Here is a 57,671-nt window from a genome sequence, read left to right as displayed (position 1 = left end):
CAATGTCGCAGCGATTGCAGGCTTCAAGTTCCGAAGAGCCGCCCGCTTCACCGCTTGAACCTTCTCGAGCCCATCAGTGACTAAGGCGGAGCGTGAAGCGAGTTGCGCGAATCCGCACCGCGACCACCGCTCGAGCGGCTTGCGACGGTTGAACGCGGATCACCAATTCTGCGTCTAACAGACAGCAGCTCTGTCCTGCTGCGACGAAATTGTCGTGTGCACGAGGCCCTTATGAAGCTCGTCATCCTTGCTGCCCTCACTTTTGCTGCGCTGACCAGCGTCGGCCGCGCCGAGGAAGTCGACGATATCCGCGAGGCCAGCAAGGCCGAGGCCGAGACCTTCAATACGCGGATGTATGCGAAGCCTCCCGGCGACAAGGCCTATGCCTGCTTCGTCCGCCGCTACGATGCCGACCATCTGGCGCGGCATCCGAAGCAGAAGGTCGCCGCGATGAAGCTGCTGATCTCCGCGGAATTCGACAAGGAGGACAAGGAGCTTCACCATTCCTTCCGCCTCGGCTTCAGGTACCGTCATCGCAGCGGCGATTTCGACTCCAGCGGCTCGTGCAACCACGCCGTATTCACAAAGAGCAGCGACGAGGTGCGCCTCGGCTGCGGCGTCGACTGCGATGGCGGCGGCATCGGCGTTGCGCTCTCCAAGGACGACAAGTCCGCGATCGTCCGGCTCGAACGTGTCAGGGTCTGGCAGAACAACAAGCCGGACGATGACGCCGAGCATTCGCTGACCGCCGGCGCCGACGACAAGATTTTCCGGCTCGACCGGGCCGACAATCGCGAGTGCGCCTCGCTGGTGACCGACCGCAAGGAACTCGCGGCGCTGCGCCACAAGTGATATGCCTGCGGCAATGTCAGGCAATCCAGGGAGAATGCCATGAACCGCCGCAGCATCTTGTGGAGCGCCGTCTCGGCTTTGGGCGCAGCACTCGGCGCCTCCGGCGCCAGAGCCGCGACGGAAGTGAGCGCGAGTAGCAAGCTGAAAGTCGCCTACCATCTCAGCGACGCCGAGAAGGTCCATTTCGTGCTCGGAAACATCCAGAACCACATCGACGGGGTCGGCGGCCCAGAGCATGTGACGATCGCGCTGGTGATCCACGGCCCGGCGCTGAAGGCGTTTCACTCGGCGCAGGCCAACCCCGACGTCAGCAAGCGCGTCGGTGACTTCTCCCAGGGCGGCATCGAGCTCGCCGCCTGCGGCAACACGATGAAAGCGCAGAACGTGACGCTGAGCGAGCTGCTGCCAGGCTTCGTCAACGCCGAGAACGGCGGGGTGGTGCGGCTCGCCGAGCTGCAGTCGCAGGGGTATCTGTATTTGCGGCCGTAGGCGGGCACGGCGATGGCTGGCGCAGCCCTTTCCGCGTCATTGCGAGGAGCCCTTGCGACGAAGCAATCCAGACAGCCTCCGCGGACAGATTCTGGATTGCCTTCGCTGCGCTTGCAATGACGGGGGAGTATGGCGGCGCCGCAGCGCCCGTCGGACTTGACTTACCCATAACTCCACAGTTATGAATCTACCCATAACCTCCCGGTTATGGATTTTTCATGCCTCCCACCCCCGACCTTCTGTTCAGGACGCTCGCCGATCCCACCCGGCGAGCGATCTTCGAGCGGCTGTGCCGTGAGGGGGAGCAGACGGTCGGGGCGCTGACGGCACGATCCGGCGTGTCGCAGCCGGCGGTGTCGAAACATCTTGGCGCCCTGAAGCAGGCGGGCCTGGTTCGCGACCGGCACGAAGGACGGCAGACCCATTACAGCGCGCAGCCCGGTGCGCTCAATCCGCTGATCGACTGGACCGGCCAGATGGCCGGGTTCTGGCAGAAAAGGTTAGATGCCCTCGACGATCTCCTGAAGAGGATGGACCAATGAACGCCCACGCCGAGACGCGCTCCGTCGTGATCGAGCGCGAATTTGCCTATCCCGCCGAGCGGCTCTGGCGCGCGCTGACGCAGCCGCATCTGATCGAGGAATGGCTGATGAAGAACGACTTCAAGCCGGTCGTCGGCCATCGCTTCAATCTGCGCGGCGAATGGGGCGGCGTGCTGGACTGCGAGGTGCTCACCATCGAGCCGCAGAGGACGCTGGCCTACACCTGGAATTTCTCGCATGAGGACGCCGCCTTCGACCTCAAGAGCATCGTCACCTTCACGCTGACGCCGACGAGCGCGGGCACGCATCTGCGCGTCGAGCAGGCGGGCTTCCGCCCGACGCAGAAACAGGCGTTCGGCGGCGCGCATGCCGGCTGGAAGCAGTTTTTGGCCAAGCTGGACGATTTGCTGGCGCGAGCTAGCTCCACCACCCATTCCGATCATTCTCAAAGGAGGTCCCAATGAGCACGCCTATGTGGATTCGGCAGATTCATCGCTGGCTGTCGATGGCTTTCACGCTTGCCGTCATCGCCAACATCGTGGCGATGACGATGCAGGTCGAGGCCGTGTGGATCGGCTTCCTGGCGCTGGTGCCGCTGATTCCGCTGCTCGCGACCGGGCTCTATCTGTTCGCGCTGCCTTATCGCGGCCGCAGCAACGCGTGAACGAGGCCATGATGAAGAAGCCCGTGGCGGCGAAGACGAGCAGCGCGAAGCAAGCAGGTGCCGCCTCGCCATCCAAGCTGATCGACGGCCGGATCAAGGAGCTCGGCGACTGGCGCGGCGAGATGCTGGGGCGGGTTCGCGCGCTGATCAAGGAGGCCGACCCTGATGTCGTCGAAGAGTGGAAATGGCGCGGTGTTCCCGTCTGGGAGCACGACGGCATCATCTGCACCGGCGAGACCTACAAGGAGGTCGTGAAGCTGACCTTCGCCAAGGGCGCCGCGCTGGCGGATCCCGCAGGTCTCTTCAATTCCAGCCTCGACGGCAATGTGCGCCGCGCGATCGATATTCGCGAGGGCGAAACGATCAACGAGAAGGCGTTGAAGGCGCTTATCCGCGCGGCGGTCGAGCTGAATGCGAGCAAGAAGAAGCCGGGGAAGCGATCAGCCTCGTAGACGCGATGGGCCGCCACAAGTGCCTTCCTTCTCCCCTTGCGGGAGAAGGTGGCGCGAAGCGCCGGATGAGGGGTCTCGATCGGCACGGGAGAGTGCGGAGAGATACCCCTCACCCCAGTGAGCTTATGTCTGCCGGCGTCGCTGCCCTCTCCCGCAAGGGGCGAGGGCACATCAATGCGCATCTCGCGTGGTGCCCCATGTAGGCAGCCCCCGTCACGCCACCGCCGCCGCGATCGGGCGCGGGCTGACGACGTATTCGCGCAGGACCTTGTCGTTGGCGTCGACCTCGATCAGTGCGACGTCGTAGGTCCAGAGATCGGCCAAGTGCTGGAGCACGCGCTTGGCGTCGGTCTCGTTGAGCTGCGAGCCCTTGATGACGTGGTGATGCAGGATCAGACGGCGGTCGCCGGAGAGATCGACGTCGACCACCTCGATATTGGCGTCGATGAAGCCGACATCGTGCTGCCGCGCCAGCTCGCGGCGGACGCGGCGGAAGCCGCGCTCGTCGTGGATGGCGTCGACCCGGATGCCGGCGCGCTCCTCGGGATCGTCGTGCAGATGGAACATGCGGAAGTGCCGCATCAGCTTCGGACTCAGGAACTGCCCGATGAAGCTCTCATCGCGGTAATTGGCCCAGACGTCGCGCAGCACGCCCATGACGTCGCCCTTGCCGGCGATGTCGGGAAACCACTCGCGGTCCTCGTCTTCGGGATTGGCGACGATGCGCTCGATGTCCTGCATCACCGCGAAGCCGAGCGCGTAGGGGTTGAAGCCGGAGAAACGCGGGTCGTCGAATTCGGGCTGGAACACCACATTGGTGTGCGACCCCAGAAATTCGAGGAAGTTGCCGTCGCTGATGCGACCCTGCTCGTGCAGCTTGGTCATGATGCGATAATGGACGTAGGTCGCCGTCCCCTCGTTCATGACCTTGGTCTGGCTCTGCGGATAGAAATATTGCGCGATGTGGCGAACGATGCGGAGCAGCTCGCGCTGCCAGGGCGCCAGCCGCGGCGCGCTCTTCTCCAGGAAATAGAGCAAATTCTCCTGCGGCAGGCCGAGCAGCTTGCGGCGGCGCTCGATGCTGAGCGTGGAGCGGCTCTTGGCGGCGCCCTTCGGCACGGTGCGCCAGAGATCGTTGAAGACCTCCTCCTCGTGCTGGCGGCGACGCCCTGCCCGCTTCTCCTCGGCGCGCAGATCGAGCTTCTTCTTGCCGGGATAACGGTCGATGCCGTGCGACATCAGCGCGTGCGCGGCGTCGAGCGTGCGCTCGACCTCGATGCGGCCGTAGCGATCCTCGCACTGCATGACGTAGTTCTTGGCGAAGTCGAGATAGTCCAGGATGCCGTCGGCATCGGTCCATTGCTTGAACAGATAATTGTTCTTGAAGAAATGGTTGTGGCCGAAGGCGGCGTGCGCGATCACCAGCGTCTGCATCGTCGCCGTGTTCTCCTCCATCAGATAGGATATGCAGGGCGAGGAGTTGATGACGATCTCGTAGGCCAGCCCCATCAGGCCCTTGCGGTAGGACGCCTCATGGAACGCGAAGTGCTTGCCGAACGACCAGTGCTTGTAGAACAGGGGCATGCCGACCGACGAATAGGCGTCCAGCATCTGCTCGGCGGTGATGACCTCGATCTGGTTCGGATAGACGTCGAGGCCGAGATCCTTCAGCGCCACCTCCTCGCAGGCATCGGTGATGCGCTGCAAGGTGTGGAAATCCCAATCGGCGCCTTCGAACAAACGTTCCTTCATGGAGCGGCCTTCTCCTGGGCAGTGTCGCGGCGCTGGAACAGATCGTGGAATACCGGGAAGATCTCGCTGCGCTCCGAGACCTTGCGCATCGAGAGCGGGGCGCCGCTGTTGCGCAGGCGTTCGTAGAGGCTCCAGAGCGAGGAGTCGGAGAGATCGAAGGCGCTGCCGCCGGCCTCGCCGACCTCGAGATAGGCGAAGAACTGGCAGACCGGCAGGATCTTCTCGGTCAAGAGGAGCCCCGTGAGCTCGCCGTCGGAATAGGAATTGTCGCCGTCGGAAGCCTGCGCGGCGTAGATGTTCCAATCCGACGGGTTGAAGCGCTCGCGCACGATCTCGTGCATCGCCTGCAGCGCACTGGAGACCAGCGTGCCGCCCGAGGCCGGACCGTAGAAGAAGGTCTGCTCATCGACCTCCTCGGCGCGGTCGGTGTGGCGGATGAAGACGATCTCGACGTGCTTGTAGCGCCGCTTCAGGAACACGTAGAGCAGCATGTAGAAGCGTTTCGCCAAGTCCTTCATGTGCTCGGACATCGAGCCGGAGACGTCCATCAGGCAGAACATCACGGCCTGCGCGACGGGCTTGGGCACCGTCTCGAAGCGCCGGTAGCGGATGTCGAGCGGATCGATGAAGGGGATGCGCTTGGACTTCGCCTTCAGCGTTTCGAGCCGGGCCACGAGAGCCGCACGATCGTCCTCGTCGGTGCAGGCTTCGATCGCGGCTTCCAGCTCCTCGATCTCGTCCTTGCGCGGACGCTTGAGCGCGATGCGGCGGGCGAGCGCGAGCTTCACCGTCCGGCTCACCGAAATGTTGGCGGGCGAGCCGGTCATGGTGTAGCCGGCGCGCTGGATGCCTTCGCTCTCGGTCTGCGCGATCTTGCGCTTGGCGAGATCCGGAAGCTCGAGGTCGTCGAGGAATAGATCGACGAACTCGTCGCGGCTCAGCACGAAGCGGAAGGCGTCCTCGCTGTCGCCTTCGCCGGGACCGGAATCCTTGGCGCTGCCCTGGCCGGAGCGCTGGAGATAGTCGCCTTCAATGAACTTCTTGTTGCCGGGCAGGACCATGTCGCGCGTCCCGCCTTCACGGCGGAAACGCGGCTCGTGCATGCCGTCGAGTGGAATCGTGACCTCACCACCCTCCAGGACGTCCTTGATGTCGCGTTCCTGCGAGGTCTTCTTGACGGCGCCCTGCACCAGGGATTTGGCCCGACGCAAGAACCGCTGGCGGTTCTCAAGACTCTTGCCGCCCGGATTCAGGCGCCTGTCAATAATGTGAATGGGCACTTTACCATTCGCCTCCCATCCGCCTCAACCGGCCTGCTTCACGCGCATGTACCATTCGACGAGCCGGCGAACCTGACGTTCGGTATAGCCGCGCTCCACCATGCGTGCGACGAACTCGCCGTGCTTCTTCTCCGTCTCGCCGTCCTTCTTCGACCCGAAGGAGATGACCGGAAGCAGGTCCTCGACTTGGGAGAATATCCGCTTTTCGATCACATCGCGAATCTTCTCGTAGGAGGTCCAGGTCGGGTTTTTGCCGCCGTTCTGGGCCCGGGAGCGTAACGAGAATTTGACGACCTCGTTGCGGAAATCCTTGGGGTTGGCGATGCCCGCCGGCTTCTCGATTTTCGTCAGCTCCTGGTTCAAAAGCTCGCGATCGAGCAGCTGGCCGGTATCGGGATCCTTGAAGTCCTGGTCCTCGATCCAGGCGTCGGCATAGTCGACGTAGCGATCGAACAGGTTCTGCCCGTAATCCGAGTAGGATTCGAGATAGGCCTTCTGGATCTCGTTGCCGATGAACTCGGCGTAGCGCGGTGCGAGCTCGGCCTTGATGAACTCGAGATAGCGTTTCTCGGTCTCCTCAGGCAGCTGCTCGCGGCGGATCGCCTGCTCCAGCGCGTACATCAGGTGCACGGCGTCGGCGGCCACCTCTTGCGGATCGTGGTTGAACGTCGCAGCCAGGATCTTGAAGGCGAAGCGGGTCGAAGCACCATCCATGCCCTCGTCGACGCCGGCGGCGTCGCGATATTCCTGGACGCTACGCGCCTTCGGATCGGATTCCTTCAGGCTCTCGCCGTCGTAGACCCGCATCTTGGCGAACAGGGTGGAGTTCTCGTGCTTGCGCAGGCGCGACATCACCGAGAACCGCGCCAGCGTCTCCAGCGTCGACGGCGCGCAAGGCGCCGAGGCGAGCTCGGAGCCCTGGATCAGCTTCTCGTAGATCTTCTGCTCCTCGGTGACCCTGAGGCAGTAGGGCACCTTGATGACGCAGATGCGGTCGATGAAGGCTTCGTTGTTCTTGTTGGCCTTGAAGCTCGCCCACTCGGCCTCGTTCGAGTGCGCCAGGATGATGCCGGTGAACGGGATCGCGCCGATATTCTCGGTGCCGATATAGTTGCCTTCCTGGGTTGCGGTCAGCAACGGGTGCAGCATCTTGATCGGCGCCTTGAACATCTCGACGAACTCGAGCACGCCCTGGTTGGCGCGGTTGAGACCGCCGGAATAGCTGTAGGCGTCGGGATCGTTCTGGGCGTAGGTCTCGAGCTTGCGGATGTCGACCTTGCCGACCAGCGAGGAGATGTCCTGGTTGTTCTCGTCACCGGGCTCGGTCTTGGCGATCGCGATCTGGCGCAGCCGCGACGGCTGGATCTTGGCGACCCGGAATTGCGAGATGTCGCCGCCGAAGGCTTCGAGCCGCTTGTAGCACCACGGGCTCATCAGGCCGGTGAGGCGACGGCGCGGAATGCCGTACTTCTCCTCCAGCATCGGACCGAGTTGATCGGGATCGAACAGGCTGAGCGGGCTCTCGAACACCGGCGAGAGCTCGTCGCCGGCCTTGAGCACGTAGATCGGCTGCACTTCCATCAGCGACTTGAGCCGCTCGGCGAGCGAGGACTTGCCGCCGCCAACCGGGCCGAGCAAATAGAGGATCTGCTTGCGCTCTTCGAGACCTTGCGCCGCATGGCGGAAGAAACCGACGATGCGCTCGATGGTTTCTTCCATGCCGTAGAAGCCGGCGAAGGCTGGATAGGTGCGGATGGTGCGGTTCAAAAAAATACGGCCAAGGCGTGGGTCCTTGGCCGTGTCAATCGTCTGAGGCTCACCGATCGCCGCTAGCAGTCGTTCAGCCGCGTTCGCGTATTTCATGGGATCGCTTCGACACGATTCCAGATATTCCGCCATCGACATGTCGTGCTGGCTTCTCGCCTCGAACGACCGAGCGAAAGCGTTGAATAGAGAATCGTTGTACATGATCCCTCTCCGCGTGAGTTCCGCTACAAGCTGAAACGAAAGCAGTTACCGGACCGTTCCTCAGGCCGTTTCGAATCAGCGTGAGCACATGACAATCATTGGACACCCTGGTGCCGACTCGACGCAACGCACAACGTAGGCACTCCATGAGTTACGAACAGGCACCTGCCTGTAATTTGTGCGAATCTCTGTCTATTCTGGCTCATTTCCAGAAAATGTCACTCGGTCGCCACATCCGGGCGTTCCCGGGGATGGCCCCATCCGGCAATGCAGCATAGCGGGCCGGGAGCGGCGATCTTATGACGCTTGTACGGCGAACCTTGCGGTCCCCGTTCATCTTCCTGCTGCAATGCGATGTGCTGGCGGCCTGTACGTCGCGGCAACGCGCAGCACCGTGTCACAGTCGCTGCCAGGCCAGGCCCACCCCGACGGATGACAACGCGATCGTTCTGTGCGTAACGGCCAGCTTGGGATGCTGCGGAGCTCTTCGCATGTCCGGCGTCGGCCTCAGCACGATCATTTCGTGACCGCGGCAATCTTCGAGCAAGATCTCCGCTATCGAACCCCGTGGCAGAAATTCATTGTCGATACGGAGAGCGCGGATGCGAAGGAGTGGATGACGACGACATGCCCGCTGGGCAGCGAGGCGCTAAGATCGGCCGGATGGTGACGACCCTTACGCAACAGTAAGCTGCCCGTCTGGATCGCCATGATCGCGACGGAGTTACACTGGAGGGTATGACTCCCGCACCCTTGATTGGTTCCCTCCCGGGTGCATGTAGGCTAGAGGATAGCGCGTCAGACCTTCGCGAAAACCCCTCGTCCGCAGGCTTGGAGATAATAAGCATCATGAATCCCGTCAAAGAACTGGAAAAGCACGGACAGGCGGTCTGGCTCGACTTCCTGGCCCGCGGCTTCATCGCCAAGGGCGACCTGAAGCGGCTGATCGACACCGACGGCGTCAAGGGCGTCACCTCCAACCCGTCGATCTTCGAGAAGGCGATCGGCAGCTCGGACGAATATGACGCCCCGATTGGCAAGGCGCTGAAGCGCGGCGACCGCACCGTGGCCGACCTGTTCGAGGCCGTTGCGATCGAGGACATCCAGAACGCCGCCGACGTGCTGCGCCCGGTCTACGACCGCCTCAAGGGCGGCGACGGCTATGTCAGCCTGGAGGTCTCGCCCTATCTCGCCATGGACACATCGGGCACGATCGCGGAGGCGCGGCGGCTCTGGAAGGACGTCGGTCGCAAGAACCTGATGGTGAAGGTGCCGGCGACGCCGGAGGGCCTGCCGGCGATCGAGCAGCTGATCAGCGAGGGCATCAGCATCAACATCACGCTACTGTTCTCCAAGGCCGTCTATCTCGAGGTGGCCGAGGCCTACATCGCCGGTCTCGAGACCTACGTCGCCGGCGGCGGCGATCCGTCGCATGTCGCCAGCGTCGCCAGCTTCTTCGTCAGCCGGATCGACTCGGTCGTCGACAAGCAGCTGGACGAGAAGATCGCCCGCGCCAACGATCCGTCCGAGAAGGAACGTCTCGCCGCGCTCAAGGGCAAGGTGGCGATCGCCAACGCCAAGCTCGCCTATCAGGACTACAAGCGCCTGTTCGCAGGCCCGCGCTGGGAGAAGCTCGCCGCCAAGGGCGCCAAGCCGCAGCGCATGCTGTGGGCCTCCACCGGCACCAAGAACAAGGACTACAGCGACGTCCTCTATGTCGAGGAGCTGATCGGCCCCGACACCATCAACACCGTGCCGCCGGCAACGCTGGATGCGTTCCGCGATCACGGCAAGCCGCGCGACAGCCTGGAGGAGAACGTCGAGGACGCGAAGCGCGTGCTGGAGGAGCTGGAGCGCTCCGGCATCTCGCTCGATGCGATTGCCGAGGAGCTGGTCAAGGACGGCGTCAAGCTGTTTGCGGATGCCGCCGACAAGCTCTACGGCGCCGTCGCCCACAAGCGCGCCATCGTGCTCGGGCCCGCACTCGACCGCCAGCAGCTCTCGCTGGGCGACGGGCTCGGCAAGGCGCTGGCCAAGACCACGGAGGAATGGCGGGCGTCGGCCAAGATCCGCAGGCTGTGGCAGCGCGACAAGTCGGTCTGGACCGGTGCGGACGAGGACAAATGGCTCGGCTGGCTCGACAGCCCGTACCAGGCCGACATTGCCGATTACGAGGACTATGCGGGCCGCGTGAAGGGCCAGAAATTCTCCGACGCCGTCGTGCTCGGCATGGGCGGTTCCAGCCTCGGCCCCGAGGTGCTGGCGGAGACCTTCGGCAAGAAGCCCGGCTTCCCCAAGCTGCACGTGCTCGACTCCACCGATCCGGCACAGGTGCGGGCGATGGAGGCGAAGATCGACATCGCCAACACCGTCTTCATCGTCTCCAGCAAGTCCGGCGGCACCACCGAGCCGAACGCGATGAAGGACTATTTCCACGAGCAGGTTGCCAAGGCGGTGGGTGCAAAGGTGAAGACCGGGCATCGCTTCATCGCGGTGACCGACCCCGGCTCGTCGCTGGAGAAGGCGGCGAAGCAGCTGAACTACGCCCGCATCTTCCATGGCGAGCCCTCGATCGGCGGACGCTATTCGGTGCTCTCGCCCTTCGGCTTGGTGCCGGCGGCAACCGCGGGCATCGACGTCAAGAGCTTCGTCAAGCATGCGCTGGCGATGGCCCGCTCCTGTGGCCCCGATGTGCCGCCGTCCGAAAACCCGGGCGTGCAGCTCGGCCTTGCCATAGGTCTCGCGGGACTCGAAGGCCGCGACAAGGTGACGATCCTGGCGTCGAAGAAGATCGCCGATTTCGGCGCCTGGGCCGAGCAGCTGATCGCGGAATCGACCGGCAAGGAGGGCAAGGGCCTGATCCCGATCGAGGGCGAGCCGCTGGGCGATCCCTCCGTCTACGGCAACGACCGTTTCTTCATCGACATCCGCGTCGAAGGCGAAGCGGACGCAGCACACGATTCCCAGCTTGCAGCGATCGAGGCGGCGGGTCACCCCGTGGTGCGCATCGTCATGAAGTCGATCGAGCATCTCGGCCAGGAATTCTTCCGCTTCGAGATGGCAACCGCCGTGGCCGGCAGCATTCTCGGCATTAACCCGTTCGACCAGCCGGACGTCGAAGCGGCCAAGATCAAGACCCGCGAGCTCACCGCCGCGTTCGAGAAGACCGGCAAGCTGCCGGCGGAAGAGCCGGTGGTCAGCACCAAGGAAGCCGATCTCTACACCGACGAGGCCAACGCCACGGCGCTACGCGCCGCCGGCGCCAATGGCGATCTCGGCTCCTGGCTGAAGGCGCATCTGTCGCGATCCAACGACGGAGACTACGTCGCCCTGCTCGGCTACATCGCGCGCGACAAGGCCACGATCGACGCGCTTCAGGCCATGCGCCTCGAGGTGCGCGAGAAGCGGCATGTCGCGACCTGCGCCGAGTTCGGCCCGCGCTTCCTGCACTCGACGGGACAGGCCTACAAGGGCGGGCCCGACAGCGGCGTCTTCCTCCAGATCACCGCCGATGACGCCAAGGACCTGCCTGTGCCGGGCCAGAAGGCGAGCTTCGGCGTGATCAAGGCGGCGCAGGCGCGCGGCGATTTCGACGTGCTGACGGAACGCGGCCGGCGTGCGCTGCGGGTGCACCTGAAGGGTGGGCTCAAGAAAGGCCTCGCCGCGCTCAATGCAGCGCTGAGCGACGCGCTGAACTAAAGGAATAATGCAGATGCAACTCGGCATGATCGGCCTCGGCCGAATGGGCGGCAACATCGTTCGCCGCCTTATGCGCCACGGGCATTCGACGGTGGTCTACGACAAGGACGCCAAGGCCGTCGCGGGCCTTGCCGCCGACGGCGCGGTCGGCTCGGCGACGCTGGAAGAGTTCGTCGCCAAGCTGGAGCGGCCGCGCACGGCCTGGGTGATGCTGCCGGCAGGACGCATCACCGAGACCACGATCGAGACGATCGCCGGCGTGATGCAGGAAGGCGACGTCATCATCGACGGCGGCAACACCTTCTGGCAGGACGACGTCCGCCGCGGCAAGGCGCTGAAGGCGCGCGGCATCCATTACGTCGATGTCGGCACGTCAGGCGGCGTCTGGGGGCTCGACCGCGGCTATTGCATGATGATCGGCGGTGAGAAGCAGGTGGTCGACCGGCTCGATCCGATCTTCGCGGCGCTCGCGCCGGGCGCCGGCGACATTCCGCGCACCCCGGGGCGCGAGGGCCGCGATCCCCGCGTCGAGCAAGGCTACATCCACGCCGGGCCCGTCGGCGCCGGCCATTTCGTCAAGATGATCCACAACGGCATCGAATACGGCCTGATGCAGGCCTATGCCGAAGGTTTCGACATCCTCAGGAATGCCAATATCGAGGCTTTGCCGGCGGATCATCGCTACGATTTCGATCTCGCCGACATCGCTGAAGTGTGGCGGCGTGGCAGCGTGATTCCGTCCTGGCTGCTCGACCTCACCTCGACCGCCCTCGCCGACAGTCCGCAACTGTCGGAATATTCCGGCTTCGTGGAGGATTCCGGCGAAGGCCGCTGGACCGTGAATGCGGCGGTCGACGAGGCCGTGCCGGCCGAGGTTTTGACCGCGGCGCTCTACACACGTTTCCGTTCCCGCCGGGAACACACCTTCGCTGAAAAAATTCTCTCGGCGATGCGCGCAGGGTTCGGCGGACACAAGGAGCCGAAGCAGCCGGGCGCGGCGAAGCCGAAGTAACGAGTAAACCAAGCGAAGGCCGACCATTCGTGACAAAAGACCCGCAGCCAAAGCGCAAGCCGGAAAATTGCGCCTTCGTCATCTTCGGCGTCACCGGCGATCTCACCCATCGCCTGGTGATGCCCTCGCTCTACAACCTGGCCGCCGAGCATCTTCTGCCGGAGAAATTCTGCGTCGTCGGCGTCGCCCGCAGGGGCCAGTCGGATGAGGAGCTGCGCGACAGCCTGCTGAAGGGCTTGCGGCAATTCGCGACGCGCCCGGTGGACAACGACATCGCGACGAGGCTTTTGGAATGCGTGACCTTCGTCGAGGCCGACGCAAAGGATCCGCCCTCCTTCGACCGCCTGCGCCAGCATCTGGACTCGCTGGAATGCGCGCAGGACACCGGCGGCAACCGGCTGTTCTATCTGGCAACGCCGCCGGCCGCGTTCGCGCCGACCGCGCGGGAGCTCGGCCGCACCGGCATGATGAGGGAGAACGGCGCCTGGCGGCGGCTCGTGATCGAAAAGCCGTTCGGCACCGATCTGGCCTCGGCCCGCGCGCTGAATGCCGAACTCTTGAAGATCATGGACGAGCACCAGATCTACCGGATTGATCATTATCTCGGCAAGGAAACGGTGCAGAACATCCTGGTGCTGCGCTTTGCCAACGGCATGTTCGAGCCCATCTGGAATCGCAACCACATCGACCACATCCAGATCACCGTGGAAGAGAAGCTCGGGGTCGGCCACCGCGGCGGCTTCTATGATGCCACCGGCGCGCTGCGCGACATGGTGCCGAACCACCTGTTCCAGCTGATGTCGCTGGTCGCGATGGAGCCTCCCGCCCGCTTCGACGCACATTCCGTACGCTCCGAGAAGGCGGACGTGCTGACATCGATCCAGCTGCCCAGCCGGGAGGACGCACTGAAGAATTCGGTGCGCGCGCAATATCTCGCGGGCCGCAGCGGCGACGACGAGATCACGGACTATCGCAAGACCGCGGACGTCAAGCCCGACAGCACCACCGAGACCTTTGTCGCGCTCAAGCTGATGATCGACAATTGGCGCTGGGCCGGCGTGCCGTTCTACTTGCGCACCGGCAAGGCGCTCGGCCACAAGCGCACCGAAGTCGCGATCAAGTTCAAGCAGGCGCCGCTGTCGATGTTCTCAGGGACGGACGTCGACCGGCTGTCGCAGAACTTCCTCACCATCGGCATCGCGCCGACTGAGACCATCGAGCTGCAGTTCAACGCCAAGATCCCGGGGCCGAGCATCACCATCGACGGCGTCGAGATGAAGTTCCGCTATGGCGACTATTTCCGCGCCGATCCCTCGACCGGCTATGAGACGCTGATCTACGACTGCATGATCGGCGACAACATCCTGTTCCAGCGCGCCGACGGCATCGAGGCCGGCTGGCAGGCCGTGCAGCCGTTCCTGGATGCCTGGAAGGGCGCGGGCAGCAACGGCATCGAAACCTATGAAGCCGGCAGCGACGGCCCTGCCTGCGCCGACGAGCTGCTCCGGCGCGACGGGCGAAGCTGGCGGAAGTTCTCGTGATGGCTCAGGCCGAGCAGCCGAAGCTGATCGTCGAGGCCGATGCCGAAGCTCTCGCCCGCGCCGCGGCCGAACGCGTGCTGGCGCGGATCGCGGCCAATCCGGGCCGGATTGCGATCTGCCTCACCGGCGGCTCCAGCCCGAGGACGCTGTATCAGTTGCTCGGCAGCGAGGCCGGGCGCGGCAGGATTCCGTGGGAGCGCGTGCATTGGTTCATCGGCGACGAGCGTTTCGTGCCCGACAGCGATCCCCTCAACAACATGGCGGTCGCCCGCGCGACCTTTCTCGATCGCCACGCGCCCGCCGGCCATATTCACCCGATCCCGACCACAGCCGACAATCCCGATGCCGCTGCGGAAGCCTACGCGCGTGAGCTGCAGGCCTTCTATGGCGGAGACCAGCTCGATCCCGCACGTCCGCTGTTCGATCTCGTCCTGATGGGCGCAGGACCGGACGGCCACACCGCCTCGCTGTTTCCCGGTTACCCCGAGATCGAGGAGACCCGACGCTGGGTCGTCGGCGTTCCCAAGGCGAACGTTGCGCCGTTCGTGCCGCGGGTCTCGCTCACCCTGCCCGCTTTGGCCTCCTGCCGCGAGATGCTGTTCGAGATTGCCGGGCACGACAAGCGGCCGATCTTGACGCGCCTCTGCAATGGCGAGAATCTGCCGGCCTTGCGCGCGCGCTCGAACGGCGAGACCGTCTGGCTGGTCGACAAGGCCGCGCTTCCGGAGGACATTCGTGGGCCGCGCTGAAGCACCCTGTGCATTGATCGTGATGGGCGTGTCGGGCTCGGGCAAGAGCACGGTCGCGAAGGCGCTCGGCGAGCGCCTCGGCTGGCGGTTCGAGGACGGCGACAGCTTCCATCCCGCCAGCAATGTCGAGAAGATGCGGGCCGGACATCCCCTCACCGACGAAGACCGCTGGCCCTGGCTGAATGCCATCGCCGACGAAATCGCGCGGGTCTGCGGCCGCGGCGAGCACGTCATCATCGCCTGCTCGGCGCTGAAGCACGCCTATCGAGACGTGCTGCTGCGCGGACGCGATGACGTCCGCTTCGTGTTCCTGAAGGGCACCAAGGAGCTGATCGCCGAGCGGCTGGCGCAACGCAAAGGGCACTTCATGCCGCCCGGACTGCTCGCCAGCCAGTTCGAGACGCTGGAGCCGCCGGAGCCGGGCGAGCACGTCATCACCGTCTCGATCGACGAGACCGTCGAGGCGATCGTGGACGGCATCGTGCGGCAGCTCAAACTGGGCGCCGCAACACCCAAGGTTCTGCCATGACCCAAATCTCACTCGTGGTCTCCGACGTCGACGGCACGCTGCTGACCAAGGACAAGACGCTGACGGAGCGCGCGAAGAACGCCGTGCAGCGGCTGCACCAGGCTGGCATCGGTTTCACCATCACCTCCAGCCGTCCGGCGATCGGCATGCGCTTCTTGATCGAGCCGCTGGCGCTGTGGCTGCCGGTTGGGCCGTTCAACGGCTCCTCGATCGTCGATCCCGAGATGCGGCCGGTCGAGCAGCACCTGATTCCAGCGCGCGCGGCCGAGCGCACCTTGCAGATCCTCCGCGACTACGGCGCCGACGTCTGGCTGTTCACCACCGACAAATGGCTGATCGACAATCCCAGCGGCAGCTACGTCGCGCACGAGCGGCACACGATCCGCTCCGATCCGACGATCGTGACTGACTTCACGCCCTACCTTGCCAGCGCCTGCAAGATCGTCGGCGCCAGCGCCGACGCGGCCCGGCTCGAGGCGTGCGAGAAGGTGATGCAGGAAGCCCTCGGCAGCGCGGCGACCGCGGTGCGCTCGCAGACCTATTATCTCGACATCACCCCGCCGGGCTTCAACAAGGGCACATTCGTGCAAGCGATGGCCAGGCGCCTCGGCATCTCCACCGACGCGGTCGCCACCATCGGCGACATGCAGAACGACCTCGCCATGTTCCGCGTCAGCGGCACCTCGATCGCCATGGGCAACGCCGCCGACAACGTCAAGGACGAGGCGACGCACGTCACTGCGACCAACGAGCAGGACGGCTTTGCCGAGGCGATGGAGATGATCTTGACGCGGAATGGGGTGGGCTAAAGCGGAATGGCTTAGATTGACTCGATTGCCACGGGCTCGGTGCAACCTCTCCCGCTTGCGGGAGAGGTCGCGCCGAAGGCGCGGGTGAGGGCTTTCTCCTCTAGGGGGCTATCCCATTGCGGAGACACCCTCTCCCCAACCCTCTCCCGCAAGCGGGAGAGGGAGTGCACCGTGCTCGTGGAGGCAAAAGCGCCTGACGGCGCTTCCTACTACTTCGACCGCTGCACTGCCGGCTTCTCGCTGCCCTGCCTTGCCGCCGATAAATTGTGCGCCGTGTTGATCAGCGCGATGTGGGTCAGCGCCTGCGGGAAATTGCCGGTCTGGCGGCGGGCCACGGAATCGTATTCTTCGGCCAGCAGCCCGACGTCGTTGGCGATGCCGACCACGCGGTCAAGCAGAACTTGCGCCTTGTCGAGATCGCCCGACAGCACATAGGCATCGGCGAGCCATAGGGTACAGGCCAGGAAGGCGCCTTCGAGCGGCGGCTGGTCCGGGGGCAGCTCGCGCGGGTCGTGCCGCAGCACGAAACCGTCGCGCATCAGGCATTTTTCGGCCGCGGCGATGGTGCCGCGGATGCGCGGGTCGTCCGCCGGCAGGAACCCGACGGCGGGCAGCAGCAGCACGCTGGCGTCGAGCATCTTCGAGCCGTAGGATTCGACGAACGCATTCTCCTCCGCATCGAATCCCCTGTTGCAGACATCTCGATGAATGGCTTCGCGTAGCGCACGCCAGTGCAGCAGCGGCGCCTTGAAGCCGAAGGTCTCGGCGCTCTTGATGCCGCGGTCGAAGGCGACCCAGGTCATCACCTTGGAGAAGACATAGTGCTTGGGCTGGCCGCGCCGCTCCCAGATGCCGTGGTCGGGCCGGTCCCAGACTTCGGCCAGATGATTGAGCACGGCGCATTCCAGCGCCCAGGTCGTCTCGTCGTCGAGCTTGAGCCTCGCCATGCGCGACTGGTGGAAGGCGTCGATCAATTCGCCGTAAACATCGAGCTGGAGCTGCGCGTGGGCGGCATTGCCGACGCGCACCGGCTGCGCCCCCTCGTAGCCGCCGAGCCAGCCCGCCTCCCATTCCAGGAGGCGCCGCTGGCCCCAGATGCCGTACATGATCTGCATGTTCGCGGGCGAGCCGGCCGCGGCGCGCAGCAGCCAATTGTGCCAGGCCAGGGCTTCCTCGGTGTAGCCCGAGTTCATCAGCGCCAGCAGCGTGAAGGTGGCATCGCGCAGCCAGCAGAAGCGATAGTCCCAGTTCCTGCTGCCTCCGAGCTTCTCCGGCAAGGAGGTGGTGGGTGCCGCGACGATGCCGCCGGTCGGCGCGAAGGTCAGCGCCTTCAGCGTGATCAGCGAACGCAGGACCAGCTCCTGATAGTCGCCGTCACGGGTGCAATGGCCGCACCAGTCCTCCCAGAATTTTTCGGTCTCCTGAAGCGCCAGCTCCGCATCGATCGGTGCAGGCGGATCCAGATGCGAGGGACCGTAAGTCAGCACGAATGGCACGGTCTCGCCTTCCCTCACCTCGAAGTCCGCGACGGTGGTCAGATCCTCGCCGCGGGTCTCGACGGGTGTTCGCAGCACCGTCATGTCCTGCCCGGCGATGGCCATCAAGGAATGGTCGATCCGCCGCACCCAGGGAATATCAGCGCCGAAGCCGAAGCGGATGACGAGCTCCATCCGCATCTTCACGGTGCCCTCGAGGCCGCGCACCAGCCGTACGATGTCCGACGCCTTGCCGCGCGGCGGCATGAAGTCGATCAGCGCAACCGTGCCGCTCTTCGTCTCGAAGCGCGTCTCGAGGACGAGGGTATGGCCGACATAGCGCCGCGAAATGCGGGTCGCGTCCTCGCATGGCCCGATTAGCCAGCGCCCGTTCTTGTGGGTGCCGAGAATGGCGGCAAAGCACGCGTCGGAATCGAAGGCCGGCCAGCACAGCCAGTCGATCGAGCCGTTGCGCCCCACCAGCGCCGCGGTCTCGCAATCGCCGATCAGCGCATAGTCCTCGATCCTCTGAGCCAATGTCGTGCGAGCCTAGCAACGCCCGGCTGTTCAATTCCCGCCGGGCAATGAACGTTCCCGTGTCGCAGCCTTCAAAGCTGCGAGATCGATCCTGGAGATGATCTTGTCGAGCGCAACCGGTAGGCGCTGGCGCCAGTTCGGATGCTCGTCGATCGTGCCGGGGATGTTAGGCTGGTCGACAACGCCGAGCAGATCCTCCATCGACACCGCAAGCAGCCGGGACGGCGTGCGCGACAGGAAGGCCAGCACAGAGTAGAGATCGTTGGCGGTGATGCCGTTCTGGCGCAGGATCTCGTCGAGCCCGCCGAGCGCATCCCATCGCGCCTGGTCGTTCTCGCCGGGATCGAGCCCGAGCGAGCGCTTCATCTTGAGATCGCCGAAGGAGCGCCAGCCGGCATAGGTCGACAGGTCATGCGTATTCAGCGTCACCAGCGCATTGGGCCGGTAATGGTCGACATTGCGGAAATGCCCGGCATCGTCGCGCTCGAACATCATGACGAGATAGGACCAGATGCCGAAATCCTGCATCATCTCGCGAAAGCCTTCCGGCACGGTGCCGAGATCCTCGCCGATCACAATGCATTTATGGGCCGCGCTCTCGCGCGCTACGGCGGCCAGCAGTGCCTCGAACGGCATCTGCACATAGGCGCCGTTGTCGGGCTTGAAGCCGCGCGGCACGAGATAGAGCCGTTTCAGGCCGAGCACGTGATCGAGCCTGATGGCGCCGGCATGGCGCATCGACGCCGCGAGCATGTCGGCGAACGGGACGAAGGATTGCGCTTCCAGCCCACCGGCATTGAAGCCGGCAAGGCCCCAATCCTGGCCGATCGTGTTGAGCACGTCGGGCGGCGCGCCGACCGCGAGATGACGCGAGATCGCCGTCTGCTCGTTCCAGGCATCGAAGCCGTTGGACTGCACGCCGACGGCGACGTCGAGATAGAGCCCGACCCGCATGCCGAGCTGGCCGGCGAGCGTCTTGGCGGCATGCAGCTGGCTATCGGCCGTCCATTGCACGAATTCGACGAACTCGACCTCGCGCCTCTCCGCGCCATTACGCAGCTCGGCGCATTTCGCCTCGTCCGGCTGCTGCCATTCCGCCGGCCATTCCCACCAGGGTCCGGTGAAACGATGCCGCAGCACCTCGAAACAGGCAAAGCGGGACAACAGCGGCGCGCGCTCCGCACGGAAGGCGTCAAACGCCTTGCGACGCGCCTCGCTCGCGCTTGTCACGAAGCTGTTAAAGGCGGCGCGCAGGCCCAGCCATTTCAGCGCCGCCATGTCGGTATAAGGGACGCGGTCGCCCTCGCGCAGACGGGCGGCCGTTGCGGCCGCGTCGGGCACGAGGTCGGCCGAGAATTCAGGGATCGCCTCGACGTCGATATAGAGCGGGTTGAGGAAAAGCCGGCTGTTCGGCGAATAGGGGCTGCAATCGGCCGGGTGATCGTCGAACAGGACATGCAGCGGATTGAGCCCGACGCCGTCGGCCCCGAGCTGCTTGGCGAGCCGGACCAGGCCCGCGAGATCGGTGAAATCGCCGATGCCCCAATTGCGGTCGGAGCGGACGCTGTAGAGCTGCACGGCGAGCAGCCAGCCGCGGTCGAAATCGCCACCGAAACAGCGCTCGGGCGCCACGATCATCGGCACGTCTTCGCTCGCACCTTCGGCATCGGTCAGCGTCAGGCGGTGATACCCGAGCGCCAGGCCCGCGGGCCAGGCGATCACGGGCTCCCGCGTCTCGCCTGCCGCGATCACATTACCGTTGCCGGCGATTTTCCATTGCAGCGGCGGCGCGCCAACCGACGCCAATTCCGTGCGCGGGCGTCCGAGCGCACGGACCACGACCGGCCCGCTGACGAAGCGATAGACCCGCTTCTCCGGCAGGGCATCGAGGATGGATTTGAGGGCCTCGGGCGCGGTGACCCGCAGCTTGCCGAGGGCATCGATGAATTCGGATTGAACGCCCTTGTTCCGGGCTTGAGCTAAAAGATCCATTCGGCACGCAGCTTGCAGGCCATTAATTGGCCAGGGGCATCGAGAATAACGAGATCGCGGAAGAGGTTAGTCAGGGGTAACTCGCAAACTGCGCTTGCCGTTCCCAGGGGAACCAATGACACACAAGCGGCTTTCTATCATGGTACCAAGCGTGGGTTCCCGACAAGGGAAACGGGCTCCTGCTTTCTTGTCAATGGCATCACCGTGAACAAGACAATTCAAACTGTCGAGAGTGCCGCGGCCGGCAGCGCTTTCCTGATCGAGGACGTCTATCCCGCTATCGACGGCGGCCGTTTCGCCGTGAAGCGGATCGCGGGCGAGCCGGTCGAGGTCTGGGCCGACATCTACCGCGATGGCGAGGCAGTGATCTCAGCCGCGCTGATCTGGCGAGGAGAGCAGGAGCGCGAATGGCGGAGCGAGCCGATGACCCATCACGGCAATGACCGCTGGTCCGGCGCGTTCACGCCCCCCGAGCCCGGCCAATATGTCTACGCGATCGAAGCCTGGACCGACGAGTTCGCCACGTGGTCGCACGCCGCCGCGCGAAAGCGGCGCACCGGGGCCGATGTCAGCCTCGATGCGATCGAGGGCGCCGGGCTTTTGACCAAGGCGCATGGCGCGCGGCAGGACGCCGCAGCTATCATCATCAGGCAGTGCGAAGATTACCTGAGGAACGGCGACATCACCTCGCTGCTCGCGACCGAGCTCGGCGAAGCCATGGCCGAGAGCCAGTCGCGGCCGGACCTGACGCGTTCGCCATTCTTCCCGCTAGCCGCCGACCGCGACAAGGCCCGCTTCAGCACCTGGTATCAGATGATGCCGCGCAGCCAGAGCGCATTGCCAGGCCGGCATGGCACGCTGCGCGACTGCATCGCGCGCGTGCCTGACATCGCCGCGATGGGCTTCGACGTGCTCTACTTCACGCCGATCCACCCGATCGGCAAGACCAGCCGCAAGGGCCGCAACAATGCGCCGGTGGCCCGTGAAGGCGATCCCGGCTCGCCCTATGCGATCGGCTCGGCCGAGGGCGGCCACGATGCGCTGCATCCGGAGCTCGGCACGATCGAGGACTTCCGCGCGTTGGTCGCCACATGTCTTGAATACGGGCTCGAGCTTGCGCTGGACTTCGCGGTGCAGTGCTCGCCGGATCATCCCTGGCTGACGCAGCATCCGGAATGGTTCAAATGGCGGCCCGACCGCTCGGTGAAGACGGCGGACGGCCCCTATTCCGACATCGTTATCCCCGACTTCAATTCGGTCGATCGCGTCGGGCTGTGGAATGCGTTTCGCGACGCCATGCTGTTCTGGATCGACAAGGGTGTAACCATCTTCGCCATCGACAATCACGACACCGCGCCGCTCGCGTTCTGGGAGTGGCTGATCCGCGACATAAGCCGCCGTCATCCCGACGTGATCCTGTTCTCCAAGACCTATGCACGGCCAAAGCCGATGAAGGGCCTCGCCAAGCTCGGCTTCGCGCAGTCCTTCACTTACTTCCCCTGGCGCACGGAAAAATGGGAGCTGGAGCAATATCTCGGCGAGCTGACGCGCTATCCCGAACGCGATTTCTACCGTCCGAACATGTTCGTCAACACGCCTGACCTGTTGCCCTTTCACCTGCAGAGCGGAGAGGCCTGGGCCTTCAAGTCGCGGATCGCACTGGCTGCAACGCTCTCGGGCAATTACGGCATCTACAGCGGATTCGAGCTGCTGGAGCACGACGCCATTCCCGGCCGCGAAGAATATCTGGATTCCGAGAAGTACCAGATCAGGCAGCGCGACTGGGACAGATCGGGCAACATCAAACCCTACATCGCCGCGCTCAACCGCATCCGCAACGAGAACGCGGCGCTCCAGCAGACCGCGAATTTGCGCTTCCTCGCCATCGAGGACCGCGAGACGATCGCCTTCGCCAAGGAGGCGGCCGATCCGGCCAACATTGTTGTCGTCGTGATCGCGCTGTCGCGCCACGTACGGGAATGCTGGCTGCCGCTCGGCGATCTCACAGTTGACGCCGGCGGACGGCGTCACCATGTGACGACACTCGAAAACCTCCTCACCGGCGAACAGTCCCGCATCGAATGGGGCGGCATCAAGTTGCGTATCGATCCCGACCGCGATCCGGCACTTCTGTTCCGCTGCCTGGCGTAAGGGGTCACGCCATGAATGTTCTGTCTTCCGTCGATACCAAGAAGGCTGAGGCTGCCGAGGTCGTAGATGAGCTCTGGTATAAGGACGCCATCATCTACCAGCTCCACGTCAAAGCCTTCGCCGACAGCAACAATGACGGCGTCGGCGACTTCGCCGGGCTGACCGAGCGACTGCCCTATCTGCAGGAGCTCGGCGTCACCGCGCTGTGGCTGCTGCCGTTCTACCCTTCGCCCGGCCGCGACGACGGCTACGACATCGCCGATTACGGCGCGGTCAATCCCGATTTCGGGACGATGAAGGACTTCAAGCGGTTCATCCAGGAAGCGCAGAAGCGGGGCTTGCGCGTCATCACCGAGCTCGTGGTCAACCACACCTCGGACCAGCACAAATGGTTCAAGCGCGCGCGCCGCAGCCATCCGGGCTCGAGCGCGCGCAACTGGTACGTCTGGAGCGACACGGACCAGAAGTACCAGGGCACGCGCATCATCTTCACCGACACGGAGAAGTCGAACTGGACCTGGGATCCGGAGGCCGGCGCGTTCTACTGGCACCGCTTCTTCTCGCACCAGCCCGATCTCAATTTCGACAATCCGCGCGTTGTCAGCGCCATCATCCAAGTGATGAAGCGCTGGCTCGATGCCGGTGTCGACGGCTTCCGCCTCGATGCCATTCCCTATCTGTGCGAGCGCGAGGGCACCTCGAACGAGAACCTGCCCGAGACGCATGCGATCATCAAGCGCCTGCGCCAGGAGCTGGACGCGTATTCCAAGGGCAAGCTGCTGCTGGCCGAGGCCAATCAATGGCCGGAGGACGTGCAGGAATATTTCGGCCGTGGCGACGAGTGCCACATGGCCTATCACTTCCCGCTGATGCCGCGCATCTACATGGCGATCGCCCAGGAAGACCGCTTCCCGATCACCGACATCCTGCGCCAGACGCCGGATATCCCGGCGAGCTGCCAATGGGCGCTGTTCCTGCGCAATCACGACGAGCTCACGCTGGAGATGGTCACCGACGTCGAGCGCGACTATCTGTGGACCACCTACGCCAACGATCCCCGCGCGCGCATCAATGTCGGCATCCGCCGGCGCCTTGCGCCGCTGATGGACAACGACCGGCGCAAGATCGAGTTGATGAACTCGCTCCTGCTGTCGTTCCCGGGCACGCCGATCATCTATTACGGCGACGAGATCGGGATGGGCGACAACATCTATCTCGGCGACCGCAACGGCGTCCGCACGCCGATGCAATGGAGCCCGGACCGCAACGGCGGCTTCTCGCGCTGCGACCCCGCCCGCCTCTACGCGCCGCTGATCATGGATCCCGTCTACGGCTATGAATCCGTGAACGTCGAGGCGCAGTCGCGCAGCCTGTCCTCGCTGCTCAGCGCCACCAAACGGCTGATCTCGGTGCGCAAATCGACGCTCGCCTTCGGCCGCGGCAGCATGACCTTCATCCGCCCGGCCAATCGCGCCGTGCTCGCCTATGTCCGCCAATACCGCGACGAGGTGATCCTCTGCGTCGCCAATCTGTCGCGCGCCGCGCAGGCGACCGAGCTCGACCTGTCGCCGTGGAAGGACCGCATCCCGCAGGAGATGCTCGGCCGCACGCGCTTTCCCGCGATCGGCGAATTGCCCTACATGATCACGCTGGGGCCCTACGGCTTCTACTGGTTCCAGCTTCAGGAGCGCGACAAGTCCGAGCCGGTTGTGCCGCGCGCGGTGCCGGAATTCGAGACGCTGGTCGTGCCGGTGAACTCGAACTGGGTCTCGCTCGCCCGCGAGCGCGGCGTGTTCGAGCGCGACGTGCTGCCGGGCTTCCTGTCACGGACGCGCTGGTATCCCGAGAACAATCCCAAGCACATCCGGACCACGCTGACCTCCGCGGTACCGTTCAGCGACATCGGCGACAACAGACCCTGGATCGCGTTCTTCGAGACGACGCGGGACGAGGTGACGACGCGGTACGTGATGCCCATGCAGATCGAATGGGTGCGTTTCGACCGCGAGCGCTTCAACCCGAAGGCGCTCGCCGCCGTCCGCCAGGGCGCACGCGAAGGCACGCTCCTCGACGTCGCGACCGAGCAGATCTTCATCGGTCTGTTCTTACGAGGGCTGTCGCAAAACCTGGTCGTGGACGAGAACAATCTGCGGCTCGAGTTCAAGGCGACCAGCCGTTTCGCCGACTACACCATCAAGGAGCCCGAACGCATCCGCGCCATCGAACAGTCGAACAGTACCGCGCTGGTCGACAACAAGTACGTTGCCAAAATTTATCGGCGGCTGGAAAGCGGCATCAGCCCTGAGATCGAGATCGGCTACTATCTCACCGAGGTCGCCCGCTTTGCCAATACGCCGGCGCTGCTCGGCAGCGTCGAGCTGGTCGACGGCAACCAGCGCAGCGCGCTCGGCGTGCTGCATGCCTATGTCGAGAACCAGGGCGACGGCTGGACCGTGACGACCGGATATCTCGACCGCTATATCGACGAGCAGCGCGTGGCGCCGGCCGACGAGATGCCGCGCGAAACCCAGGAGCAGGCGCCCTATCTGCATTTCATCGCGCAGATCGGCCGGCGGCTCGCCGAGCTGCATGTCGCTCTCACCGCGGCAGAGCCCGCCGATCTCGCCCCGGAGCCGATCGACTCCGCCCAGATCAAGGCTGCGCTCTCCGACCTCAAGGCGCGTGCCGAGCGGATTCTCGAGCTGCTTGCCGACAGCCGCGACGGGCTGCGGGAGATGGACCGGCCCCTGATCGACCGGCTCATCGCTGCACGCGCGGACCTGTTCGACCGCCTCAATGCGCTCTTGCCATCCGAGATCGGCGGGTTGAACATCCGTCATCATGGCGACTTCCGGCTCGGGCAAACTCTGATCGTGAAGGACGATATCTTCATCATCGACTTCGACGGCGATCCGCGTGTGCCGCTGGCCAACAAGCGCCGCAAGGCGCCGGCCGCGCGCGACGTCGCCGGCCTGATCCATTCCATCGACCTTTCTGTGAACGTGGCGCTGAGCCGCGCGCTCACGGGTGCTTCCGACGAGCAGGACCGGCTCGCGGCCGCCCTCGACGAATGGCGCGAGCGCGCCACCGCGACCTTCCTGTCCGCCTACCGCGAAGCCATGACCGATCGGAGGCTGTGGCCGGACGATCGGTCCTGCGCGGAAGGCCTGTTGAGATTTTTCCTGCTGGATCGAGCGTTCCACGACGTAGAGTACGAGCTGTCCCGCCGGCCTGAGGGACTCCATGCGCCGCTGACCGGACTGCTTCGCATTCTGTCAAGTGCCGAGAGCGAAGCCCATGCCTAAACTGCCTGCAGAAGCCTATGCGATCATCGAAGGCCGCCACTCCGACCCCTTCCACTATCTCGGGCTGCATCCCGAGGGCGGAAAGAGCGTTGTCCGCGCGTTTCTGCCCGAGGCCACCAATGTCGAGGCAGTCGGCGACCATGGCGAGGTCGCGCCGCTCGATCGCGTCCACGATTCCGGCCTGTTCATCGGCGCCCTGCCCAACGGCTCGAAGCACTACCAGCTGCGCGCGAAGTTCGGCAACGACGTGGTCGAGTTCGAGGATGCCTACCGTTTTCCGCCGATCCTGACCGATTTCGACCTCTATTTGCTCGGCGAAGGCACCCATCAGCGCCTCTACGACAAGCTCGGCGCGCATCCGATGCGGCTCGAGGGCGTCGACGGCATCGGCTTCGTGGTGCTCGCGCCGAACGCGCGGCGCGTCTCCGTGGTCGGCGACTTCAACTACTGGGACGGGCGACGCCATCCGATGCGGGTGCGCGGCAACGGCTATTGGGAATTGTTCATCCCGCATGCGAAGGCCGGCGATCACTACAAGTTTGAAATCGTCGGACCGCATGGTCATCTGCTGCCGCTGAAATCCGATCCGATGGCATTTGCCAGCGAGCTGCGGCCGAAGACGGCCTCGATCGTGTTCGACGAAGCGCGCCTGCCGCGACCGCGCCCGGCGCCTGAAGGCATCAACGCATTGTCGGCGCCGATGTCGATCTACGAGGTGCATCTCGGCTCGTGGCGGCGCAAGGACAACAATGAATGGCTGACCTATCGCGAGCTGGCCGAGCAGCTGCCGGCCTATGCCCGCGACATGGGCTTCACCCATCTCGAATTCCTGCCGGTGAACGAGCATCCGTTCGATGGCTCCTGGGGCTATCAGCCGACCGGCCTCTATGCGCCAACCAGCCGTTTCGGCGGCCCCGAGGATTTTGCGGCGCTGATCGATGCCTGCCACCGCGAAGGCATCGGGGTGCTGCTCGACTGGGTGCCGGGCCACTTCCCCGACGATCCGCACGGGCTCGGCCATTTCGACGGCACCGCGCTCTATGAGCACGCCAACCCGCTCCAGGGCCGCCACCTCGACTGGGGCACGCTGATCTACAATTACGGCCGCACCGAAGTGACGAACTTCCTGGTGTCGAATGCGCTGTTCTGGATGGAGCGTTACGCCATCGACGGCCTGCGCGTAGATGCGGTCGCGTCCATGCTCTATCTCGACTACAGCCGGCCGCCCGACGCCTGGATCCCGAACCAATATGGCGGGCGGGAGAACATCGAGGCGATCAACTTCCTGCGCCGCTTCAACACGGAAGTGTTCGCCCGCTTCCCGCAGGCAACCACCGCCGCCGAGGAGTCCACCGCCTGGCCCCAAGTCTCGCGCCCGGTCGAGTTCGGCGGGCTCGGCTTCGGCTACAAGTGGAACATGGGCTGGATGCACGACACGCTGAACTACATCAGCAAGGATCCGATCCACCGCAAGCATCACCACGGCGAGATCCTGTTCGGCCTGCACTATGCGTTCTCGGAGAACTTCATCCTGCCGCTGTCGCATGATGAGGTCGTGCACGGCAAGCGCTCGATCCTCGGCCGCATGCCCGGCGACGAGTGGCAGCGCTTTGCCAATTTGCGCGCCTATTACAGCTTCATGTTCGGCCATCCCGGCAAGAAGCTCTTGTTCATGGGCGCCGAGATCGCGCAGAGCCGCGAATGGAATCACGACCAGTCGCTCGACTGGCACCTGCTCGAATACAAGGTCCATTCCGGCGTCCAGGCCTTGATCCGCGACCTCAATCGGCTCTATCGCGCGGTTCCGGCGCTGCACCAGATGGATTGCGAGCAGGCCGGCTTCGAATGGCTGATCACCGATGATGCCAACCGCAACGTCTTCGCCTGGCTGCGCAAGGGATTCGACGAGCACGCGCGGTGTCTCGTCATCGTCAACTTCTCGCCTAACGTCTACCAGAACTATCGCGTTCGCGTGCCCTTCGGCGGCAAGTGGAAGGAAGTTCTCAACTCCGATTCCGCCCATTACGGCGGCAGCAATGTCGGCAATGTCGGCGAGGTCCATGCCGAGGGCGGCGAGCTGCGCCTCACCATTCCGCCGCTGGCTGCGATCTTTCTCGTTCCGGAAAGCTGATCGATGCGCCTGACTGCCGGATCGCCCGCACGGCTCGGCGCAAGCTGGGACGGACGCGGTACCAATTTCGCGCTGTTCTCCGCCAACGCGCAGAAGGTCGAGCTCTGCCTGTTCGACACCCAAGGCCGCCGCGAGCTCGAGCGCATCGAGCTGCCCGAGAAGACGGAGGATGTCTGGCACGGCTATCTCAACGACGTCGCGCCGGGCCAGCTCTACGGCTTTCGCGTGCACGGCCCCTACGAGCCCGAGCACGGCCATCGCTTCAACGCCAACAAGCTGCTGCTCGACCCCTACGCCAAGCGGCTTGCCGGGCGCCTGGTCTGGAGCGATGCGCATTTCGCCTACCGCACCGGAAGCCCGCGCGAGGACCTGTCCTTCGACCGGCGCGACAATGCGCGCGGCATGCCCAAGGCCGTCGTGGTCGACGAGACCTTCAACTGGGGCCGCCGCGAGATCCGGCCGAATATTCCCTGGGAAGACACGATCATCTATGAGGCCCACGTCAAGGGCCTGACGCAGAAGCGCGAGGACGTTCCGCCGAATCTGCGCGGCACCTATGGCGGCCTGTCATCGCCCGCGATGATCGAGCACCTCAAGAAGCTCGGCGTCACCACGGTCGAGCTGTTGCCGGTGCACAGCTTCGTCGACGACCGCATCCTGGTGGAAAAGAAGCTCGCTAATTACTGGGGCTACAACACGCTGTCGTTCTTTGCGCCCGAGCCACGCTACGCCCAGGACAACGCGCTCGATTCCTTCCGCACCACGGTGGCGCGGCTGCACGATGCCGGCATCGAGGTGATGCTCGACGTGGTCTACAACCACACCGCCGAGGGAAATCATCTCGGTCCGACGCTGTGCTATCGCGGCATCGACAACGCCTCCTATTATTGGCTGAACCGCGAGAACCCGCGCTATTACGACGACTTCACCGGATGCGGCTCGTCGGTGAACCTCGCCCATCCCCGCGTGCTGCAGATGGTGATGGATTCCCTGCGCTACTGGGTCGAGGTCTGCCATGTCGACGGCTTCCGCTTCGACCTCGCCACCACGCTGGCGCGCGGGCCGAACGGTTTCGATCGCGGCAGCTCGTTCCTGACCGCGGTACGGCAGGACCCGGTGCTGGCGACGGTCAAGCTCGTCGCCGAGCCGTGGGACCTCGGCCTCGGCGGCTACCAGGTCGGAGCCTTTCCCTCGCAATGGTCAGAATGGAACGACCGCTATCGCAGCGCCATGCGCCGCTACTGGAGCGGTGAAGGTAGCCTGATCGGCGACATCTCCAGCCGCATGACCGCGTCCTCCGACTTGTTCAATCACGACGGACGGCGGCCGCGCGCCAGCATCAACCACATCACCGTCCACGACGGCTTCACGCTCGCCGACCTCTTCAGCTACAACGAGAAGCACAACGAGGCCAACGGCGAGGACAATCGCGACGGCTCCAACGACAATCACAGCAACAATTGCGGCGTCGAGGGCCCGACCGATGATCCTGGTATCATCAGCCTGCGCCGCCAGCTGCGCAAGAACGTGCTGGCCTGCCTGATGCTGGCCCAGGGCGTTCCGCTGATCCTCGCCGGCGACGAGGTCGGCAACTCGCAATCCGGCAACAACAACGCCTATTGCCAGGATAACGAGGTCGGCTGGGTCGGCTGGGACAATCTCGGCAAGGACGGCGACGACATGATCGACTTCGTCGCCCAGCTCGCCGACATCCGCCGCCGTTTCTCACAGCTGCGCAGCCATCGCTGGCTCGACGGCCGCCCCAAGGACGGCGTCTCCTACGGCGCATTGTGGCTGACGCCCGCCGGCAACGAGATGACGGAGAGTGACTGGACATTCCCGGATGGGCGGTTTCTCTCCTATGTGATGGGCCCGATGGAACCGGGTGGGGCTGCGATCTTTATCGTACTGAACGCCGCTCCCGAAGAGATCGCATTCAAATTGCCCAAAATGACCGAATACAAGAGCTGGCAGCAGCTGCTGAACACGACCGATGCCAAGCTGAATACGATCGACTTCCTGCCCGGGAGCGACAGCAAGGCGCCGCCACGCTCCGTGCTCGCCTTCGCAGGCGCGCTATGAGGCCATCCTTCGGGGCGAGGCCGACCAAGGACGGCGTGTCGTTCCGGCTGTGGGCGCCGGCCGCGCGCCGCGTCGATCTCCTGCTCGACCGCAGGCACGCGATGCAGCGCCGGCAGGATGGCTGGTTCGTCGCCGAGATCGCCGGCTTGTCATCTAGCAGCAAGTACAAGTTCAGGATCGACGACGACATCGACGTGCCGGATCCCGCTTCGGCCTTCCAGCCCGACGACGTGTTCGGCCCGAGCGAGGTGATCGATCACGATGCCTTCGTCTGGCGCGCGCGCGATTGGCGCGGCCGTCCCTGGGAAGAGACGGTGCTGATCGAAACCCATGTCGGCACCTTCACGTCCGAAGGCAGCTATCGCGCCATGATCGACAAGCTCGATCACCTCGCCGCGACCGGCATCAATGCGCTGGAATTGATGCCGCTCGCCGATTTCGCAGGCCGCCGCGGCTGGGGCTATGACGGCGTGCTGTGGTATGCGCCGGACAGCGCCTATGGCCGGCCCGAAGACCTGAAGACGCTGATCGACGAGGCGCATCTGCGCGGGCTGATGGTGTTCCTCGACGTCGTCTACAATCATTTCGGCCCGGAAGGAAACTATCTCGGCCGTTACGCGCCGACCTTCTTCACCGATGCGCACACGCCGTGGGGCAGCGCGATCGATTATCGCGTGCCGCAGGTGCGAGCCTTCGCCGTCGAGAATGCGCTGTCCTGGCTCGGCGACTACCGCTTCGATGGCCTCAGACTCGACGCCGCCAACCACATCATGGCTGTCCCGGGCGAGCAGTCCATGCTGCAGGACCTCAGCGTTGCCACCGGCGAGCTCGCCAAGGCCACGGGACGCCACATCCATCTCGTGCTGGAGAACGGCGACAACCGCGCCAGCCTGCTCGATGCCGCGCAGGACCCGCCGAGCGGCAAATATCGGGGGCAGTGGAACGATGATTATCATCACGTCTGGCACGTGATGCTGACCGGCGAGCATGCCGGCTACTATGGCGATTACCAGACGCCGCGCATGGATCTGGCACGCGCGCTCGCCTCCGGCTTCGTCTATCAGGGCGAGACCTCGGAATTCTGGGGCAAGAAGTCGCGCGGCGAGCCGAGCGGCCAGCTGCCGCCATCGACCTTCGTCAATTTCCTGCAGAACCACGACCAGATCGGCAATCGCCCGCTGGGCGAGCGGCTGGAAAGCCTGGCATCGCCACAGCAGATCGAGGCCGCGCTCGCGGTCACCCTGCTCGCGCCGATGGTGCCGATGCTGTTTCAGGGCGAGGAATGGGGCTCGAAGGTCCCCTTCCCGTTCTTCTGCGATTTCCAGGGCGGGTTAGCCGATGCCGTGCGCAAGGGACGCAAGCGCGAATATGCATGGGCTTACGAGAAATACGGCGACGAGGTGCCCGACCCGCTCGATCCGGCAACACTGCAATCGGCCGCGCTCGACTGGACCGGCCGCACGCCGCAACAGGAAGCGCGGCTCGCGCTGGTGCGGGAGTTGCTCAGCGTCCGTCACAAGCAGATCGTGCCGCGGCTGAAGGGCGCAAGCTTCGGTGATGCCGAAGCGGCCGACAACGGCCTCGTCACCGCACATTGGCGCATGGGCGACGGCACCACGTTGCGTCTTGTCGCCAACCTGTCGGATCATGAGATCACCTCCAGCGTCAGCGCGGGCACGCCGATCTGGGGCGGCGGAGCCGGCGAGCGGCTCACGCCCTGGTCGGTGGTTTGGCGCCTCGGAGGTTAGAATGCCTCCCGCCATTCCGCTCGCGACCTACCGGCTCCAGCTCACCGCGGATTTCGATTTCGACAAGGCCGCCGCGGTCGTTCCCTATCTCAAGGCGCTGGGCATTACGCATCTCTACGCCTCGCCGGTGATGAAGGCCCGCAAAGGCTCGACTCATGGCTACGACACCGTCGATCACGGCCAGTTCAATCCCGAGCTCGGCGGCGAGGCCGGCTTTGCGCGGCTGAGCCAGGTGCTTCAGCAGCACAATCTCGGGCTCATCATCGATTTCGTTCCCAACCATGTCGGCGTGCATTTTGCCGACAATCCGTGGTGGCTCGACGTGCTGGAATGGGGCCAGGCCTCGCCGCACGCGGCGTCCTTCGACATCGACTGGGACCAGCTGGCCTACCGCGCTCGCGGCGGCGTGCTGCTGCCGATCCTCGGCTCGTCCTACGGCGAGGCGCTGGAGCGCGGCGATATCGAGCTGCGCTACGACCCGGACGAAGGGACTTTTTCCGCCTGGTATTTCGAGCACCGCTTACCGATCGCGCCGGAGCGCTATGGCGAGATGCTGCGGATTGTCGTCAAGGAGGCGGACGCGGCGGAAACGGAGCCCGGCAAGCGCCTGCTGTCGCTCGCGACCCGCACCACAGGGCTGCGGCGCCCCAATCGCAAGGAAGCTCCCGGCTTCAAGTCCGAGCTCAAGGAGATCGCAGGCGCCGCCGACATCATCAAGCGCGGCCTTGCCGCCTATCGCGCCGGCAAGGACCGCCCGGCACAGACGTTGACGCTGCATCACCTCCTCGAGCGCCAACACTACAAGCTCGGGCACTGGCGGCTTGCTTCGAGCGACATCAACTATCGCCGCTTCTTCGACGTCAACGGCCTCGCCGGCCTGCGCGTCGAGGACGCGAGCACGTTTGCCGCCACGCACCGGCTGGTGAAGCAGCTCATCGCCGACGGCAAATTGCAGGGAATCCGGCTCGATCACATTGACGGCCTGCGTGACCCGGCCCAATATTGCCAGCGATTGCGCCGCTTGGTGCGCGACGCGCAGGGCAACGCAAAGCCCTTCTACACCGTGATCGAGAAGATCCTGTGCGAGCACGAGCGCCTGCCGCATTTCGCCGGCGTCCAGGGCACCACCGGCTACGAGTGGATGAATGTCATCACCCACGTGCTGGTCGATCCCAGGGGACTGGAGGCGCTGGACGAGACCTGGCGGCAGATCAGCAACCGGTCGCCGCGGCTTGTGCCTTACGTCAAGGACGCCAAGCGGCGCGTGCTGGAGACGCTGCTCACCAGCGAATTCACCGTGCTGACGCGCCTGCTCGCGCGCATCGCCAACGGCCATTATTCGACGCGCGACTTCTCGGCCGACAGCCTGCGGCAAGCGCTCGAGCTCTATGTGTTGCATTTCCCGGTCTATCGCACCTACCTGACCCATAGCGGCCCGACCGCAGCGGACCGCAAGCTGATCGACGACACCATCGCGCGCGCCCGCCGCGACTGGTTCGCCGCCGACGAAGGCATTTTCGACTTCCTGCGCGATGCCTTGACCATGGACCTGCTCAAGCCGGGCCGTCCGCCGCACAGCGCCCCGCGCGTGCGCCGCTTCGCGCTGAAGGTGCAGCAATTCACCGGCCCGATGATGGCAAAGTCGCTGGAGGACACCGCGTTCTATCAATTCCACCGGCTGCTGGCGCTGAACGAGGTCGGCGGCGACCCCGCCAGCACCGGCCTCAGCATTCCCGCCTTCCACCAGGCCATGCAGGCCCGCGCCAGGGAATGGCCGCAAGGCATGACGGCAACCGCCACCCACGACACCAAGCGTGGTGAGGATGCGCGCACGCGCATCGCATCGCTCAGCGAGATTCCCGGTGAATGGACCAGCGCAGTGGCGCGCTGGAAGGTGCTGAACGCGCCGCACCTCACGCTGCACGGCAATTTCCGCGCGCCGTCGGCAACGTTTGAATACATGCTCTACCAGACCCTGCTCGGCGCCTGGCCGCTTCAAGCGCCGGCCGATGCCGCCTTCATCGAGCGCATCCAGGCCTATGCCCTCAAGGCCGCGCGCGAAGGCAAGGAGGAGACGAGCTGGCTCAACCCTCATGAAGCGTATGAGAACGGGATCCGCGATTTCATCGCGAAGATCCTCGACCCCGACCAGTCCGCGGAATTCCTTCAGGCCTTGCAGACGCTGGCGCGCCGCGTCGCGCTGCTCGGCACGTTGAACTCGCTGAGCCAGCTCACGCTCAAGGCGACGCTTCCGGGCGTGCCGGACTTCTATCAAGGCACCGAATTCTGGGACCTGTCGCTGGTCGATCCCGACAACCGCCGCCCGGTCGACTTCGCCGCGCGCCACGCGGCGCTGCCATCACTGGAAGCGCCGGACTGGAGCGGCCTGATCAAGAGCTGGCCGGACGGCAAGCTCAAGCTGGCCTGGACGCGGCATCTGCTCAAGCTACGGAACGAGCTGGCCGACGTCTTCGCGCAGGGCGACTACCAGCCGCTGGAGGTACGAGGCGCCCATGCCGACCATGTCATCGCCTTCGCGCGTCGTCAGGGCCGCGCCGCCGCGATCGTCGTGGTCGGGCGTCAGTTCGCGCCGTTCACCCAAGCAGGCCGGGAATGGCCCGCACCGGAAGCTATTGACGCCACTATCGACACCACGGGCTATGTCGTGCCCGGCCTTGCCGGCAATGACTTGCCGCTCGCGCAGGCCTTCCGCGATTGTCCTGCCTTCGTCGTCGCAGGCCGAACGGCGAATGCCGTCAGGGCGGCGCGGCAGCGCGTGCGCGCCTGAAGTCACTTTCCCCCGTCTTTGGTCAGCAGCAATTGGCCGCGCTTCCTGATCGTCGCCTGCGCCATCTCGGCAAAGCGCTGCAACAGCCAGGGCAGCACCACCTCGACCCGAACCTGATCGTCGCCGACATCGACCTGCCCCGTCGCGACCTGGCCGAGCGCGCGGACGCGGAAGGCCAGAGTGTCGCCGCTCCAGCTTTCCTCCTCGACCTGCATCACGGGAATGCTCGCCGCGGCGCGGCCAAGCCCCGTCTTGAGCCGGCGCACCGCCTCCTCACGGCCGAGACGATGCGGAATCGAGACGACGAGCGGTGCTGACATGGGTCCTGCCTTTCTGACTGACGTCACATAGTCATGTCGCGTCCACCAACAAAGGTTCCATGCAAGTTGATCCCCCGGCCGTGTTTCAAAGCCGGAACTTTACAACCTGCGGCAAGTTGCTCCCGCACAACGGGACAGGTTGCAATGACCCTTCTTACGAAGGGCTGGAGGAGATTCGCATGTCAATCGGCACGATCATTCTGATCATCTTGATCATCGCCCTGCTCGGCGGCTTCAGCGGCATCGGCGGCGGGCCGTTCTATGGCACCGGCTATTACGGCGGCGGCGGCCTCGGGCTTGTCATCGTCATTCTGCTGATCCTGATCCTGATGGGAAGGATCTAGTACTGGCTCCGTAGGGTGGGCTAAGGCGCAACGCGCCGAGCCCACCACTTCGCACGAACGAAACAAGGTGGTGGGCACGCTCCGCTTTGCCCACCCTACGACACCCGCCTTCCCCGCAACAGCGGCAGACCTACTTCACCTTCCCCGCCAGCTTCTTCATCGCGGCCTTGATCGACACGGCTGCATCCTCATACCCCTCCCATGCCTTCGATCGCGCCAGCAGGGCCGGCACGGTGCGCAGCGTATAGCGCTTGGGATCGAGGTCGCTCTTCACCTGCGCCCAGGTCACCGGCATCGAGACCGTGGCCCCGGCGCGCGCTCGGGGCGACAACGGGGCCACCGCCGTCGACATGCGGTCGTTGCGCAGATAATCCAGGAAGATCTTTCCCTTGCGCAGCTTCTTCGACATGTTGAGCAGATAGCGCTCGGGATCGTCGTCCGCCATCCACTGGCAGACGCCTTGGGCAAACGCCTTGGCCTCCTTCCAGCTCACCTTGTCGCGCGCGCCATGGAGCAGCGGCACCACGACGTGAAGGCCCTTGCCGCCGGTGGTCTTGCAGAAGCTCTCCATGCCGATATCAGCGAGCCGCTGCCGCATCTCCTTGGCGGCCTCGACAACGTCGGGAAAGTCCACGTCAGGGGCGGGATCGAGATCGAACACCAGGCGGCCCGGGGTGTCATAGGCATAGGGCGCGCAATTCCAGGGATGCAGCTCGACGCCGCCGATCTGCGCCACCGCGGCGAGCCCCTCGATCCGGTCGATCTGAAGATACGGCTTGCGGTCGCCGGAGACCCGCGCGAGCTCCAGAAGGTTCGACGTTCCCTGCATCGCATGGCGCTGAAAGAAGCATTCGCCCTTGATGCCGTCGGGCGCGCGGATCAGCGAGCACGGCCGGCCCTTGAGATGCACGATCAACCATTCGCCGACAGCTTCGAGGTAGCGGGCAAGGTCCAGCTTGGTGACGGCGCCACCATCGCCGTCATCCGGCCAGAGCGGCTTGTCCGGCTTGGAGATGACGACGCCCATGACCTCGGCATTTTGAGCGGTCTGCTTCGCTCGCCCGCCCGCCTTCGCGCGCGCCGACTTCCTGGTTTTGGGCTCGGCGAGCTCGGTGTCGACGGGCGTCTCGGCCTCGACCTCCTCGGCCGCCTTGTCCTGCCGCAAGCCCTTGAAGGCCGCCTGGCGAATATTGCCGTCGGCCGTGAAGCCCGCGAACTCGATTTCGGCGACGAGCTCGGGCTTCAGCCAATGCACGTCCCGCGTCTTCTTCGGCGCGTTCTTGCCGCCGAACGGGCTTTCCTTGCTCTCAATCGCCTTCAGCGCCGGCATGATCCGCTTGACTTTATCAGCGCCAAAGCCGGTACCGACCATGCCGACGAACGCGAGATGATCGCCGCGCTGCACGCCTGCCATCAGGGAGCGGAATTTGCCGTTGGTGGTCTTGTAACCGCCGATCACCACTTCGTGGCCGGCGCGGCATTTCGATTTGACCCAGCTCTCGGTGCGCCCCGAACGATACGGCGCGTTCAGCTTCTTCGACACCACCCCTTCGAGCTCGAGCTTGCAGGCCGATTGCAGCACCGCATCGCCGCCGCTCTCGAAATGCTCGACATAGCGGATCTGAGTCGATTTCCGCTTGCGCGCTTCCAGCAGCTTCTTGAGCTGCGCCTTGCGCTCCCCAAGCGGCAGCCGACGGTAGTCCTGCCCTTCCGCGAAGAGCAGATCGAAGGCGAAGAAGATCAGGTCGTCGGTCTTGCCATCGGACAGCGCAGCTTGCAGCGAGGAGAAGTTCGGCGCGCCGTTATGGTCGAGCGCGACGATCTCGCCGTCGATCATCACGTCCGGCAGCGCGGCGGCTTCCTCGGCGATGGAGGCGAACTTGCTGGTCCAGTCGAGACCCTTGCGCGTCTTCAGCGTCGCCTCGCCGTCCTCGACCCGGAGCTGGACGCGATAGCCGTCGAACTTGATCTCGTGGCACCAGCCCTCGTCTCCGGGCGGCCGCTCGACCAGCGTGCAGAGCTGCGGCGCAACGAAATCCGGCATCGCCGACACCGTCTTGGCCCTCGTCGCGGTCGCGGCACTTTTCTTCGCCGCTTTGCCGCGCTTCAACGCGGTGCGCGGCGCCGGCTTCACCGTACGCCCTTTGGTCTCCTCGGCACGATTGGACTGCCAGACCGCGTCGGCCTTGCCCTTGGTCCCCTTCGCCAGCATGAACGGCTTCGGCGCGCGGCCCTTTCCCTCCGCGATCTGTTCCATCGCCCGGCCCGAGGCGACGGACTTGTCCTGCTCGAGAATATCGTTGTCCGCGCCTTCGCGGACATACTCGTCACGATGCTTGATCAAGAGCCAGTTGGTCCGCTTCTCGCCACCGCGGTTGCGCATCCGCACCAAGACCCAGCTTCCCTGCAGCTTGTCGCCATGGAGCGTGAACTTCAGGTCGCCTTTCTTGAAGCCGGCTTCCGGATCGTCCGATTCCCAGGTGCCGCGGTCCCACAACATCACGGTGCCGCCGCCGTACTGGCCTTCCGGAATCGTGCCTTCGAAATCGCCGTAATCGAGCGGATGGTCCTCGACTTCGACGGCCAGCCGCTTGTCGTGGGGATCAAGCGAAGGCCCCTTCGTCACCGCCCAGGACTTGAACACGCCGTCGAATTCGAGCCGGAGGTCGTAGTGCAGCCGGGTCGCATCATGCTTCTGGATGACGAAGCGCCGCTGTTTCGATGGCGCCACGGCGGTCTTGCCCGAAGGCTCCGGCGTCTTCTCGAAGTCCCGCTTCTGTCGGTAGGTGGAGAGTTTCTGCAGCACGTCCAGTCCCGCTTCTCGTTCGGCACTTGAAGCCTATCACGGCGAAAGTCCCGCCCGGAACCAAAACCCGATGGGACGGTTGGGGTTCCAAAACGCCTTGAAAACGCTGGAGAATGGAATGGCCCCGCGCGCCTACTGGAAGGGAACGTTGAAGCTGTCGCTGGTCAGTTGCCCGGTCGTGCTCTATCCGGCGACCACCGCGGCCGAGAAGACGCGGTTTCACCTGATCAACCGCGAGACCGGGAACCGGCTCAAGCAGCAGATGATCGATTCCGAGACCGGCGACGTCGTCGAGAGCGACCAGAAGGGCCGCGGCTACGAAGTGCGCAAGGGCAAATACGTCGAGATCGAACCGGAGGAGCTCGAGGCAGTCCAGATCGAGAGCAATCACACCATCGACATCGAGAGCTTCGTGCCGCGCGAGGAGATCGACCAGCGCTTCCTCAACCACCCCTACTACATCGCCCCCGACGGCAAGGCCGCGGTCGACGCCTTCGCGGTGATCCGCGACGCCATGAAGGACCAGGAGCGCGTGGCGCTCGCTAAGATCGTTCTGACCAATCGCGAGCACGTCATGGCGATCGAGCCGCGCGGCAAGGGCCTGCTCGGCACCACGCTGCGCTTCCCTTACGAGCTGCGCGAGGAGGACCAGTTCTTCGACGACATCAAGAGCCCGAAGATCACCAAGGACATGGTCGAGCTCGCCGGCCACATCCTGCAGACCAAGGCGGCGCATTTCGATCCCAGCAAGTTCAAGGACGAATACGAGGACGCGTTGAAGGCCCTGGTGAAGCGCAAGGCCAGCGGCAAGAAGATCGAGCTGCCCGAGCCCGAGGAACGGCCGAGCAACGTCGTCAGCCTGATGGACGCACTGAAGCAGAGCCTGAAGGGACGCGGCGGGAAGAAGTCGGCGGCGAAGTCGCACGCGCGGCGCGCGACCGGACGGCACCGCAGCGCGAAGAAGGCGCACCGGTCGACGGCAAGGCACAGGAAGGCGGGTTAGCTCGTCATTCCGGGGGCGATGCGAAGCATCGAGCCCGGAATCCATCGTGCCAAGCGCGACGGGCAGAGAAATGGATTCCGGCCCGCGCCAACGGGCGCGTCCCGGAATGACAGCCGGGGTCTATTCCCCCGCCTTCAGCCGATACCCGATCCCCGTCTCCGTCAGCACGTATTGCGGCCGCTCCGGATCGGCTTCGATCTTCTGGCGAAGCTGACGGACATAGACGCGTAGATATTGCGCGTCGGTCAATTCGTCCCACAGCTCCTTCAGCAGGAAGCGGTGGGTAAGCACCTTGCCGGCGTGCTGCACCAGCACCCGCAACAGGTCATATTCCTTCGGCGAGAGCTTCACCTCGCGCTCCCCGACCTTGACGATGCGGCGGACGAGATCGACCGAGAGATCGCCGGTGCGGAACACCGGGCGTTCGCCCTTGACCTGAAGCTGGTGACGCAGCGCGGCGCGCAGGCGCGCCAGCAGCTCCTCCATGCCGAACGGCTTGGTGAGATAATCGTCGGCGCCGAGATCGAGCGCCTGGACCTTGCCGGCTTCGTCGCCGCGGCTCGACAGCACCACGATCGGCACGCCGTCGTTGCGGGCGCGGATGGTGCGGAGCAGCTCATGGCCCTGAACGTCGGGCAGGCCGAGATCCAGGATGATCAGCGCCGGCTCCTCGCCAAGTTTCTCCAGCGCCGTCTTGCCGTTCGGCGCTTCCAGGATTTCGTAGCCCTGGGTCGTCAGCCCCATTCGCAGCAATTTGCGGATCGGCGGCTCGTCGTCGATGACCAGGACCTTGATCGGAGCAGCGCTCATGCGGCGGTATCCAATGCGTGGCTCTCTGCCGGAACCGGCAGGCGAATGGTGAGGACCGCGCCGCTCCGCTCGCTGCGATTGGCGGCGGAGATCGTGCCGCGCATCGCCTCGACGAAGCCGCGCGAGATGGCAAGCCCGAGCCCGGTGCCGGGACGGACGTGATCGCCCTTCTGCACGCGATAGAACTTGTCGAACACGCTCTCGAGCTCGTCCGGTGGAATGCCGGCGCCCTCGTCGACGACCTCGAGCACGACATGAGCGCTGTCGCGCCGGCCGCGGATCGAGATCGTGGTTTCGGGGGGCGCGTATTTCGCGGCATTGTCAAGCAGGTTGAACAGCACCTGCTCGAACAGCACGGCGTCGAGCTGGAGCATCGGCAGATCGGCGGCCAGCACCAGCTCGACCTTGTGGCGGCTGAGGATCTTGCTGGCGCGCCGGAGCGCGCTGCCGACGATCTCGCTGAGATCGTGCAGCGCTGTGTTGGGCACGATGGCGCCGGATTCGAGCTTGGTCATGTCGAGCAGATTGGCGATGAAGCGGTTGAGCCGCTCGGATTCGTCGATCACGGTGGCGAGCAAATCGCGCTTCTCGGTGTCCGAGAGCGCGCCGGCGAGATCGCGCATGGTGGAGGCCGCCCCTAACACCGAGGCGAGCGGCGTCTTCAGATCGTGCGAGATCGAGGTCAACAGCGCCGAGCGCAGCCGCTCGGATTCGACGGTGCGCTTGACGCGGTCCATGTCCTCGACCAGCAGCACACGCTCGATCGCGAGCGCGCCCTGGTCGACCAGCGCATCGAGTAGCCGCCGCTGGTCCGGCGTCAGCAGCGGGCCGGTGCGATCGTTGTCGATGCCGATCACACCGATTGGGCCCCGCCCGGTGCGCATCGGCAGAAACAGCCGCTTGGCGCCCGGCAAGGTATCCGAGCCGCGACCGGCGGGACGATCGTTGCTCCAGGCCCAGTTGGCGGCGGCAAGATCGGCCTGGTCAAGCTCGTCCTCGGGCGGATAGCCTGATTTCACCGTCAGCAGGCCTTCATCCGGCAACAGCAGCACCACGCGGACCTTCAGCATCAATGCGGTCTGGTAGGCACTGGCCCACAAGACGTCGTCCAGCGTGGCAGTACCGGCGAGCTTGCGGCTGAAGGCATAGAGCTGCTCGGTCATCCTGATCCGGCCGATCGCGGTGTCGGCCTGGATGCGCACGCGCGCCGCGACATTGGAGACGATCATCGCCACCACCATGAACAGCACGAAAGCGGCGACATTGGTCGGGTCGGTGATCGTGAAGGTGTAGATCGGCGGGATGAAGAAGAAATTGTAGCAGAGCGAAGCCGCCACCGTGGCCAACAGCGAGGGCCACAGGCCGTAGCGCACGGCAACTGCGACGACCGAGGTCAGCAGCACGAGATCGACGTTCTCGATACCGAAATAGGGCTGGATCAGCTTGGCAGCGCCGAGACCCACTAGCACGATCCCAAGCGCCTTGAGAAAAGGCAAGGAATCGAACGGCTCGGATCGTGCGGCGGTCTGCACCGCCATCTTGGGCGCGGCCTCTCCGGAAAGCTCGCTGCCGGGGATGACGTGAACGCTGATATTGCCCGCACGGCGCACCAGATCGTGCACGACCGAGCCGCGCGTCATCTCGAACCAGCGCGAGCGCGTCGACTTGCCGATCACGATCTGGGTGACGTTGTTGCCGTGCGCGAAACCGATGAGATCGTCAGCGATGCGGCGGCCGACGGCGGGAATGGTCAAGGCTTCGCCGCCGAGCGATTCCGCGAGCCGCAGCGTATCGGCCAGTCGATCCCGCTCCTCGTCGGACAATTGCAGCGATCGCCGCGTCTCGATCGAAATCGCGGTGAACGGCGCATGCAGCCGGTCGGCCAATCGCTTGGTGTAGCGCACGAGGCCGGCCGCGCGCGGGTCCTCGCTGACGCAGACCAGGATGCGCTCACCCGCGGCCCAGGGCCCCGGAATCGCATTCGCCTGCATGTGGTTGAGCAGCTGCTCGTCGACCCGCTCGGCGGTGCGCCGCAGTGCGAGCTCGCGCAGCGCCGTGAGATTGCCTGGCGAGAAATAATGCTCCAGCGCCCGCTCGGCCTGCTTGGGCACATAGACCTTGCCCTCCTTCAGGCGCTGGATCAGGTCGTCGGGCGTGAGGTCGATCAGCTCGATCGCGTCGGCGCGGTCGAACACCGAATCCGGCACGGTCTCGCGCACCCGGACATGGGTGATCTGGGCAACGACGTCGTTCAGGCTCTCGATGTGCTGGATGTTGACGGCGGTATAGACGTCGATGCCGTGCGAGAGCAGCTCCTCGACGTCGAGATAGCGCTTGGGATGGCGGCTTCCGGATGCATTGGTGTGGGCGAGCTCGTCGACCAGCGCAATCTGCGGCCGCCGCGCGATCACCGCGTCGAGGTCCATCTCCTCGACGATCTGGCCGCGGTAGTCCAGCCTCTTGCGCGGGACCACTTCGAGGCCGCGCAGCAGCGCCTCGGTCTCGGCACGGCCATGGGTCTCGACGAAACCGACCACGACATCGATGCCGGCCTTGCGCTTGGCCTGGGCGCTTTGCAGCATCTCATAGGTCTTGCCGACGCCGGGAGCGGCGCCGACGAAGATCTTCAGCCTGCCGCTCGCACCCTCCTCCCGGCGCGCCGCTTCCAGCAGGGCCTCCGGTGACGGACGTTGTTCGGGATCGCGGCGCTCTCGGACCATCTTGCCAGTATAATCATCCGTACATTGCCAGCCTAGACGGCTACTTCGCGGCGATCCGATCGAGCGCGAGGTTCAGCGCCAGAACGTTGACCCTGGGCTCGCCGAGGAAGCCGAGCAGACGGCCTTCGGTGTTGGCGGCCACGAGCTGCCTGACCTGACCGTCCGGCAGATTGCGCGCCTTCGCCACGCGCGGCACCTGGAATTGCGCGGCTTCCGGCGAAATGTCGGGGTCGAGGCCGCTGGCCGACGTCGTCACCAGGTCGACCGGCACCGAGGCGTTCGGATTCTCGCGCCTGAGCTTGTCCACATCTTCCTTCAGCCGGTCGGCCAGCGCCCTGCTGGTCGGCCCGAGATTGGAGCCGCCCGAATTGGCGGCGTTGTAGGGCGCGGGCACCGTCTTGGTCGAATCGTTCGGGTCCGGCGCGAGCGTCGCCGAGGGGCGGCCGTGGAAGTACTTGTCGTCCTTGAACTCCTGCCCGATCAGGGCGGAGCCAATCACCTTGCCGTCTTTCTCGATCAGGCTGCCTTGCGCCTGCACGGGAAACAGCGCGCCGGCAATGCCGGTCATGGCGAGCGGATAGGCAAGGCCCGTGATGGCGGTGAGCGCCAGCAAGAGGACGATGGCGGGGCGGATTTCTCTGAGCATGTTGGGTCTCCTATGTCTTCCGTCATTGCGAGCGAAGCGAAGCAATCCAGGGTCTTTCCACGGAGGCAGTTTGGATTGCTTCGTCGGAAGAGCTCCTCGCAATGACCGGTTATGCCAAATGCAAGGCGGTCACCGCGAGATCGATCGCTTTGATGCCGATGAAGGGAATGACGATGCCGCCGAGCCCGTAGATCAGGAGGTTGCGGCGGAGCAGCGCGCCGGCACCGACGGCGCGATAGGCGACGCCCTTCAGCGCGAGCGGGATCAGCGCGATGATGACGAGCGCGTTGAAGATGATCGCCGACAGGATGGCGCTCTGCGGGCTCGACAGGTTCATGACGTTGAGCACGTTGAGCTGAGGGTAGAACGCCAGGAACATCGCCGGGATGATCGCAAAATACTTGGCGACGTCGTTGGCGATCGAGAACGTCGTCAGCGCACCGCGCGTCATCAGGAGCTGCTTGCCGATCTCGACCACCTCGATCAGCTTGGTCGGGTTGGAGTCGAGATCGACCATGTTGCCGGCCTCGCGGGCGGCTTGCGTGCCGGTGTTCATGGCGACGCCGACGTCGGCCTGGGCGAGCGCCGGCGCGTCGTTGGTGCCGTCGCCGCACATCGCCACCAGCTTGCCCTTGGCCTGCTCGTCACGGATCAGCTTGAGCTTGTCCTCGGGCGTTGCCTGCGCCAGGAAATCGTCGACGCCGGCTTCCGCGGCGATGGCGGCCGCCGTCATCGGGTTGTCGCCGGTGATCATGATGGTGCGGATGCCCATGCGGCGCAGCTCGGCGAAGCGTTCGCGGATGCCGCCCTTGACGATGTCCTTGAGCTGGACGATGCCGAGCAGCTTGCCGTCCTTCGCGACCGCCAGCGGCGTGCCGCCCGATTTGGAGACCTCGTCGGCAATGGCGCTGATCTCGCGGCCCGCCTCGGATAGGGCCGCGGGCTGCATCGCCCGTGCCGCAGTACCGGAGGAGATCGCGGTCGGCGCCCTGCCGGCGATATAATTGAGGATGGCATCGACCGCGCCCTTTCGAACCGACGAGCCGCCGGCGTCGACGCCGCTCATGCGGGTCTGCGCCGTGAACGGAACGAAGGTCGCGCCAAGCTCGGCCATATCGCGGCCGCGGATGCCGTACTTCTCCTTGGCCAGCACGACAATGGAGCGGCCTTCCGGCGTCTCGTCCGCCAGCGAGGCGAGCTGGGCGGCATCCGCCAGGTCCTGCTCGGCGACGCCGCGCACGGGACGGAAGGCGGTCGCCTGCCGGTTGCCGAGCGTGATGGTGCCGGTCTTGTCGAGCAGCAGCGTGTCGACGTCGCCGGCGGCCTCGACCGCGCGGCCCGACATCGCCAGCACATTGAAGCGCACCAGGCGGTCCATGCCGGCGATGCCGATCGCCGACAACAGCGCACCGATCGTGGTCGGGATCAGCGTCACGAACAGGGCCACCAGCACGACCACCGAGATCGAGCCGCCGGCATAGGCGGCGTAGCTCGGGATCGTCACGGTGGCGAACACGAAGATGATGGTGAGGCCGGCGAGCAGGATGTTGAGCGCGATCTCGTTCGGCGTCTTCTGCCGCTCGGCGCCCTCGACCAGCTTGATCATGCGGTCGATGAAGGTCGATCCCTGCGCGGCGGTGATGCGCACCCGGATCCAGTCCGACAGCACCTGCGTGCCGCCCGTCACCGCCGAACGGTCGCCGCCGGATTCGCGGATCACGGGCGCGGACTCGCCGGTGATGGCGGCCTCGTTGACGGAGGCGACGCCCTCGACCACCTCGCCGTCCGAGGGAATGGTGTCGCCGGCCTCGACCAACACGAGATCGCCGACCTTCAGGCTCGTGCCTGACACGAGCTTGTAGTCCCGGCCCGCGCCGCTCAGGAGCTTGGCCTGGCTCTCGGTGCGGGTCTTGCGCAGTGTCTCGGCCTGCGCCTTGCCACGGCCCTCGGCCACGGCTTCGGCGAGATTGGCGAACAGCACGGTGAACCACAGCCAGAGGATGATCTGGAAGGTGAAGCCGAGATTCTCCCCGCCGGTGACGAGGTCGCGCAGGAAGATCACGGTCGTGAGCGCGGCCACGATCTCGACCACGAACATCACAGGGTTCTTGATCATGGCGCGCGGATCGAGCTTGGTGAAGGCAGCGCCGATCGCTGGCATCACGATCTTCGGATCCAGCATCGCCGAGACCGGCATGCGCTTGTTGGATTTGTGGACAGGTTCCATGGAGGTCACTCCGAAAAGCGAGATCAGAAGACGTTGCCGGCGTTCATTGCGAGATGCTCGACGATGGGGCCGAGTGCGAGCGCCGGGAAGAAGGTCAGGCCGCCCATGATCAGGATGACGCCGACGACGAGGCCGACGAACAGGCCTCCGGTGGTCGGGAAAGTGCCCATCGACGGCGGGATCGACTTCTTGGCCGCGAGCGAGCCTGCGATCGCCATCGCCGGCACGATCATGAAGAAGCGGCCGACGAACATCGCGGATGCGCCCGTCAGGTTGTAGAACGGGGTGTTGCCGGTCAGGCCGGCGAAGGCGGAGCCGTTGTTGGCGGTCTGCGACGTATAGGCGTAGAGCACTTCCGAGAAGCCGTGCGGGCCCGCATTCGCCATCGAGGCAACGCCGGTGGGAAGCACGACCGCGACGGCCGACCAGCCCAGGATCATCAGCGGCAGGATCAGGATCGCGAGCATCGCCATCTTGACCTCGCGGGCCTCGATCTTCTTGCCGACATATTCCGGCGTACGGCCGACCATCAGGCCTGCGACGAAGATCGCGAGAACGACGAACAGCAGCATGCCGTATAGGCCGGCGCCGACGCCGCCGACGATGATCTCCCCTAGCTCCATGTTGATCAGCGGGATCATGCCGCCGAGCGCGGTGAAGCTGTCGTGCATGGCGTTCACGGCACCGCAGGACGCGGCGGTGGTGATCACCGCAAACAGCGAGGACGCAACGATGCCGAAGCGGACTTCCTTGCCCTCCATGTTGCCGCCGGTCAGGCCGAGCGCATGCAGGGTCGTGGTGCCGCTGGCTTCAGCCCAATAGCAAACGGCGACGCCTGCGACGAACAGCACGCCCATCACCGCGAGGATCGCCCAGCCCTGGCGCTGGTTGCCGACCATGCGGCCGAACACGTTGGTGAGCGCCGCGCCGAGCACGAAGATCGACAGCATCTGCACGAAATTCGACAGCGCGGTCGGGTTCTCGAAGGGGTGAGCGGCATTGGCATTGAAGAAGCCGCCGCCATTGGTCCCGAGCATCTTGATCGCGACCTGCGAGGCGACCGGGCCGACCGCGATGGTCTGCTTGGCGCCCTCGAGCGTGGTCGCTTCGACGTAGTCGCCAAGCGTTTGCGGGATGCCCTGCCAGACCAGGAACAGAGTGAACACGACGCAGATCGGCAGCAGGATATAAAGCGTGCAGCGGGTCACATCGACCCAGAAGTTGCCGATTGTGCGCATGGACGCGCGGGCAAAGCCGCGGATCAGGGCAACGGCGAGCACGATGCCGGTGGCCGCCGACAGGAAATTCTGGTGCGTCAGGCCGACCATCTGGGTCAGATAGGACAGCGTGCTCTCGCCGCCGTAGTTCTGCCAGTTGGTATTGGTGATGAAGGAGATCGCGGTGTTGAAGGACAGATCCTCGGCGACCGCGGATTGGCCGGCTGGATTGAACGGCAGCACGGCCTGCAGCCGCATCAGGCCGTAGATGATGAGGAAGCCACCGACATGAAACAGCAGCATCGCGACCGTGTAGGTCAGCCAGTGCTGCTCGCGCTTCTCGTCGATGCCGGAGATCCAATAGATGCCGGCCTCGATCGGCCGCAGGACGGGCGACAGGAAGGTGCGCTCGCCGTTGAACACGCGCGTCATGTACCAGCCGAGCGGCTTGGTCAGCGCGACCACGATCGCGCAATAAAGAATGATCTGGAACCAACCGATCACAGTCATGGCATTAACCCTTCAGGCTTTTGGTCCGGCGCAAAAGCGGCAGGAGCAGCGCGAGCAGGCCCGCGACGAGCGCAGCGTCGGCCAGCAGCAATTTTGCGAGCAGCAACACGGCTCAGAACCGCTCGGGCCGCAGCAGTGCATAGGTGAGATAGATCAGGAGGCCGAACGAGACGGCGCCGGCGAGCGCATAATCGAAGATCATGGCCCGCTCCCTCACAGCCGTTCGCAGGCATAGGTGTAGCCGATCGCGAGGGCAAAGAAGAAGAAGCCCAGCGCCAGCATCAAAAGGTCCATCATGGCGATACTCCTTAGGAGAGACGATGTCCGGCATAGCCCGTCTCTGGATCCCGGCGGGCCGCTTGCTGCGATCGAGCGCGGCACGGGCGGGAACTTCACCGCGCTGAAGTGCCACCGCGCCCATAGGTTTTCGAGATGAGACCTATGGCGACGTTATAGGAATCTCATAAAGGCCGGCCCGTCCCGGCGCAGGGCTCGCGCCTGAGAGCTTTCCCCGCAGCCATCCTTCGAGACGCCCGCTTGGGCGGGCTCCTCAGGATGAGGGCGGAGTGCGCGGCCATAGTTTCAGCGGGCACTGACGCCGATGAGCCTCATCCTGAGGAGGCCGCTTATGGAATCCTTATATCTCTCACCCGAACCCTCTCTCGTTTTCAAATGCCCTCCAGGCCATCTTGGCGAGGCCGGCCGACTGACCGACGCCAATTCCAGGAGGCCTGATATGACCGCTCTCCACCCGCTCGATCTCCCCTCGCTCGCCGAGCAGCTGCGCAAGGCCCATTCAATGACGCGGCCGCTGATGCTCGACATCATCGGTCGCGCCTGCCGACGCTTGCCGTCGCTGGGCCGGAGCGAACGCTCAGCCCGCGTCGTGCGCCTGATCGATGCGGAAGCCTGGGCCGATGCGGCGCTGGCGCTGCTGGAGCTCGAGCTGCCGATGTGGCAGGTCCGCCGCATCGCCTACGATGACGGCGAGTGGCATTGCGCGCTGTCGCGCGAGCGCGAGCTGCCGGACTGGCTGGATTCCGCGGTCGATGCGCGCCATGCCGACCTCGCGCTCTCTCTGTTGTCGGCCTTCGTCGAAGTCCGAACGCTGGCCATCGAAGTGTCGCGGCCGAGCGTTCCGTCGGTGCGCCCTATGCTGGATCCGCTTTACGAACCGGTCGCCTGCCACAATTCCCGCTAGACGCATCTGAAAGGACACGAGAAATGCCGACGCCGATTCTCGGCTTTGAGCGACCCCGTCTGAGGGCTGAACAGCAGTTGCCCATATCGAAGCTGCGCAAAGCTCGACTCGAGCGTATCGCCCTGCATGGGTTGGCCATGCTGTCGATGGGCAGCGTGCTCACCGCGCTGATCGCGCTGAGGACCGCAATCCATATCTGGCATCTCCAGGCCTGACCGGCATTGCGGACGTGATGATCTTTCGCGGCCTCAGCGGCTAGCTCCTCACCTCCGCCTCGATCAGTCGCGCCAGCTCCGACGCGGTGACCTCGATCGGCCGGCCGCTGCGCTCGACGCGGGCCTGGATCAGCGCGCCCTGGAGCGCCGACGTGCAGAGCACCGCCAGCGCCTCCGCCCGCGGCCTGGCAAACCCGTCGGCGACGAGCTTGTCACGCAGGATCGATAGCCGTGCCGCATAGGCCTTGCGACCGGCCTCCGACACGGCGCGCTCGCGCGGCGCCAGCTCGAGCAGCACGGTCGTGATCGGGCAGCCATTGCGGAAGCCGGAGCCCTGCATCCAGCCTGCCAGCAGTCTGGCGTGGGCGCGCAAGAGCTCGCCGGTCGAGCCGCACTCTGCCGCGAGCTCGGCGACCGTCGCCGCGACGCGGCGGCCCGCCTCCTCCACCGCCGCCACCGCGATCGAGGATTTTCCGTCCGGAAAGTAATGATAGAGCGACCCCTTCGGCGCGCCGCTGACGTCGACGATGTCGTTGAGGCCGGTGCGGGCAAATCCCTGGCGGCGGAATAGCGTCACCGCGGCATTGATGATGGGCTGACGGTGCTTCGGCACGGCCGGCATGGCACTCTCCTCCGCTCGGAAATTATATTGATTGGTCTACATCAGCCTCCGACAGTCAAGGCATGACAATGACGGAGAGAGGCAGATGCCTGAGAGAGTGACCTATGAACTGAACGACGGCGTGGCGCGGATCGGGCTCGACGACGGCAAGGTCAACGTGATGTCGGCCGCGATGCTGGGCGAGATCGGCGCCGCCTTCGACCGCGCCGAGACGGAGGCGGAGATCGTGGTGCTGCGCTCGGGCCGGCCAGGCATCTTTTCCGCGGGCTTCGATCTGAAAGTGTTCGCCTCGGGCGATGCTGCCAAGAGCCTGGAGATGGTCCGGGCCGGCGCCGAGCTTGCGCTGCGGCTGATGTCGTTTCCACATCCGACCATCGGCGTGATGGAGGGCCATGCTTACCCGATGGGAACGTTCCTGCTGCTCGCCTGCGACGTCAGGCTGGGCGCGCGCGGACCGCACCGCATGGGGCTGAACGAGGTGGCGATCGGCATCGCGCCTCCCAGCTTTGCCATCGAGCTCGCGCGCAGCCGGCTGCATCCGGCCTGGCTCAGCCGTACCGTCACGCTTGGCGAGATGTACGAACCCGGGGAGGCGCAGACGGCCGGCTTTCTCGATCGCGTGGTTACACCTGAGATGGTCGACGCCACGATCGAGACGATCATCACCGGCCTGCGCGCCATCCACAAGCCGTCGCATGCCACGGCAAAGCGGCGCCTGCGCCGGGGAGCCATGGACGCCATGCGCGCGGCGATCGATCGCGAGCTGACCATGGCTGCCTATGAGGCAAGCAACCGCGCGCGCAGCGCAGTCGCGCTGCCCGGTTGAGGTCGGCTATCCCGCGGAAAAGGCGTTGCCTAAAACTACCTGGCCGATCTGGCGCAGTTTCACGGAACCGTGTAGAGCGGTTTCATGAGCACAGGCAATGTCAACGTCGTCGCCCACCCCCTGGTCCAGCACAAGCTCTCCCTGATGCGGGAGAAGGACCGCTCGACCAAGAGCTTTCGCGAGATCCTGAACGAGATCGGGATGCTGCTGGCCTACGAGGTGACGCGCGACCTGCCGCTGGAGCTGGTGGACATCGAGACGCCGATCGCGCCGATGCAGGCACCCAAGATCGCCGGCAAGAAGCTCACGCTGGCGCCGATCCTGCGCGCCGGCGTCGGCTTTCTCGACGGCATGCTGGCGCTGATGCCTTCGGCGCGCATCGCCCATATCGGGCTCTACCGCGACCCCGAGACGTTGCAGGCCGTGGAATATTACTTCAAGGCGCCGCAGGACCTGTCCGACCGCACCGTGATCCTGATGGACCCGATGCTGGCGACCGGCAACTCGGCCTGCGCCGGCGCGTCCCTGCTCAAGGCGCGCGGCGCCCGCGACATCCGCTTCGTCTGCCTCCTGGCCGCGCCCGAGGGCATCGCCAAGTTCCAGAGCGAGCATCCCGACGTGCCGATCTGGACCGCCGCGATCGACGAGCGGCTCAACGACCACGGCTATATCGTGCCAGGCCTGGGCGACGCCGGCGACCGGATGTTCGGCACCAAGTAGACAGGTTTGCACGACCGGGTTAGTCCGATGGCCATGAGTGCCAACGATTTTTCGCTGCAATCGCTGCTCCGGATCAAGACCGCCGCCGACCCTGCCCTGGTATTCGACGGCAAGGCCGTCGCTCGCGCGGAATTCTCGGCGAAGATCGAGCAGACCGCCGCCTGGCTAGCCGCGCAAGGCATCGGCAAGGGCGACGTCGTTGCGGTCTGGCTGGTCAACCGGGTCGAATGGCTGACACTGCTGTTCGCCGCCGCACGGCTCGGTGCGGTCGCCGCCGCCGTCAACACGCGCTACCGCAGCGCGGAAGTCGCGCACCTGCTCAAGCTGTCAGGCGCGAAGCTCATGGTGGTCGAGGCGGCATTCCGCGCGATCGACTTTGCCGCCATCCTCGCCGATGTCGCCGAGGCCGAGGTGCCCGCGCTGGAACGGCTGGCGGTGGTCGGCGCGGATGCGATCCCCGCACGCTGGCCCTGCGTGCGGTTCGATGCGTTCGAGACGACTTACCCTTCCCCTCCGCCGCGCCAGGATGATGTCGACCTGCCCGTGCTGCTCTACACCACGTCGGGCACGACCAAGGGGCCGAAGCTGGTCGCGCATTCGCAGCGGACGCTGGCGACGCACGCCGCCTCCGTCGCCCACGCGCTCCAGCTCGATCCCCACCGTCATTCGTTGCTGGCGATGCTGCCGTTCTGCGGCACCTTCGGCATGACGAGCCTGCTCGGTTTCCTCGCGAGCGGTGCGACCATTCATGTGCTCGATGCCTTCGACGCAGCGCCGGCGCTGCAGATCCTCAGCACGGAGCGCATTACGCATTCCTTCGGTTCGGACGAGATGTTCCGGCGCATCCTCGCCCTCACCGATGCGCCACACCCGTTTCCGCATCTCGAAGTCTGCGGCTTCGCCGCGTTCCAACCCGGCTGGCGCGAGCTGGCTGTGGAAGCCGAAGCGCGCGGCATGAAGCTGTTCGGCCTCTACGGTTCGAGCGAGGTGCAGGCGCTGTTCTCGATCGGCCGCCCCAGCGATGCCTTTGCCGATCGGATCGAGGGCGGCGGCTGGCCGATGTCGCCGGAGGCGAAAGTCCGCGTGCGCGATGTCGAGACCGGAGAACTTGCGGCCAGCGGCGTCTCCGGCGAGATCGAGATCAGCGCACCCTCGCGCTTCCTTGGCTATTTCAACAACCCGGAGGCAACGCGCGAGGCGATCACCGTCGACGGATTCTTCCGCACCGGCGACATCGGCCGGCTGCGCGGCGACGGGTCGTTCGTCTACGAGACTCGCGCCGGCGATGCGATGCGCCTCGGTGGCTTCCTGGTAGCGCCCGGGGAGATCGAGGACGAGCTCAAATCCTGCACCGGTGTCGCCGACGCCCAGGTCGTCGCCATCGATCTCAAGGGGCAGGCGCGCTGCGTCGCCTTCGTGATCCCGACAACGGAGCCGCCCATCCAGGAGACGCTGATCGCGCGTCTGCGCGAGCGGCTCGCCGGCTACAAGGTGCCGGCGCGGATCTATGTCGTGGACGCCTTCCCGGTGACCGACAGTGCCAATGGCGTGAAGATCCAGCGCGCCAGGCTTCGCGCCATGGCGATGGAGCGGATCGCCGCCGAATAGATTCGCTCAGTACGACTTGTTCAGTACGATTTGGCGAGCCCCAGCACCTTTTCCGCGATGAAGCTGAGGGCGAGCTGCGGGCTGACCGGCGCGATGCGCGGGATCAGCACCTCCCGCAAATAGCGCTCGACATGGAATTCCTTGGCGTAGCCGAAGCCGCCATGGGTCATCACCGCCTGCTCGCAGGCCGAGAAGCCCGCTTCGCCCGCCAGATATTTTGCGGCATTGGCCGCGGCGCCGCAGGGCATGCCCTTGTCGTATTGCCAGGCCGCCGACATCACCATCAGCCAGGCCGCTTCCAATTCGACCCAGTTCACCGCGAGCGGATGCTGGATGCCTTGATTCTTGCCGATCGGACGATTGAACACGATTCGCGTCTTGGCGTATTCGGTCGCGCGCGACAGCGCGAGCTTGCCGAGACCGACCGCCTCGGCCGCGATGAGAATGCGCTCCGGATTCATGCCTTCGAGGATGTACTCGAAGCCTTTGCCTTCCTCGCCGATGCGGTCCTCCATCGGAATCTCGAAATCCTCGAAGAACAGCTCGTTGGAATCGACGATCTTGCGGCCCATCTTCTCGATCTCGTGGACCTTGATCCTGTTGCGGTCGAAATCGGTGTAGAACAGGCTGAGGCCGTGGGTTGGCGAGCGCACCTCCTCCAGCGGCGTGGTGCGCGCCAGCAGCAAAATCTTGTGCGCGACCTGCGCCGTCGAGATCCACACCTTCTGACCATTGACGATGTAGCGGTCGTTCTTGGCGACCGCGCGGGTCTTGAGCTGGGTGGTGTTGAGGCCGGTGTTCGGCTCGGTGACGGCGAAGCACGCCTTCTCGCGGCCCTCGACCATCGGCGGCAGCATGCGCCTGCGCTGCTCCTCGGTGCCGAACACGACGACGGGGTTGAGCCCGAACACGTTGATGTGCACCGCCGAGGCACCGGACATGCCGGCGCCCGACTCGGCGATGGTGCGCATCATGATCGCAGCTTCCGTGATGCCGAGCCCGGAGCCGCCATATTCCTCGGGCACGCAGATGCCGAGCCAGCCGGCATCTGCCAGCGCCTTGTGGAAGTCGTGCGGGAAGCCGCCGTCGTGGTCCTTCTTCAGCCAATAGGCGTCGGGAAAGCCTTCGCAGATCTTGGCGATGGCGTCGCGAATGGCTTCCTGCTGATCGGTGAGCGCGAAATCCATGGTCTTGACCTCCCTTCGCCAAGCATTGTTTAGCTCGAAAAACTACATGCAGATACGTGAATTTGCCCGCGAAGTGTGTCTACCATGCATGGGGTCATGCGGCGCGACGTGACGAATGCGCCGTTATTTCGCAGGGAGGAAACCGCGATGGCCGGACTTTATTTCGAGGACTTTTCCGTGGGCCAGGAGTTCAGGCATCCGCTGACCCGAACCGTCACGGAGATGGACAACACCATGTTCAGCCTGTTGACGCTCAATCCGCAGCCGCTGCACATCGACGCGCATTTCGCCGAGAAGACCGAGTTCGGCCAGCGCATTTTCAACAGCCTATACACCCTCGGCATCATGATCGGCATGACGGTCTATGATACGACCTTAGGGACTACCGTCGCCAATCTCGGCATGACCGACGTCACCTTTCCGAAGCCGGTCTTCCATGGCGACACGTTGCGGGCCACGACAAAGGTGCTCTCTGTGCGGGAATCCAGATCGCGGCCCAAGGCCGGTATCGTCGAGTTCGAGCATCATGCCCTGAACCAGAACGACGAGATTGTCGGCAAATGCCGCCGCATGGCGATGATGCACAAGAGGCCGGTCTGATGCGTTCGATGCTGTTCGTGCCGGGCGATTCCCGGCGCAAATTCGAGAAGGCGAGCGAAGGCAAGGCCGACGCGCTGATCATCGATCTCGAGGACTCCGTCGTCACCGAGAAGAAGGCGGAGGCGCGTGAGCTGACGCTCTCGATGCTGAAGAGCCGCCCCGGCCCGCATCAGCTCTATGTCCGCGTCAACGCGCTCGACACCGGCATGACGCTGGCCGATCTCGCCGCGATCATGCCGGGCAGGCCTGATGGCATCGTGCTGCCGAAATCGCAAGGCGGCGACGACGTGCGTCAGGTCGCGACCTGGCTCGAAGCTTTGGAAGCCGCCTCCGGCATCGCGATCGGCGCGACCCGCATCGTCTGCGTCGCGACGGAGACCGCCGGCTCGATCTTCGGGCTCGGCAGCTACAAGGGCTGCTCCCCTCGCCTCGCCGGACTGATGTGGGGCGCGGAAGATCTCTCCGCCTCGCTCGGCGCTACCGAGAAGGCGAGCGGCGGCGTGTTCCACAGCCCCTATCGCCTGGCGCGGGATCTCTGCCTGATTGCGGCGGCAGCCGCCGAGGTCGCGCCGATCGACACTGTTTACACCGACATCGACAATCTCGCCGGCCTCGAGCAGGAGACGCGTGCCGCGCGGCGCGACGGTTTTTCGGCCAAGGCGCTGATCCACCCCAAGCATGTCGACATCGTCAACGCGGCCTTCGCGCCGACGGAGGCCGAGCGCGCCTGGGCGGAGAAGGTGATCGCGGCGTTCGCGAGCAATCCCAATTCCGGCACGTTGCGGCTCGACGGTCAGATGATCGACAAGCCGCACCTTCGCGCGGCGATGAAGATTCTCGGCCAGTCCTAGAGCGGGACGCAAGCCGGGCCGGCTGCCGGCCTCAGTCGAACCCCTGAACGGGCGGTGCCGAGGAATGCGCCGGCGCGGCAGGCGCGGCTTGAACCGGCGGAGCCTGGACCGGCGGGGCCGGATTGCCGGCAGCTCTCATCTGGCCGTTGGCGGCCATTGCCTCGCGCGTGCGCGACGGGCTACCGGTCGCGGCGGCGCGACGCGGCGGCGGCTGCCGGTGCCTGGCCGACTGCGAGCCTCTCAGGCCCCAGGACCGGGCGATCGAAGGTCCGGCCGTGTAGCCGATCAAGGCGCCGGCGACCGCACCCACCGGCCCAAGCACGACCGCACCCGAGACCGCGCCGAGCGCCGCGTCGCCTGCGCGCTCCTGCGCGAGCGCGCCCGCGGGCACGCAGGCCAGCATTGCGACAGCAGTGATCAGTGCCTTGTTCATCGGAGCGCCTCCCTCGCGACAGATCACTCCTGCTCAAATATGGCCACACGAGGTTCCCTTGCCGGCCAACAAAAGGCAATCGCGCCCGGAACCCGGGCGTCCGGACAGCTCGATCGGCCGACCATCGATCTCCAGGAGCCGGCAACGAGGACAGGCGCGCCAACATCTTGACACCGCTTAGCCGCTGAATATTTTTTCGCCGAGAAGAGATCTTCTCATCCTCGCAAAACCAAAGGATCTAACGCGACCGTCTGGAGAGACGACGATGCTCGATGAGAATTTGGCCCGCATTCGTGCGCACCGCAACAACATCCACCGCTACCGGCGCCTGCTGAAGACCAGGCTGTCGCAGCTCGAGCGCCAATTCATCGAGAGGCGACTTGCCGAAGAGCGATCGGCGCTCGATGGCCTGACCGCCAGCACCTTTCCCGTCGGCTTCCGCGCCGCCGAAGCGCCGGCGAACGCGTTGGGGATGGCCCAATGAACAGCCAACGCGATCTGCTGATCCGCGGCAGCGAGAAGGTCATCGGCCATTACGAGCTGCTTCTTGCCAGCGCCAAGAGCGAGCATGAGCGCCAGCTTTATCGCCAGCGCATCGAACGCGAGCGGCGGCTGATCCGGGACCTGCAAGGCGAATGGGATCACCGCGCGGCCTGAGCTGGGAGATCACGCCTCCCCGGCACCGTCGCAGGGAGGGCTATCGCATTTGAGAGCTCTCCCCTGCGGCCATCCTTCGAGACGCCCGCTTGAGGCGGGCTCCTCAGGATGAGGACGGAGTGTGTGGCTGCAGTTTCAAGAGGCACTGACGCTGATGAGCCTCATCCTGAGGAGGCGCGTAAGCGCCGTCTCGAAGGACGAGGCGTGCGCAACGACCGCCATCACAAGTCATATGCCATAGCCCTGCCGTCGCAGGGACGAACCGCTTCCGCGGTTCGTCCCTGTGCATTCGTTTCAGCGGACGAGGCGGTTGGGGCCTGCGAGCGCGCTGCTCGTGCCGGCTGCGGGCGCCACTCTCACCGTGGCGGTGAGCGGCGCACCGTTGCGCAGCAGCGAGAGCTTCACGTCCTCGCCGATCCGCGCCAGGCCGATCGTGTTGCGGAGCTGGGCGGCAGTGCGGATCGGGCGGTCGTCGGCGCCGGTCACGACATCGCCCTTGCGCAGGCCGGCCTTCTCTGCGGGCGAATCCGCCGCGATCTCGGCGATGACGGCGCCCTGATTCAATCCCTTGTTGACCGACGGATGCAGGTCCTTCAGCGAAATGCCGATGCGACCGCGCTCGACGCGGCCGCTCACGATGATCTGCTCCATCACCTTGCGCGCCATGTTGACCGGAATGGCAAAGCCGATGCCGACATTGCCGCCGGCGGGCGAGATGATCGCCGAGTTGATGCCGACGAGCTCGCCGCGCAGGCTGACCAGCGCGCCGCCGGAATTGCCGGGATTGATCGCCGCGTCGGTCTGGATGAAATCCTCATAGCCCTGCTTGCCGAGGCCGGTGCGGCCCAGCGCGCTGACGAGCCCCGAGGTCACGGTCTGGCCGAGGCCGAAGGGATTGCCGATCGCGAGGACGAAATCGCCGACATCGAGCCCGTCGCTGTCGCCGAAGGCAAGCGCCTTGAGCCCGACCGGGTTCTGGACCTGGAGCACTGCGACATCCGTGGGCGGATCACGGCCGATGACCTTGGCGGAAAACTGCCGGCCGTCCTTGGTCGTGATCTGAACGGCGGATGTGCCCTCGACCACGTGATTGTTGGTCAGCACATAGCCGCGCTGGGCGTCGACGATCACCCCGGAGCCGGTCGCATTGACCTCCTTCTCGATCTGCCGGGGAACGTCGAAGAACTCGCGAAACAGCGGATCGCGATAGAGCGGGTTGTCCTCGCGCACGCTGCCATGCACGGAGATGTTGACCACCGCGGGCGTCACCTGGCGCACCAGCGGCGCCAGGGTCGGCACCGGGCCGCCGGTCTTCACATCCGGGATCTGGCCGGCGGCAGGCTGCGACGCCGTGAGCGTCAGCATCAGCAAGGCCAGGAACAGCAGACGCACAGCATTCATCATCGTCACCCTGCCGCTTGTGTTGTGGGGAGTTTCGAAACCTTCGTGGCTTCAGCCTTCGTCGCCTGACGCGACGATCCAGCCTTGCAGGGCCAGAAGCGGGACAGTCCAGGCTGCCGCGGCCTGACCGAGCAGCACGAGAGCGAGGACGGTGGGCGTGACTATCATGCCGCCTGCCCTTCGGCGGCGGCCCATGGCCG

48 protein-coding genes (1 of these 48 running past the window's edge) are annotated in these 57,671 nt (G+C 65.1%); 29 read left to right on the top strand and 19 right to left on the bottom strand.

Annotation, left to right across the window (positions count from 1 at the left end):
- Window positions 1-231: 231 nt before the first annotated feature.
- The 6 genes from I6F16_RS09225 to I6F16_RS09200 all read left to right on the top strand — a co-directional run bounded on the left by I6F16_RS09225 (window position 232) and on the right by I6F16_RS09200 (window position 2,999).
- Window positions 232-852, top strand: a complete 621-nt coding sequence (locus I6F16_RS09225; protein ID WP_225112117.1) for a hypothetical protein — start codon at window positions 232-234, stop codon at window positions 850-852.
- A gap of 39 nt (window positions 853-891) precedes the next feature.
- On the top strand, window positions 892-1,341 hold the full coding sequence (locus tag I6F16_RS09220) for a DsrE family protein (protein ID WP_225112116.1): 450 nt from the start codon (window positions 892-894) through the stop codon (window positions 1,339-1,341).
- A 218-nt stretch (window positions 1,342-1,559) separates the two neighbouring features.
- Window positions 1,560-1,883, top strand: coding sequence for a metalloregulator ArsR/SmtB family transcription factor (locus tag I6F16_RS09215; RefSeq protein WP_157281764.1), 324 nt, complete (start codon window positions 1,560-1,562; stop codon window positions 1,881-1,883).
- A complete protein-coding gene (locus I6F16_RS09210; RefSeq protein ID WP_225112115.1) occupies window positions 1,880-2,347 on the top strand; it encodes an SRPBCC domain-containing protein in 468 nt (155 codons plus the stop codon). The genes I6F16_RS09215 and I6F16_RS09210 overlap by 4 nt, the downstream gene beginning before the upstream one ends.
- Window positions 2,344-2,547 (top strand): hypothetical protein, encoded by a 204-nt coding sequence (locus I6F16_RS09205; protein WP_036007290.1) that lies wholly within the window; start codon window positions 2,344-2,346, stop codon window positions 2,545-2,547. The genes I6F16_RS09210 and I6F16_RS09205 overlap by 4 nt, the downstream gene beginning before the upstream one ends.
- Before the next feature lie 11 nt (window positions 2,548-2,558).
- Window positions 2,559-2,999, top strand: coding sequence for a DUF1801 domain-containing protein (locus I6F16_RS09200; RefSeq protein WP_225112164.1), 441 nt, complete (start codon window positions 2,559-2,561; stop codon window positions 2,997-2,999).
- 213 nt (window positions 3,000-3,212) lie between these two features.
- Here I6F16_RS09200 and I6F16_RS09195 read toward each other — a convergent pair whose 3' ends face one another.
- Genes I6F16_RS09195 through I6F16_RS09185 form a run of 3 tightly spaced genes read right to left on the bottom strand, consistent with a single transcriptional unit; the run spans window position 3,213 to window position 7,999 of the window.
- Window positions 3,213-4,751 (bottom strand): SpoVR family protein, encoded by a 1,539-nt coding sequence (locus I6F16_RS09195; RefSeq protein WP_225112114.1) that lies wholly within the window; start codon window positions 4,749-4,751, stop codon window positions 3,213-3,215.
- Window positions 4,748-6,025: a YeaH/YhbH family protein gene (locus I6F16_RS09190; RefSeq protein ID WP_193375195.1), complete on the bottom strand. Its 1,278-nt coding sequence runs from the start codon at window positions 6,023-6,025 to the stop codon at window positions 4,748-4,750. The genes I6F16_RS09195 and I6F16_RS09190 overlap by 4 nt, the downstream gene beginning before the upstream one ends.
- Before the next feature lie 30 nt (window positions 6,026-6,055).
- A complete protein-coding gene (locus I6F16_RS09185; RefSeq protein WP_036007284.1) occupies window positions 6,056-7,999 on the bottom strand; it encodes a PrkA family serine protein kinase in 1,944 nt (647 codons plus the stop codon).
- A gap of 849 nt (window positions 8,000-8,848) precedes the next feature.
- Between I6F16_RS09185 and I6F16_RS09180 the strand changes: the two genes are divergently transcribed.
- The 6 genes from I6F16_RS09180 to I6F16_RS09155 are packed head-to-tail and all read left to right on the top strand — an operon-like array spanning window position 8,849 to window position 16,338.
- The gene (locus tag I6F16_RS09180; protein WP_225112113.1) at window positions 8,849-11,698 is read left to right on the top strand and encodes a bifunctional transaldolase/phosoglucose isomerase; all 2,850 of its coding nucleotides are present in this window, start codon (window positions 8,849-8,851) and stop codon (window positions 11,696-11,698) included.
- A gap of 13 nt (window positions 11,699-11,711) precedes the next feature.
- On the top strand, window positions 11,712-12,710 hold the full coding sequence (gene gnd, locus I6F16_RS09175; RefSeq protein WP_225112112.1) for a phosphogluconate dehydrogenase (NAD(+)-dependent, decarboxylating): 999 nt from the start codon (window positions 11,712-11,714) through the stop codon (window positions 12,708-12,710).
- 29 nt (window positions 12,711-12,739) lie between these two features.
- Window positions 12,740-14,251, top strand: coding sequence for a glucose-6-phosphate dehydrogenase (gene zwf / locus I6F16_RS09170; protein WP_225112111.1), 1,512 nt, complete (start codon window positions 12,740-12,742; stop codon window positions 14,249-14,251).
- Window positions 14,251-15,000: a 6-phosphogluconolactonase gene (pgl, locus tag I6F16_RS09165; protein WP_225112110.1), complete on the top strand. Its 750-nt coding sequence runs from the start codon at window positions 14,251-14,253 to the stop codon at window positions 14,998-15,000. Before zwf ends, pgl begins: the two co-directional genes overlap by 1 nt.
- Complete coding sequence (locus tag I6F16_RS09160) at window positions 14,987-15,529, top strand: gluconokinase (protein WP_109144761.1); 543 nt, start codon at window positions 14,987-14,989, stop codon at window positions 15,527-15,529. The genes pgl and I6F16_RS09160 overlap by 14 nt, the downstream gene beginning before the upstream one ends.
- Window positions 15,526-16,338 (top strand): HAD family hydrolase, encoded by an 813-nt coding sequence (locus tag I6F16_RS09155; protein WP_225112109.1) that lies wholly within the window; start codon window positions 15,526-15,528, stop codon window positions 16,336-16,338. The genes I6F16_RS09160 and I6F16_RS09155 overlap by 4 nt, the downstream gene beginning before the upstream one ends.
- Before the next feature lie 209 nt (window positions 16,339-16,547).
- Here the strand turns inward: I6F16_RS09155 and I6F16_RS09150 are convergent, their stop codons facing one another.
- On the bottom strand, window positions 16,548-18,350 hold the full coding sequence (locus I6F16_RS09150) for a glycoside hydrolase family 15 protein (RefSeq protein WP_225112108.1): 1,803 nt from the start codon (window positions 18,348-18,350) through the stop codon (window positions 16,548-16,550).
- 30 nt (window positions 18,351-18,380) lie between these two features.
- The gene (malQ, locus tag I6F16_RS09145) at window positions 18,381-20,342 is read right to left on the bottom strand and encodes a 4-alpha-glucanotransferase (protein ID WP_225112107.1); all 1,962 of its coding nucleotides are present in this window, start codon (window positions 20,340-20,342) and stop codon (window positions 18,381-18,383) included.
- Window positions 20,343-20,546: 204 nt separating this feature from the next.
- Between malQ and I6F16_RS09140 the strand changes: the two genes are divergently transcribed.
- From I6F16_RS09140 to treY, 6 genes are read left to right on the top strand one after another with little or no spacing between them, the layout of a single operon-like run.
- Entirely contained in the window at window positions 20,547-22,493 is a 1,947-nt protein-coding gene (locus I6F16_RS09140; RefSeq protein ID WP_225112106.1) for a maltotransferase domain-containing protein, read from the top strand.
- 11 nt (window positions 22,494-22,504) lie between these two features.
- Window positions 22,505-25,798 (top strand): maltose alpha-D-glucosyltransferase, encoded by a 3,294-nt coding sequence (gene treS / locus I6F16_RS09135; RefSeq protein WP_128263832.1) that lies wholly within the window; start codon window positions 22,505-22,507, stop codon window positions 25,796-25,798.
- Window positions 25,791-27,929 (top strand): 1,4-alpha-glucan branching protein GlgB, encoded by a 2,139-nt coding sequence (gene glgB, locus I6F16_RS09130; protein ID WP_036007258.1) that lies wholly within the window; start codon window positions 25,791-25,793, stop codon window positions 27,927-27,929. Before treS ends, glgB begins: the two co-directional genes overlap by 8 nt.
- Before the next feature lie 3 nt (window positions 27,930-27,932).
- Window positions 27,933-30,011: a glycogen debranching protein GlgX gene (gene glgX / locus I6F16_RS09125; protein WP_036027307.1), complete on the top strand. Its 2,079-nt coding sequence runs from the start codon at window positions 27,933-27,935 to the stop codon at window positions 30,009-30,011.
- Window positions 30,008-31,759 carry a malto-oligosyltrehalose trehalohydrolase gene (treZ, locus tag I6F16_RS09120; protein ID WP_225112105.1) on the top strand — a complete coding sequence of 584 codons (1,752 nt, stop codon included), beginning with the start codon at window positions 30,008-30,010 and terminating at the stop codon, window positions 31,757-31,759. The genes glgX and treZ overlap by 4 nt, the downstream gene beginning before the upstream one ends.
- Window position 31,760: 1 nt before the next feature.
- A complete protein-coding gene (gene treY, locus I6F16_RS09115) occupies window positions 31,761-34,547 on the top strand; it encodes a malto-oligosyltrehalose synthase (protein WP_225112104.1) in 2,787 nt (928 codons plus the stop codon).
- Window positions 34,548-34,549: 2 nt separating this feature from the next.
- Here treY and I6F16_RS09110 read toward each other — a convergent pair whose 3' ends face one another.
- Entirely contained in the window at window positions 34,550-34,867 is a 318-nt protein-coding gene (locus I6F16_RS09110) for a polyhydroxyalkanoic acid system family protein (protein ID WP_225112103.1), read from the bottom strand.
- 179 nt (window positions 34,868-35,046) lie between these two features.
- On the opposite strand from I6F16_RS09110, the gene I6F16_RS09105 reads away from it, so the two are divergent.
- Window positions 35,047-35,211, top strand: a complete 165-nt coding sequence (locus tag I6F16_RS09105) for a DUF3309 family protein (RefSeq protein WP_009798696.1) — start codon at window positions 35,047-35,049, stop codon at window positions 35,209-35,211.
- 130 nt (window positions 35,212-35,341) lie between these two features.
- Here I6F16_RS09105 and ligD read toward each other — a convergent pair whose 3' ends face one another.
- Window positions 35,342-38,017 carry a DNA ligase D gene (ligD, locus tag I6F16_RS09100; RefSeq protein WP_225173623.1) on the bottom strand — a complete coding sequence of 892 codons (2,676 nt, stop codon included), beginning with the start codon at window positions 38,015-38,017 and terminating at the stop codon, window positions 35,342-35,344.
- Window positions 38,018-38,135: 118 nt separating this feature from the next.
- Here ligD and I6F16_RS09095 point away from each other — a divergent pair, with 118 nt between their 5' ends.
- Entirely contained in the window at window positions 38,136-39,020 is an 885-nt protein-coding gene (locus I6F16_RS09095) for a Ku protein (RefSeq protein WP_036027319.1), read from the top strand.
- 120 nt (window positions 39,021-39,140) lie between these two features.
- Here I6F16_RS09095 and I6F16_RS09090 read toward each other — a convergent pair whose 3' ends face one another.
- From I6F16_RS09090 to I6F16_RS09060, 7 genes are all read right to left on the bottom strand, one after another.
- The gene (locus tag I6F16_RS09090) at window positions 39,141-39,830 is read right to left on the bottom strand and encodes a response regulator transcription factor (RefSeq protein WP_109144771.1); all 690 of its coding nucleotides are present in this window, start codon (window positions 39,828-39,830) and stop codon (window positions 39,141-39,143) included.
- Complete coding sequence (locus I6F16_RS09085; RefSeq protein WP_225112101.1) at window positions 39,827-42,550, bottom strand: sensor histidine kinase KdpD; 2,724 nt, start codon at window positions 42,548-42,550, stop codon at window positions 39,827-39,829. Before I6F16_RS09085 ends, I6F16_RS09090 begins: the two co-directional genes overlap by 4 nt.
- Window positions 42,551-42,590: 40 nt before the next feature.
- Window positions 42,591-43,196: a K(+)-transporting ATPase subunit C gene (locus I6F16_RS09080; RefSeq protein WP_225112100.1), complete on the bottom strand. Its 606-nt coding sequence runs from the start codon at window positions 43,194-43,196 to the stop codon at window positions 42,591-42,593.
- Window positions 43,197-43,305: 109 nt separating this feature from the next.
- The gene (gene kdpB, locus I6F16_RS09075) at window positions 43,306-45,423 is read right to left on the bottom strand and encodes a potassium-transporting ATPase subunit KdpB (RefSeq protein ID WP_225112099.1); all 2,118 of its coding nucleotides are present in this window, start codon (window positions 45,421-45,423) and stop codon (window positions 43,306-43,308) included.
- Window positions 45,424-45,446: 23 nt separating this feature from the next.
- Window positions 45,447-47,150, bottom strand: a complete 1,704-nt coding sequence (kdpA, locus tag I6F16_RS09070) for a potassium-transporting ATPase subunit KdpA (RefSeq protein ID WP_225112098.1) — start codon at window positions 47,148-47,150, stop codon at window positions 45,447-45,449.
- Between the two features lie 112 nt (window positions 47,151-47,262).
- Window positions 47,263-47,352 (bottom strand): K(+)-transporting ATPase subunit F, encoded by a 90-nt coding sequence (locus I6F16_RS09065; protein WP_035698142.1) that lies wholly within the window; start codon window positions 47,350-47,352, stop codon window positions 47,263-47,265.
- Between the two features lie 11 nt (window positions 47,353-47,363).
- Window positions 47,364-47,531: a hypothetical protein gene (locus I6F16_RS09060; protein WP_225112097.1), complete on the bottom strand. Its 168-nt coding sequence runs from the start codon at window positions 47,529-47,531 to the stop codon at window positions 47,364-47,366.
- Between the two features lie 355 nt (window positions 47,532-47,886).
- Between I6F16_RS09060 and I6F16_RS09055 the strand changes: the two genes are divergently transcribed.
- Entirely contained in the window at window positions 47,887-48,351 is a 465-nt protein-coding gene (locus I6F16_RS09055) for a hypothetical protein (protein WP_225112096.1), read from the top strand.
- Window positions 48,352-48,374: 23 nt separating this feature from the next.
- Entirely contained in the window at window positions 48,375-48,566 is a 192-nt protein-coding gene (locus I6F16_RS09050) for a hypothetical protein (protein WP_036007210.1), read from the top strand.
- 40 nt (window positions 48,567-48,606) lie between these two features.
- On the opposite strand, the gene I6F16_RS09045 is transcribed toward I6F16_RS09050, so the two are convergent.
- Entirely contained in the window at window positions 48,607-49,188 is a 582-nt protein-coding gene (locus I6F16_RS09045; RefSeq protein WP_036007209.1) for a TetR/AcrR family transcriptional regulator, read from the bottom strand.
- A gap of 85 nt (window positions 49,189-49,273) precedes the next feature.
- Here I6F16_RS09045 and I6F16_RS09040 point away from each other — a divergent pair, with 85 nt between their 5' ends.
- The 3 genes from I6F16_RS09040 to I6F16_RS09030 all read left to right on the top strand — a co-directional run bounded on the left by I6F16_RS09040 (window position 49,274) and on the right by I6F16_RS09030 (window position 52,342).
- The gene (locus tag I6F16_RS09040; protein ID WP_225112095.1) at window positions 49,274-50,014 is read left to right on the top strand and encodes a crotonase/enoyl-CoA hydratase family protein; all 741 of its coding nucleotides are present in this window, start codon (window positions 49,274-49,276) and stop codon (window positions 50,012-50,014) included.
- An 84-nt stretch (window positions 50,015-50,098) separates the two neighbouring features.
- The gene (gene upp / locus I6F16_RS09035) at window positions 50,099-50,734 is read left to right on the top strand and encodes a uracil phosphoribosyltransferase (RefSeq protein WP_036007202.1); all 636 of its coding nucleotides are present in this window, start codon (window positions 50,099-50,101) and stop codon (window positions 50,732-50,734) included.
- A gap of 33 nt (window positions 50,735-50,767) precedes the next feature.
- Window positions 50,768-52,342, top strand: a complete 1,575-nt coding sequence (locus I6F16_RS09030; RefSeq protein ID WP_225151721.1) for an AMP-binding protein — start codon at window positions 50,768-50,770, stop codon at window positions 52,340-52,342.
- 20 nt (window positions 52,343-52,362) lie between these two features.
- Here the strand turns inward: I6F16_RS09030 and I6F16_RS09025 are convergent, their stop codons facing one another.
- Window positions 52,363-53,529 (bottom strand): acyl-CoA dehydrogenase family protein, encoded by a 1,167-nt coding sequence (locus I6F16_RS09025; protein WP_036007218.1) that lies wholly within the window; start codon window positions 53,527-53,529, stop codon window positions 52,363-52,365.
- 96 nt (window positions 53,530-53,625) lie between these two features.
- Here I6F16_RS09025 and I6F16_RS09020 point away from each other — a divergent pair, with 96 nt between their 5' ends.
- Both I6F16_RS09020 and I6F16_RS09015 read left to right on the top strand, forming a co-directional pair.
- The gene (locus tag I6F16_RS09020) at window positions 53,626-54,129 is read left to right on the top strand and encodes a MaoC family dehydratase (RefSeq protein WP_338076419.1); all 504 of its coding nucleotides are present in this window, start codon (window positions 53,626-53,628) and stop codon (window positions 54,127-54,129) included.
- The gene (locus I6F16_RS09015) at window positions 54,129-54,980 is read left to right on the top strand and encodes a CoA ester lyase (RefSeq protein ID WP_225173622.1); all 852 of its coding nucleotides are present in this window, start codon (window positions 54,129-54,131) and stop codon (window positions 54,978-54,980) included. The genes I6F16_RS09020 and I6F16_RS09015 overlap by 1 nt, the downstream gene beginning before the upstream one ends.
- 31 nt (window positions 54,981-55,011) lie before the next feature.
- On the opposite strand, the gene I6F16_RS09010 is transcribed toward I6F16_RS09015, so the two are convergent.
- Window positions 55,012-55,413, bottom strand: a complete 402-nt coding sequence (locus tag I6F16_RS09010; RefSeq protein ID WP_192893299.1) for a hypothetical protein — start codon at window positions 55,411-55,413, stop codon at window positions 55,012-55,014.
- A gap of 265 nt (window positions 55,414-55,678) precedes the next feature.
- Between I6F16_RS09010 and I6F16_RS09005 the strand changes: the two genes are divergently transcribed.
- Window positions 55,679-55,897 (top strand): hypothetical protein, encoded by a 219-nt coding sequence (locus I6F16_RS09005; RefSeq protein ID WP_036007194.1) that lies wholly within the window; start codon window positions 55,679-55,681, stop codon window positions 55,895-55,897.
- Window positions 55,894-56,070, top strand: coding sequence for a hypothetical protein (locus tag I6F16_RS09000; RefSeq protein WP_225112092.1), 177 nt, complete (start codon window positions 55,894-55,896; stop codon window positions 56,068-56,070). Before I6F16_RS09005 ends, I6F16_RS09000 begins: the two co-directional genes overlap by 4 nt.
- Before the next feature lie 294 nt (window positions 56,071-56,364).
- Here the strand turns inward: I6F16_RS09000 and I6F16_RS08995 are convergent, their stop codons facing one another.
- Both I6F16_RS08995 and I6F16_RS08990 read right to left on the bottom strand, forming a co-directional pair.
- Window positions 56,365-57,471 (bottom strand): trypsin-like peptidase domain-containing protein, encoded by a 1,107-nt coding sequence (locus I6F16_RS08995; RefSeq protein WP_225173621.1) that lies wholly within the window; start codon window positions 57,469-57,471, stop codon window positions 56,365-56,367.
- Between the two features lie 164 nt (window positions 57,472-57,635).
- Window positions 57,636-57,671, bottom strand: partial view of a hypothetical protein gene (locus I6F16_RS08990; RefSeq protein WP_225173620.1) — the 3' portion only. 300 nt of this gene lie beyond the right edge of the window; only the last 36 of its 336 coding nucleotides appear in the window; its start codon lies beyond the right edge, outside the window — the gene reads right to left on this strand; the stop codon is at window positions 57,636-57,638.

This window comes from Bradyrhizobium sp. IC4060, assembly GCF_020193715.1.
Lineage (GTDB): Bacteria > Pseudomonadota > Alphaproteobacteria > Rhizobiales > Xanthobacteraceae > Bradyrhizobium > Bradyrhizobium yuanmingense.
Note: the sequence above shows the minus strand (reverse complement) of the source record. Positions and strands in the feature narration are given on the sequence as shown.

Coding starts and splice junctions, on each gene's coding strand:
- I6F16_RS09005 (WP_036007194.1), top strand. CDS start 55,679: ATGCTCGATGAGAATTTGGCCCGCATTCGTGCGCACCGCAACAACATC.
- I6F16_RS09185 (WP_036007284.1), bottom strand. CDS start 7,999: ATGTACAACGATTCTCTATTCAACGCTTTCGCTCGGTCGTTCGAGGCG.
- I6F16_RS09030 (WP_225151721.1), top strand. CDS start 50,768: ATGAGTGCCAACGATTTTTCGCTGCAATCGCTGCTCCGGATCAAGACC.
- treS (WP_128263832.1), top strand. CDS start 22,505: ATGAATGTTCTGTCTTCCGTCGATACCAAGAAGGCTGAGGCTGCCGAG.
- upp (WP_036007202.1), top strand. CDS start 50,099: ATGAGCACAGGCAATGTCAACGTCGTCGCCCACCCCCTGGTCCAGCAC.
- kdpA (WP_225112098.1), bottom strand. CDS start 47,150: ATGACTGTGATCGGTTGGTTCCAGATCATTCTTTATTGCGCGATCGTG.
- I6F16_RS09040 (WP_225112095.1), top strand. CDS start 49,274: ATGCCTGAGAGAGTGACCTATGAACTGAACGACGGCGTGGCGCGGATC.
- I6F16_RS09085 (WP_225112101.1), bottom strand. CDS start 42,550: ATGGTCCGAGAGCGCCGCGATCCCGAACAACGTCCGTCACCGGAGGCC.
- treZ (WP_225112105.1), top strand. CDS start 30,008: ATGAGGCCATCCTTCGGGGCGAGGCCGACCAAGGACGGCGTGTCGTTC.
- I6F16_RS09180 (WP_225112113.1), top strand. CDS start 8,849: ATGAATCCCGTCAAAGAACTGGAAAAGCACGGACAGGCGGTCTGGCTC.
- I6F16_RS09215 (WP_157281764.1), top strand. CDS start 1,560: ATGCCTCCCACCCCCGACCTTCTGTTCAGGACGCTCGCCGATCCCACC.
- glgB (WP_036007258.1), top strand. CDS start 25,791: ATGCCTAAACTGCCTGCAGAAGCCTATGCGATCATCGAAGGCCGCCAC.
- I6F16_RS09155 (WP_225112109.1), top strand. CDS start 15,526: ATGACCCAAATCTCACTCGTGGTCTCCGACGTCGACGGCACGCTGCTG.
- I6F16_RS09055 (WP_225112096.1), top strand. CDS start 47,887: ATGACCGCTCTCCACCCGCTCGATCTCCCCTCGCTCGCCGAGCAGCTG.
- I6F16_RS09065 (WP_035698142.1), bottom strand. CDS start 47,352: ATGATCTTCGATTATGCGCTCGCCGGCGCCGTCTCGTTCGGCCTCCTG.
- I6F16_RS09020 (WP_338076419.1), top strand. CDS start 53,626: ATGCGGCGCGACGTGACGAATGCGCCGTTATTTCGCAGGGAGGAAACC.
- I6F16_RS09095 (WP_036027319.1), top strand. CDS start 38,136: ATGGCCCCGCGCGCCTACTGGAAGGGAACGTTGAAGCTGTCGCTGGTC.
- I6F16_RS09010 (WP_192893299.1), bottom strand. CDS start 55,413: ATGAACAAGGCACTGATCACTGCTGTCGCAATGCTGGCCTGCGTGCCC.
- I6F16_RS09220 (WP_225112116.1), top strand. CDS start 892: ATGAACCGCCGCAGCATCTTGTGGAGCGCCGTCTCGGCTTTGGGCGCA.
- I6F16_RS09015 (WP_225173622.1), top strand. CDS start 54,129: ATGCGTTCGATGCTGTTCGTGCCGGGCGATTCCCGGCGCAAATTCGAG.
- I6F16_RS09000 (WP_225112092.1), top strand. CDS start 55,894: ATGAACAGCCAACGCGATCTGCTGATCCGCGGCAGCGAGAAGGTCATC.
- I6F16_RS09025 (WP_036007218.1), bottom strand. CDS start 53,529: ATGGATTTCGCGCTCACCGATCAGCAGGAAGCCATTCGCGACGCCATC.
- treY (WP_225112104.1), top strand. CDS start 31,761: ATGCCTCCCGCCATTCCGCTCGCGACCTACCGGCTCCAGCTCACCGCG.
- I6F16_RS09110 (WP_225112103.1), bottom strand. CDS start 34,867: ATGTCAGCACCGCTCGTCGTCTCGATTCCGCATCGTCTCGGCCGTGAG.
- I6F16_RS09205 (WP_036007290.1), top strand. CDS start 2,344: ATGAGCACGCCTATGTGGATTCGGCAGATTCATCGCTGGCTGTCGATG.
- I6F16_RS08995 (WP_225173621.1), bottom strand. CDS start 57,471: ATGAATGCTGTGCGTCTGCTGTTCCTGGCCTTGCTGATGCTGACGCTC.
- pgl (WP_225112110.1), top strand. CDS start 14,251: ATGGCTCAGGCCGAGCAGCCGAAGCTGATCGTCGAGGCCGATGCCGAA.
- I6F16_RS09210 (WP_225112115.1), top strand. CDS start 1,880: ATGAACGCCCACGCCGAGACGCGCTCCGTCGTGATCGAGCGCGAATTT.
- I6F16_RS09050 (WP_036007210.1), top strand. CDS start 48,375: ATGCCGACGCCGATTCTCGGCTTTGAGCGACCCCGTCTGAGGGCTGAA.
- I6F16_RS09105 (WP_009798696.1), top strand. CDS start 35,047: ATGTCAATCGGCACGATCATTCTGATCATCTTGATCATCGCCCTGCTC.
- I6F16_RS09200 (WP_225112164.1), top strand. CDS start 2,559: ATGAAGAAGCCCGTGGCGGCGAAGACGAGCAGCGCGAAGCAAGCAGGT.
- I6F16_RS09045 (WP_036007209.1), bottom strand. CDS start 49,188: ATGCCGGCCGTGCCGAAGCACCGTCAGCCCATCATCAATGCCGCGGTG.
- I6F16_RS09195 (WP_225112114.1), bottom strand. CDS start 4,751: ATGAAGGAACGTTTGTTCGAAGGCGCCGATTGGGATTTCCACACCTTG.
- gnd (WP_225112112.1), top strand. CDS start 11,712: ATGCAACTCGGCATGATCGGCCTCGGCCGAATGGGCGGCAACATCGTT.
- malQ (WP_225112107.1), bottom strand. CDS start 20,342: ATGGATCTTTTAGCTCAAGCCCGGAACAAGGGCGTTCAATCCGAATTC.
- kdpB (WP_225112099.1), bottom strand. CDS start 45,423: ATGGAACCTGTCCACAAATCCAACAAGCGCATGCCGGTCTCGGCGATG.
- I6F16_RS09090 (WP_109144771.1), bottom strand. CDS start 39,830: ATGAGCGCTGCTCCGATCAAGGTCCTGGTCATCGACGACGAGCCGCCG.
- I6F16_RS09080 (WP_225112100.1), bottom strand. CDS start 43,196: ATGCTCAGAGAAATCCGCCCCGCCATCGTCCTCTTGCTGGCGCTCACC.
- I6F16_RS09225 (WP_225112117.1), top strand. CDS start 232: ATGAAGCTCGTCATCCTTGCTGCCCTCACTTTTGCTGCGCTGACCAGC.
- glgX (WP_036027307.1), top strand. CDS start 27,933: ATGCGCCTGACTGCCGGATCGCCCGCACGGCTCGGCGCAAGCTGGGAC.